Source organism: Candidatus Diapherotrites archaeon (assembly GCA_040755695.1).
GTDB lineage: Archaea > Iainarchaeota > Iainarchaeia > Iainarchaeales > 1-14-0-10-31-34 > JBFMAK01.
This window is the reverse complement of sequence record JBFMAK010000002.1, coordinates 106395-164065: the sequence shown is the minus strand read 5'-3', so window position 1 is coordinate 164065 and position 57671 is coordinate 106395. Positions and strand designations below refer to the sequence as shown.

The following is a 57671-nucleotide window of genomic DNA, read 5'->3' as shown; positions in this document are numbered from 1 at the left end:
TTATTGTAAGGTTGTTTTATGCAGTTGATTAATCTTTCCCTGGCTTTTCTTGTAGAAGAATTAAGGCCTTTCCTAGAAGGCTCTTTCGTGAACAAAGTGCAGGAACTGGATAAAGACAAGTTCAAGTTCAAGCTGCATTCAAGGCAGGGAGCAAAAAACTTGATTGTGACGCCAGAAATCTTCTTTCTTTCTGAATTTAAGTTAGATGCAAAAAAGCTTACTTCAGGCTTTGGCGCTTTCTTGAGGAAAAGGCTTGAGGGAAAAAAGATTATTTCAGTTAAGCAGAAAGAGTTTGACAGGGTGGCGGAATTAGAGTTTGATTCCTTTTATCTTGTAATTGAATTGTTTGCTAAAGGGAACATTATTCTTACAGACAAGAATTATTTGATTGACGGCGCACTAAAAAAAGAGGAGTGGAAGGACAGGAAAATAGAGAAGGGCCTTCAGTACAAATTCCCCCAGAGCTCCAAATTGAATCCCCAAAGTGTTTCCTTCAAGGAATTCATGGGTGAAGCAGCAAAATACGAGAAAACCTTAGTGTATTTCCTGATGGAGAGATTCAAGATTGCCCCAATTGTTGCAGAGGAGATAATATTTCAGTGCTCTCAGGACAAAAAAATGGCGCCTTCAAAGCTCTCAGAAAAAGAATCAAAGAAGGTTTTTGAGGCAATGCATTCAATCCATTCAATTGAATTAAAGAAATTAAAGCCTGTCAAGGCAGTGAAAGAGAAAGAGGAATTTCTTCTTCCCTTCCCTTTCAGGAGCATTGCAGGCCAGATTGAATTAAGCCAGGGCCTGAACGGGTTTTTGGACGAATATTTTGCCCCCAAAATCTTGGGGACAGAAGAAAAAAATGAATTAAAGGAAAGCGCTGAAGAAAGCCATAAAATCAAGGCATTAGAGTATTCCTTAAACAATCAATTGAGCGCATTAAAAGGCCTTGAAAGTGAAGCAGAGCAGAATAAACTGAAGGCAGAACTCATTTATTTGAATGAAAGCATCTTGAAGAATCTTCTTTCAATAATTGCTGCTGCTACTACTACTTCTCCTATTGCTCTAGCTGATTCCGAAAACCAAAAGCAACTTATGTATAAGCTTAATCTTTTCCTTCAGTCTAATGCGCCTGAATTGAAAGTCGTAGAATTAACCAAAAACAAGCTGGTGTTAGAGAAAAAAGATTAAAGAATTACAAAAAGAAAATTATCGATATTTAGATGTTAATTCTTTTCAGCTGGATTTTGCTTTATTCCCCTGACATTCCTGCTAGTTCTCTTTCGTCTACAATGAATACATCGCTTACTGCTGTTACTGCCGTGTAAGGAATATTTAGAATTCTTTCTTTTGCCCCAATTCTTCTCACTGCCTTGCTGTCTCTGTCAACTTCAACCAGAAGATGTTCAATTTCTCCTGTTACCTCGTTCACTAGAAGGTCTGTGAGCTTTCCTACTTCGTCGCCTCTATTGGTAATAACCCTTTTTGTAGCCAATTGCCTTGCAACAGTGTATTTGTACATTTTTATTTCACCTTTAAAATTTTTTATTTTTCCACAAATGCTAAATTATTATATTTATAAAAGTCGTTTTCCTTTATAAATGTTACTATTTTTAGGGCTTATACATTACGCTTTCCTGCTTATAGTGCCATTCCAAAGAATTTTCATTTTGCCTGAAAGCCATTTCACTCCATCTACATAAGTCTCTTAAGAATAAAAACCCTTCTAAAAGCGCAGGGCACGGAATACAAAAAATTGGTTATGTATATTGCTTTTTTTTCTTTATTTTTTCTTTTTAATTCTCTCATAATGCAAAATTGTTCGCTTTTCAACGAATTTTTTTTGAGGCATATCTTTTTTAATCTCTAATGCCCTTATTTTTTCATGGTGTTTAAATGGCAAAAAAAGATGAAGGCTTAGGCCGTTCAAAGGGCAGGGGCTTCTGGTCTGTGCAGAAGATCTTCATGTTATTCCTTTTAATTTTTGGCTTTATTGTAGGGGTTTATGTTGCCCACCAGTTCATTGAGCCTTCTTTTAACAAGCAGGTGACTTCAGGCCTTGCTGTCTGCGAGGCCAAAAAGGCAGTGCAGGACAATGAAATAAATTCTCTTTTCTCCTGCCTTGAATCCAATAACATTGACCCACAAAAGTGTGAGTGAATGGAACAAAAAATATCTTTGGAGCAGGCCGCAAAGCTTGTAATTGAGTACGAGAAAGGCTGGCAGATTCCTAAAGAAAGACTGGATGAAGCCGAAAGAATGCTTTTGCATTATCACACTAAAGCACGAAAAGAATTCAATTTTTCACAAGAGAAAATGGAGAAGGCAATTCCTTTCGGGGTTACCGTAAATTTTTTTGGGGTTATAGAAAATTTATTTGGTGCAGGATATCTAAAGCCTAAAACCTTTGATATGAGAGAAATAAAGGAAATGGAGAGAATTAGAAACAAATTCGCTGAGTTTGCCAAAACCTCTCATCAGACAACAGACCGCAAATTCAAGGATTTCTGCAATGGATTAATTGAAAAGCCCTTGTTTGAGGCAATGGCTTCAACGCAAAAGTTTAAGTCAGATTTAATGAATGTGCCCAGGATTAGAAATCAGTTCTTGAGGTTAGAGAAAGAATTGGGCCCTGCAAGCAGGCTTCCAGGCAGACAAAAAGCAACAATTGAAAAATACTTGAAGCATTCCATAAGAAATTAAACCAAAAACCTAAAAGAAGAATTTGATTTATTTTTCTTCATTTACTTTTCCTTCGGGTTTTTTTTCTTTGAAGATTTGGCACTGGAATTTTAGGACCTTACAGTCTTTGTCTTTCCATGAGTTTTCTGGAAGCCAAGCCTTCATGCAGGTGTGGGCCAAAAATTCTTCTGCCCTGCAGTCCAGTTCAGGCCACACTTGGGGCAAAAGAAGGCCTGAATTATTTCCTTTTCTTACTATTAGGCCGTCAGTCCCTTTCCTTAAACTTCCTGCAATTTTCCCTTTCTCTTCTTTTATTTCTTCCGGCTGAGTCAGAATTGATAGTTCGACAATAATTGAGTTTAATTCTTTTGCTTCTAATGGATGAAACCTGGGGTCGGAAAAGGCAGCACTTACAGCGCTTTCAATTACTGCATTCCATAAAGGCATTACAGGGAAAGGGAATCCAATGCAGCCCCTCAGCTCCATTGAAGGAAAAGAGTGAATTGTGGTGAAAAGGCCTCTTTTTTCCCTGAATTCTTCTGGCGCCTGGTCTTTCAGCGCGCTTCCTGTATGCAAATAGTACGCAATGGACTTTCTGGCTAACTTCACCAATTGTTCCCCTTGCTTCAAAGAGTATTTCTGCGGCATTATAATTTCTCCATTGGGCAAGGGGAGAGAGTTGGATTTTTTATCCGCGCCCTTGCCCATAAATTAATGCCCTAAAAAGAAATTAAATTGTTTGCATTTCAGGGTTTGATTTAACAAAAAGAATAAATAGAAATGGGCGTTAAGTACATAGGAAGGTGATTTTTGATGGTTGAACTTATTTTGATGACAACAATGTTGCCGCAGGAATACAAAATTGTTAAAAATTTTGGTATTGTTACTGGGGTTACCTGCAGGACAAGAGGCATGGGCGGAAAATTTATTGCTGGCTTTGAATCCATGATTGGAGGGGAGGTAACTGCTTTTACTTCTGAAATGGAGAAGGCAAGGTTTCAGGCAATTGACAGGATGAAGGAAAAGGCTTTGGCTCTCGGGGCAAATGCTGTTGTAGGCGTTGACGTTGAAACAAGCGAGGTCTACCAGGGGATAGTCCTTATCTCTGCGACAGGGACAGCACTGCAAATAGCAGAGAGAACCAAATAATTCAGGTGAATTTTGTGATTTTTCTTTCGTTTCTTCCTGGTTTCTTTTTTTTGTTGCTTGTTATTATTGTAGTGATAATTGCCGTAATTTTATATTTGATTTATCTGTACCTTAAAAGCCAGAAAGGCGAGCAAAAATTAGAAATAAAAATGAAGGAAAAAGGAACCAAAAATTATTAAGATAATTAAATTGTTTATGTTTTTTTTTAAGATAATTGAATGTTTAACGACTTGTATAGCGCTTTAATGTAAACCATTTGTTTTTCCTTGATTTTTTTTATTAAGTTGTGTTTTACTAGAATGTTTGAGTCTCGGCTTATTGCTTCCTGTTTTCTTTTAAGTTCTTTTGCAAGCTTGCTTACAGTATTTTTTTCTTCTTGGTTTTTAATTAAGTGTATTAAAAGCTCTAATCTTTTCGGGGAAAGAATTCCTTGCAATTCACCCAAATTTTTTAAGTAAAGGGTGTGGGTGCCAGGCACTGCTTTTTTTGGTTCAAGGAATACTTCTCTTAAGTCTTTGTCCATGTGTTCTCCTACTTTAATGATTAATTGCTCCATTTTTGGGCCACCTTAATACATTATAACTCATAAAGTTATATAACATTTTCGGTTATCTTTCCAAAAATTTCTGCCTGTAATGAATCCAGTTTCTTCTGATGTCTTCAATGAATTCTTGGAGTGTTTCAAAGCATTTTTCTTTGTTTAAATATCTTTTTTCAGGTTTTCTGTAAAAGAATTGATGCACATTCACTGCTTCTTTGCTGCTGCAATCATAACGCATTGTCTCAAAGCTTTTCTCCCTGATAATTGCTATATAAACTACTGCAAATTCTTCCACTTCTTTAAAATCAGGCGTGAAAACAAACCTTACAAACAATTTGTTTTCTTTTGCCTTGTCAAGATATTCGCTGAAGCTTTGCTGCCGGTCCTTTTCATTCATTCTCTTAACCAACTCTCTAGTACCATTTCATTATGAAAATAAAATAAAAAGCTTTCTTTTCGTCAATTCACGTTGGAAAATTTATTTAAATTTTTCTGTTTTGTTTTCTTTTCATGAGGGTTGGTTTATTCCTGTTTACTGCATTGTTTTTGTTCCTGCTTCTCTTGAGCGGCTGCTTTGAGGAGAAGAAGCTCTTTGAGGCAAGGAATGACTGCATTGTGTTGTCTCAGAATTCTGCTTCTTCTATTCCTGATTGCAGTTCGCAGGAGGAATGCTTTAATTCTGTAGAGAAAAACTTTTTTTCTTTTGACCAAAGTATTTTTTCATTTAATTCTAATAGGCGATTGCATGAATTCAAGAACCATTTGGCTGCCTCCTGGCTTTATTTCAACAAGGCTTTGAAGGAGATTAAGACCATTAATTCCTTGTGCTCTTCTGGTTCGACTGAAATCCTGCCTTCCCATGTGAACGAATTGAATTTTTTTCTCTCCAATTCCCTGCAGGAATATGATTCTTCCATGAAGGATTCAATTGCCTTCGTTGAACTGGAATCAGATTCATTGGATGGAGAGAAGATTTCTCTGGTGAAAGAGGAAGCCCTCTTTGATGACTTCATTCTCTTCAATAATGAATTGAATGAATTAGGCCAGAAATCAATTAGTTTTGATGCTAATTCTTTTGCCTCCCAGTACAAGTTGAAGGCATCAGAGTTGAGCGCTTTTTTTTCTGAGAATGGCTTTAAGAGCGATTACCTGCAGGAATTCAATTCTTATGATTTGCTTGATTTCATGGAGAAGCGCACTGTGGAGAATATTCAGTCAAAAAATATTTTTGTTCCTGTAATGAAGCTGGCTTTTTCGGGAATAATTTCTTTCCTTGAGAGACAGGATGAGTTTGCAAGAACAATCAAGATTTTGCGTTCAATGCCTGCTTTTTCTTTAATGGAATTCTATGATTCTGTTGCAGGAAGCAGGAATTCTGTTGCAGCCTCTTTTGCTTTACTTGTTCAGAATGATGCACTGCACCGCTCTCAATTACAGCAAAAGTCTTCTGCCCTTGAATCGGAATTGAATAAAAAATTTACTGAAATTGATGATAAATTGAATTCTCAGGACCTTTCTTTTTTTGAGGGCTTGAATCAAAATTTTTTGTCTTCCTTGAATGATTCTTTTGTTTCGTCTTTTATTTCTTCTTCTGAAGAAGCTTCTTTCTCTGATTTAGGGTCCTTTAAGTCTGATTCTTCTGCAAAACTCAGTGAATTGAAGCAAGACTTCTTTTCTCTTCAGCAGGGCTTCTTTTTAGGCAGGATTTCATTGCCTGAAAAGCTTAGCAAACTGAAGGCCCTTTCTTTGTCCGTAAATCAGTTTAATTCCAAAATTGATTTCTTCAGCTCTGATGCAGTCAACGGTCTTATTGCTTTGTGTGATGCAAGAATTAATTCAATTGCTGGAACAAAAGTTCCTGAAGGCCAAAAGGATTCCATTGAGCTTTTAGACCTAAAGGCAAGGCTTGATTTCAGGGTTTTGGAGTACAGGAATTCCTCTGAACCAAAAGATAAGATTTTTTTCTGCTTTCAGGTTCTGGCTTCATTCACAAGGTTTGATTCTGCTTCAAAAGATTTTTCTTCTTTTCAGGCAGCGAACTCAATGAAGTCCAAGGACTGCTTTGATTTTCTTGATAGGGCTTTCTCTTCTGGCTTGGATTTAAGCAATTTTTTGGAGGGCTTCAATCAATTAAAGGAATTAAAGGCTGATACTTCAATCGATCCTTCAGTTTTAGCGGGTCAGTGCTCTGGCCTCGAGTCTTCAGTTGAGTCTTTTCTTTTCTCTGAAAACGAGGCGATTGCAAGGATTAACTCCAATTATTCTGAGGCCTCAAAACTGATGTCTTTGACTGAATCTAATTCTTTCCCCCAAAAAGAGAACTTCGCCAATGTTTTCTCTTCTTTGAGCAAGTACTTTTCTGAAGGAAAATTAAATTTAAATAATTCAATTGGTTCCCTGGATGAAGTTGATTCCTTGCTTTCGAGCTTTGCCTCAAACCTTGAAGGTTTTGTTTCAGAGCAAATTCAAAAAAAGGTTTCAGAGAAAGCAGAATTCTTTTTTTCTGGCGTGCCTGAGATTGAACTAAACAAGCCTTTTTCTGCGCGAGCAAGGCTCTCCCTAAACAACAATTTCAGTTTCTCTATAAGCAAACCTTTAACTTTAGGAATTCCTTTTGATTATCCTGACTCCCAAATTATTCTAGTTTCCTTTTCTTTTAATGTTATTGCAGCGAGAGTAAAGGATAATGCGATTTTGATTGACTTGAATTCTCTTCCCGAAGGCCTTACTTTAATGGAGTTTGATTTGAATAAAATGGTTTTAAGCTCTGAAGAAAAAGAGGAACTTCTTTTTTCAGACCAGTTCAAGGCTGTTGTTGAAAAGAAGGTTTCCTTTAATTCAAAGCCTTTGGCTTCAAGGGTGAGGCTTTCAGTTGAATTAGGCGAAAAAGCTTTTGACTTGTTTGCTTTCTTTAACGGCAAAAGCATTCCCTTTTCTTTTTATTCAGGCAAGGCATTTTTTTTGCTTGAAGGGCTCAAGGGAAATGATTCGATGCTTTTGTATTATTCTCTTCCTGAACCAATCTCACTGCAGTTGTCTCTTTCTTCCCAGCAGAAGACTGACTCAAACAGCCAGTCAATTTTATATGATTTGATTGTGGGAAACAATTCTTCTTTTTCCTTTGATTCAGTGAACTTGGTTCTTCCCCTGGATTTTGATTCAAAGAACATTAAGCAGGCGAGCCTTTATTCCTCTGACGGAATCGAAATTAAAACTAAAGTTCTCTCCAATAACAGCCTTTCTTTTTCTTCCGGTAAAATTCTGCCTGGCCAGGCAAGGAATTATTCCCTGAAAATTTTGATTGAAAACCAGAAGGATTACTGGCTTTCCTTCAGGCAAAAGCTTGAGGGCGATTTGGGTGAACTTCTCCTTTCTTCTAATAATAAAATCTCCCTGAAAGCAAAAGAATTGGAGGGTGAGTTTAACTCAATTTCTTTTTCTGGTTATTCCTCTGATTCAGAAATAAAAAGTTTAACTGAATTAAGAGAAAAAACCAATGATCTTCTTTCATTGAATAATTCTTCCGTTAATTCAAGGCTCTCTTTCGATGAATTGAAGAATTCAATCAAAAGCAAATTGGATGAAGCAGGGCAGAACATTCAATTCCTTAAGGACTCAAATTTTTTTTCTCAGGCTTCTTCCTTAAAGGAAAAATCCGTGAAAGCAATGCAATTGCTTGGGGAAGCAGAATCCATTTTTGCAAGCTCAGAAAAAGAATCATTCAACTTGTTGTTTGAGGCTAAAAGCCTTCTTGAGGGCTCTGAAATACAACCTCTTGCAAAGCTCATTGGCTCAAAGCAGAAGGAATTAAAGGACTCCTTGCGTAAAATTCTTTCCTCTGATTTTTTCCAACAAGAGCTTTCTCCCTTAAAGAATGAATTCCTTTTTTTGGACGAAGGGCTTTCCTTTGCTCTGGCTGAAAATGACCTGAATAAAGCTCAAAAATCTTTGCTTGAATTGGGCTCCAGGGCCTCAGACTTAAATTCTTCTTTCATGGAACTTGCTTCAAAAAAGCTTTCAGGATTGAAAGAAAAAATCAAGGGCCTAACAGAAAATTCTAAAACAAAAAAGTTATTGGAGTCATTCAATAAATTGTTTTCTGGGGGTATACCAAAAAATTATGTTCTGCCCCTTACAAAGAGCAGGCTGGAGAAAATCAAGCTGAAATTGGATTCGCTGCAACAGGACCTTTCTTTTGACTCAAAGTTCCAAGAATTCTTGGAGGCAGTTGACTCAAATGATTTTGAGAAGGCCTTGAGCAAGGCTTCTTCTGTTGAATCAAAATTGAATAAAGAGAACAGCAAATTTTCTGTTTTAGAACAAGAGCTTGACAGCGCTTTCAATAAGATAAGGGAAGACAGTTTCGCTGAACTCGAGACTGCAGCAAAACTTCAGGAAAACTACGGCTCAAAGGAATCTGAGGTCCTCCTCTCAAAAGCCCGTAAGACCTTTAATTCAAACAATTTTTTTGACTCAATCAATTTCTCCAGGCAGGCGAGGAATGCAATGGGAAAGCCCCAAAGCTTTCTTCCAATTGTTGCCCTGGTTCCTTTGGCTGCCATTGCATTGATTTTCTGCTTCATGAAATTCAGGCGCCCAAACAACAGAACAAAAGAAGAAGAAAAAGTCAAGCTGAGAAGGCTGCCAAAGAAGGATTAATAGGAAATTAATTCACCTAAAATAGATGTATGCATAGAAGAATATTCCGATTATGAGCATTATTATTCCGACCGAAAGGCCCAGATTGGATTCAGGACTCCTGTACTCTATGATTGTTTCGTCGCAGTTGAATGTGTAAGCATTTACATCAGTGAAGCTTGCAATGCAGTTTAAGGGGAACTTCCCTTGAGTGTTTGCTGTTGCATTGAATTTGAAGTATAATGTCTGGTTTGACTGTATTACGTCAATCTTTCTCTCCAGGGCCCCTTGAAAGAATAATTCTTGGGGTACAATCAATTTAGCGCTGGCATTGTATAATGGGTTGGAGCCGTTGTTTTTGACTGCAAGGATTACCTCGGAGTTTTCCCCTAAAAGATTTATTGGGTTTGAAAGAAGGATTACTGGCTCTAAGGTATTGGGCTCTATTGGAACTACCTCAGGGTAATTGGAGTAAATTGTTTCCTGCTCCCCAAACACGTTGGTGAAGGTTGCCTGTGCTGCAGGCAGAACCCTTGTATTGGGGTTTGTTATCCTTACTGTGAACTCTAGTTTTGCTTCTTGCCCTGGTCCTAGTTCTCCATTCCATTCTGTTGCACCAGAAATTGCTTTTACATCTTCTCTGTCTATTTCGGGCTTCTTCTGTTTTATTTCTGCATAGGTTTTCTCGCTGCCGTAATTCTTTAATTTGACTGTGACCTTAATTTCTTCCCTGAGCTTCGGGTGTTTTACGCTTACTTCTTTTGTGAATGAGCCTTCAGGGAAATAAGGCATCAAGTATGTCCCAATCATTGAGTTAGGCAGTATATCTGTTTCGATTGTTGCATTAGATGTCCCGGCGCAAATCCTCAGAGTGTTGTTTTCCTTTACTTTTTCTGCTGGAAGAACAATCCTGCTCCACCCATTCAAGAATTCCGGTGCTTTCACTTCCTTGAGCGCTGTATTCTCGTCGTTCAGGTAAACCGCAATTCCAGCAGGCTGCTGGGGCAGAGGCTTGAATTCTGCATGCACTGAAAGAACAACAAATTGGCCTTCGCTTGGAAGGCTTGTTTGGTAGAATATTATTTGCTCGCAGTCTTCCTGCTGGACCCCGCTTACGATGAATGTGTCTTTGTAGCCCATTTTCTCAAAGCTTTGCTCTGAGATAACTGCAGCGCTTGCTGATGCAAGGACAAAAGCAAAAAAAAGCGGTATTAGAATGAATTTTGTTTTCATTTTGTTTTCCTTTTGATTTCTTTAATAATATATTTTAGGCTTCTCTTTAAATTTTTCTCGTTTTTTGCTTGTATTATTTTGCTTTTAGGGTAATTTTTTAGGGCTTTTTTGAGGCAGTAGCCTGTTTCCTCGCAGAATAAGTTCTCCTGAACCTTCAATTCACTGTAGCCTTTTCTCTTAAGTCTTTTCTTCAATTCCTTTGGGTTGGTTTTCAGCACCATAATGCAATCTATGTTCTTTAATCTTGTTTCGCAGAGCAGGTGACCTTCCACTACAATGTTTTTTTCTCTTGCGAGCAGCTTGTTCAATTCTTTCCCTAATTTTTTTATTTCAATTACTTTTTCTTTTTTTTCCTTTTTCACAAGGTCTTTTTTCTGTGCGAATTGCAGTTCATTTAATAACTTGCATTTGAATTCTTTTGCAATTTTCCTTGCTATAGTGCTCTTGCCTGTTCCAGGGGTTCCCGTAACTATAATTCTCATAGATTATTTTTTTGCAGGCAAAGAAAGAAAAGAGAATCAGTGTTTGTATTATTCAGAGAATTGTATTGAGTGTTTTCAGGCCTTTTTTGTTGATAAAAAATTTTTTGTTTAATGCAAGTTCTTCATTTTCCATTTTTATTCCGCATTCAAGGGCCTTGCATAATTTTTCTGCTTTTGCTTTGTCCATTTTCTTTCACTCATTTTTTTTATAGAATTAAATAATATGATGCTTCCATTTAAATTTTTTTCGGTTGAAAAAAAATCCAAAAAAATTTTTATGTAAAAGTAAGGAAAGCAAAGCGCTTTCTTAATGTAGACACTCAAAAACAAAAATAGAAAATTTATGTAGTACAAAAGCAGTTTGGCAAAAGAAAAAATGGTTATGTATAAATAATATTTTTGGCTTTCTTTCACTTCAATCTTACACTATCTAAGTCTCTTATTGCTGTGCTGTTTATCTGGAATTTATTTGAAATATATTTTGCGAACTCTACTGCTTTATCTTTTTCTCCGTGGTCTACAAGAATTCTTTTAGGCTTTGGGTTTAATGTTCTTATGTAGTTCACCAACTGGTTTCTGTCACTATGACCTGAGAATCCTTCTACTGTTTCCACTCTCATGTTGATATTTAATGCTTTTGTTTTTCCGTTCCCTGCATTTACTGCAAGGGTCTTCGTTCCACCCTGAATCCTTCTCCCCAATGAACCTTCACCTTGATATCCAACAAAGATTAATGTATTTCTAGGGTCTTCTGCCGTCTTGTGCAGGTATTCCACTGAAGGCCCTCCTGTGAGCATTCCTGATGAAGCCAAGAATATTGAACCTGACTCTGATATTATTTGGTCTCTGTTCTTGTTGTCCACTACTTGGAATAATTCTGAGGTGAAAGGAGAATCATTTTGGAGAACTCTCCTCTGAACTGCTTTCCTTAAGTATTCAGGGTATGCTGTGTGAATTGCTGAAGCTTCTTTTGTCATTCCGTCAATGTATACCTTTCCTTCGAGCATTCCTCTCCTGTAGTATTCTTCTATTACCAGCATTATTTCTTGTGCTCTTCCAACAGAGAAAACAGGGATTAATACATTTCCTTTGCTGTGAATTGTTTCTTTTATTATTTGAATAAGTCTTTCCTCTGACTGCTGCCTTTCAGGCTGGATGTCTTCTCTGCCCCCGTAAGTGCTTTCAATTATGAGTGTTTCGAGTCTTGGGTATTTCAAGTTAATATTATTGAATAATCTTGTGAATCCGTACTTTAAGTCTGAGCTGTAAATTAAATTATGTGCGCCTTCCCCTATGTGCAAATGTACTGAAGCACTGCCTAGAATGTGTGCTGCATTGTGGAAGGTCAGCCTCATGTCCGGCGCAATGTCTGTTACCTCTCTGTATTCTCTTGGAATGCAGTATTTTATCATTTCCTTTACATCCCTTTCATTGTATGGAGGCTCTTTTCCTTCTTTCACTGCAACATCAATGAAATCGAATTGTAGTAATGCCATTAAGTCTCTCGTTGGGCGGGTACAATAGATTGGTCCGCGATATCCTAATTTGAATAAGTATGGCACAAAGCCTGAGTGGTCTACATGGGCGTGGCTTATTGCTATTGCATCCAATTGGTCTATTGGGAATCTTATTGCGTCAAAGTATGGGTAGGGTTGTTCGGAGTTTGCCACATCTATCCCGCAGTCTAAGAGGACTTTTGTTTCTGGTGTTTCAATCAGTATTGCGCTTTTTCCTACCTCTCTGAATCCTCCTAATGCTGTCATTCTTATCCAGCCGTTGTTTTTTGGAAGTTCCCTGTAAATCTTTTTTGCTGTTTCTTGGAGTATCTTTTTTCTTTCAGCGCTGTACTTGTGCAGGTGATGCCTTATTCCTTTCAGTATATCTGATTCTGATGTTGGGCTCCTTAATATATTTGGAGTCCATCCTGTTTTGAGTATTATTTCCTTTGATGTCTGCCCTTCTTTTCCTATGACCAAACCAGGCTTTACTGCTTCTATTACTACCTCGCTGAACGCTGGGTTGAAGTATATTTCTTTTATTCCTGCTCCTTGTGGTACTATTTCCTGTATTGTTTTTTTGGCTTGCTCTTCTTCTATCAGCAGGCTTTTGTCTGTTCTGATGTTTACCCTTTTCTTCAGGTCAAAGGCTATTTTTGCAACGTAGTTTTCGTTCTCAAAAAAAGCTTTCGGGTTTCTGGTGTATATTGCTACTTCTGGGCCTTCCATTTCAATGCTTGTTATCTGTGTTTCTTCTGGAAGGCTTGAAGTAACTATTTCCTTGATTTCCTTTAGTATTTCCATTTTTTCACTTTAGTGACTGCAAAATAAAATTTAATAATAAGTAATTGCCTTGCCTTGATATGATTCTGCAATAATTTTTAATTAATTAAAATAATCAATTTTTTTTCTCTCTTAGTTGCTTTCAATGTATGATTGCACTTCTTCGTCCTTGAGCTCTCTCACGCCTTTCTTGCTTACCACTGTTACATTAATTGACCTTCCGCCTGAAAATATGTCCCTCTTTTTTGCTGACTTCACTGCATTCACTGCTAATTTTATTCCTTCTTCTTCGCTCAATTCTTTCCTGTAGTTTGAGTCCAAGTGCGACAATGCAAGTTCTGTTCCTGAACCGCTTACAGCATATTTGTCTCTCGGGAGAACGCCCCCACTAGGGTCTACATCGTAGATTTCTGGTTTTGTGTTTATTCCTCCAATAATGAACTGCACTAAAAACGGGTAAAAGCGGTTTGCATTGAGTATGTTTGAAATGTAATTGGCTAATGCTTTCGGGTTCATCTTTTTTTCTCTTTCTATTTCGTACCATTTGGAGTGGCTTTTAAGGAACCTGATTAAGGTAGCGCAGTCTCCTACTGAGCCTGCTATTGTTATTGCAATATTTTCAGTAATCTTATAGATCTTTTTTGTCTCTTCATCGTATGCAAGGTTTCCCATTGATGCTCGCATGTCTGAAGCTAATACTACGGCTTCTTTTGTAATTAAACCCACTGTAGTAGTTCCAGTCTTTATCTCTTTGCTTGAAGTCATTTAAGTTCCCTTAAAAAAATCAGTTTTTTAATGCCTATCAATCATATTTCCTTTCCTAAAAGTTTAAAAAGGTTTTGAATTCAGGCCTTTTTTTCTTCCTTTTATCTTTGCACTGGCACTATGATGTTTGCTATGTTCACAAAGTATTTTAGGGCGTAGACTTCAAGGAAGGCTGCGATGACCACAATCAGGATTGAAATTATGAGTATTATGAGGGCCTGGTTTATTAGGTGGAAGAACCTGTCATCAAATATTTTTTCTTTGGTTAGGCTTTGGGATGCTATTGCCCCTGAAATTGCTGCAGTTAAATAGGCCATTGCTTCTGCTATTGTGTGCGGGAGAACTGCAAGCATTATGAAAATAAAGTATCTCAGAGGGTTTGCTTCTGCTATTGGCATGAAGCTTAAAGCCCTTTGTGCGAATGCTATGCCCCATACTGATGCATTCCAGCCTATAATGAATATGGCCCCAAAGCCGAAAATTATTGAGACAATAAGGGTTATTATTAGAACGCCTAAATTGTTTTGGATTATTTTAATGAATTGCGTTTTGTTTTGTTCTGATTCGTCTGTTGTTTCTTCTGCTGCAAAGCCTGTAGCGCTCTGTCCTGTAATCATTTTTATTACTTGCACTTGTTCTGCAAACATCTTGTCTGAGGTTAAAAGCACTTTCTCTCCTTTTTCGTTGAAGTACTGCAATTGGATTATGCCGCCGTATTTCTCTGTTGAGTAAACTGGCTGTGATTCTGATGGCAGCATTAAGGTAAATGCAGAGAAAACAAAGAATATCCCAAAGAAAGAGAACAGGTAGGCAAGGATTAAGTGCTTGTGGTCGTCCCATAATCCCCTCAATGAAAACTTTATACCTTTCACTTTGAATTCTGTAAGTTTGATGTTTCCTTCAATTATTTCTTTTTCTCTTCCCTCCATTAAAACTAATTGTTCTATTAGCTTGTTGATTGGAGGCATCATTGCCATTGAAGTAAAGAAAACAGAAACAAGACCTGTGTGCTGCGGGAAGAAAAGGAAGGCAACCGCTATTCCAATTATTGCGTAGAATGCCCCCATTACGAAGGCATTCCTTGCCTTGGACTGCACGCCCAAAGAATCAAACACCCTGCTTAGAACCATTTCGATAAATAGTATGCATTATCCTTTAATAATTTTATTGCGTGTTCTCTTTTTCTTCTTCTTTTTTTTCGAATTCGTCTACAAATTTCACTTTTTCTATTCCTTGCACGTGCTCTAGTACTATTGAAGAGAATATTGGCCTTAGCTGGAATGATTCCAAGGCTTCTTTTCCTTTGAGTTTTATTTCTACTTCTTTTTCCTTGAATTCGATTTCTGGCTCCTTTGCTTTAGGGAAGTATTTTCCTAGGAGTGCCTGAACTTGCTCTTTTTTTTCTTTGAGCACTTTCTCTATTTTTATCTTGTACTCCAGGCTTTTGCCGGCAAGCTCGTGGTTGAAGTCCACTCTAACCCTGCCCCCTGAAATGCTCTGCACTTTCCCTATTAATTCATTCAATTCTACTATCATTCCAGGGTAAGGAGAGAGATTTCTTGCCCTGAATTCCTGTAATGGAATTACCCTCACCAATTCTGCTTTTCTTTCCCCGAAGGCCTGCTCTGGTTTTAAGATAATAATTCTTTCTTCTCCTTCTTTCATTGGAAGGATTTGTTCTTCTAATGCTGGAAGAAGCTCTTTATGGCCTAAAATTATTGTTACTGGCTTTTCTTTTGTTTCATCGAATATTTTTTCATTGCTTAAGTCTTTTCCTTGAAAGCTTAAAAGCACTATGTCTCCGTTGTTCATTTTGTTTTTCACCTTTCATTTACTGTTTTATTTATTAATTTTTTCAGCAAAACAATTATTAATCTGCATTTTAATGGCTTTTTTTATGAAGATAAAGACTTTCGGAAGCTGGTTTGTGATTATTGTGATGGTTGCTTCGACCATTGGCTTTGCTATTTATTTCACTGAAAGGGGCGATGAGGGAAGTTCTTCATCCCCTAATAACAATGAGCCTTCCCAGCCTAACCTTGTTTCTGTGAGCGCCCAGGATATTGACGCAAGGGTTGTTGAAGTCCTTTCAAGGATTGTTCTTTCTGCTGGAACAGATGAGGCAGAGAAGGAGGTAATTGACGCCCTGCTCTTTAAGGCAAACGGCATTGAAGAGGTTAACTCTCGTTATTCCCAGAACAGCCAGAATTACGGCATTAGGGGTTCCCTGCTTTATATTGCCGAGATTTCATTCAATAATTCTTCTACAAATGCTGAAAAGATCTTCAATGAAATAAATGATAACACTAAAGGAGTGCTTTTGGATGCAAGCGCTTACGAGATGGCTTTAATCAGCGTGCCAGAGAAGATTGAATTTGTTAATTCTGACATGAATTTGGCTCAAAATTATTCTTTTAATGACTTGGTTCTTTCCTATGTAGGTCTTGATGCCCTGAAGGAGGACCAATTAAAGGTTTCCATTGAAGCGGACTTTGACGGAAAAAGTATACTGAATCCCGTGTCTTTTATGACCTCAAATATTACTGGCGCAACAAAAAGCCTTTCAGGGCAATTAGAGCTTCCCGTAAAAAGTTTGTTTGACAATGTTTCCTTTTATGCTGACTTGAATTATTCTTTTTACGAAAAATATTCTGATGCTAATGCCTTGAAGCAGGAGCTCTCCTCTTTTTCAGGCATTTTAGGCTCAAATATTGAAGTGTTGCCTGCGGAGAGGGCATTCTCTCTTTCAATTGACGACAATTCCTTTTTCCTTAAATCACAGGACTTCAATTCAATGCTTTCAGCTGACACAGGAATAAAAGGCTTCAGTTTTTATAGCGGAGAAAAATTTGCTGTTCAAATCAATTTTGTTGAAGGAGCAAAAATTGATGAAGTAAAAGACAGCATTTCCTTGATGCTTGCAGACCTGAATGTTGTTAAATCAAAGTATTCTTTCATTGAATCAAGGGCTGCAGTGAGCGGCGACTTGAATATTTCAGTTGACGCAAGCCAATTCAAGAATTCTTTCTCTGAATTCCTGTTCTCCAATTACTTTAATCCCGATTCATTTAACTTAAAGCAGAAGGCCTCTTTTGAGGCAGCCTCTTTTTATGACGCGGACTCCAATTCTTCCTTTGTCTATGACCAGAACTCTTTTTTTGGCTTGATTGACGCGGGCAGAAAGCAAGGCGATTTAGTGAAATTGCTTGTCTATTATGAGGGCTACAGGGGCAAAGCACTAAATGTGAGAGCAATTGAGGCGCCGAAAGAAGAAGTTTTAACAGTGCCCTGATTCAGCAAAGCTTTTTAATTTCTTTTTCTTTATTTCTTGCGGTGACTTAAAAATGACTTTTGAGATTGAATTGTTCTGGGTTTTCATTGCGCAGGTGATTAACATAATCCTTGCAATTGTAATCCTGTTCAGGCTGACCAGAATACACAACTATAAGGCGTACAAGTAAAAGCAATTATTTTTTCTTTAAGAGAAAGATTGCCCCTGCTAAGTCTCCCTCTGATTTCTTTAATGCGCCCACTGCCCTCTCCCTTGAACTGCCTGTCTGCTGCATGACCATTTCAATGTCTTCTTCTGGAACCTCTTCTTTCTTCTCTTTCTCTGTTCCGCCCATTACAGTGTAAATCTTCTGTCCTTGCGCAAGCATTACTGTGACGTTTGGTTCCTCTATTTCAATGTCTTTTCCGTTCTTTAATTCTACTATTACCTTTTTTGCCTCTATTTCTTCGGATTTAATTCCGAACTGTTTCAGCATGCCCTGCATTTGTTTTGGATTCATTTTTCCTAGCCCTGGAAACATGTTTTTTTTGCCTCCTTTAATGCAATATTAATTGTTTCTGGCATTAAATTTATTAATTGCTTTAGCTTATTTTTCTTTTATGCCGGTGCATAAAGGGATTATTTCTTCTTTCAACCAGTTTAGGACAGCAGCAGGAAAAATTGATTTAAGCTCTAACAATGAAAGGGTTGAAGCCTTAAATAGATACTTCGAGCAAGGGGGCTTTGTTTCAATTCTCCCGAATTCTTCCGGCTGGCCCAAGCTTACTTATCCTTCAAAGCATAGAATAAAGGAAATGCTGCAGCAATTGAATGAGAAAAAGGATTTGTTTTCAAGGAAGCATGGCGACTGGCAGCAGAAGCACTTCCAAGCCAAAACCTACAAGATGTTCACTAAGCTAAAGAAGTTTGCTGACAGGACTTACTGGGATCATACAATCAAGTCCATAAAAGACAAAAGCTACAGGAACGAAGCCCAGAAAGTCAAGCTGCCCACTCACTTGGTTGCAGACCCCAAATTCAAGCCGATGATCAAAATGTTTGTGAATGACCCTGAGTACAGGAGGCAGTTGATTGAGACTATAGAGCATTCCATTGTCTACAGGGACAGGAAGGAGTTAGGAAGATACGCCAACTTCCTGCAGGAATTCAGGAAAAACATCTCCGAAGACAAGATGAAGGAAATCAAAGAGAAGCTCAAAGAAATAGACTCAGACATCAAAATGTACAATGCCCTGCAGAAATGGAGCGAGGAATAATTTTTTGCGCCACTGCTTTTTTTAAAAGCGGTGTTTCACCGGCATCTTACTTCCGAAAGCATTGAAGAATTCTTTCCTGCACTAATTTTTCAGGTTTAGGTTCTCAAAAAACCGGCTCATAAAACTTGAGCGGGGTGATATGAATGAGTGCTCCAATAAAGAAGTTTTCTGCAGGAGGCATTGTTGTTTCCGTGTGGGAGAATTCAAGCGAAAAGAACGGAATAGAGAAGAGCTTTAACACTGTAACAATTGACAGAAGGTATAAGAATTCTGAAGAGGAATGGAAGTCAAGCAGTTCTCTCAGGGTAAACGATATTCCGAAAGCTATTCTTGTATTGCAGGAAGCCTTCAGGTTCATTTCACTGAAAGAGTGAATTAAAAGCATATTCAATAAAAGAATACAATTAAAATTTATTTTATATAAGTTAGTTATGTGTAGGTGGCTGAATGGTTAAAGGGGAGAAAAACACAATAAAACACATTGATTACGCATTAGTTCCTAAAACACACCCTCCAATGTATTCAATGCACAAGTATTGGGCAAGAAAACCCCATAATGTGGTAGCAGAATATATTAAACATTATTCCAATGAAGGAGAAATTGTTTTAGACCCTTTTTGCGGTTCTGGCGTAACAGCAATTGAAGCCATAAAGCTAGGAAGAAAAGCAATTGCTATTGATTTAAACCCAGTTTCTGTTTTTATTACAAAATGCACCACAATGCCTGTTGACCTAAAAAAATTTGAAGTTTCTTTCAGAAAAATTGAAGAAGAAATAAATCCTCTTGCAGAAGAACTATATGAAACTAGCTGCCCTAAATGTAATTCTAAAGCAGTAATTATTGGAATGGCATACGATAACGGTAACCCTTTTGAAATGGTTTACGAATGCCCTAAATGTGGAAAAAAAAGAGGAAAAATTACAGATTTTGATATTAAAAAAATGAAAAAAATAGAAGAAATTAAGATTAAAGAATGGTATCCAACAACAAAAATGTATTACAACGGAAATTCGTTCTTAAAAAAAGAAAAAAAAGACTCTGTTGACCAACTATTTTCAAAAAGGAACTTGATAATTCTATCAAAAATTTTATCATTAATAGAAAAGACAGATGATAATAAAATTAGGGATATGTTAAAATTTGTTTTTTCTTCTACTTTGCCGCAAGCAAGTAAAATGATGCCTTATATCAAAGAAAGCGTTGGAAAAATATGTAAGGGCTGGACAGTTCACAGTTATTGGGTGCCCACACAGCACTGGGAACTTAATGTCCTAATTTATTTTAGGTTAAGATTTAATGAAATTTTAAGAGGAAAAAAAGAGTCTAATCAATTAATTAAAAATTATAAAGAAGCAAAAAAATTTTCTGACTTTAACGATGGAGCAAATATTATTATCAAAACACATAATGCTTTAGAGCTTACTGAAGTGGTAACACCTAATTCCATTGATTATGTTTTTACTGACCCCCCATATGGCGGTTCAATTCAATATTTTGAGTTAAGCACTTTGTGGGCTTCTTGGCTAAAAATGGATTTAGATTACAATGATGAGATTACTGTAAACCTGCATCAAAAGAAAGACTTTGGATATTACCACAAAATGCTGAGGGCTTCATTCAAGGAGATTTACCAGGTATTAAAACCAGGAAAATATATGACTGTTACATTTCACAGCACCGACATAAAGGTATGGAATTCTATTATTAAGGCTGTTGTGATGGTTGGTTTTAAGTTAGAAAAGATAATTTATCAGCCGCCCCCAATGCCTTCAGCTAAAGGACAGTTACAACCTTACGGTTCTGCTGTTGGGGATTATTATATTAGGTTCATGAAGCCCGAAAAGGAAGCTTTGGAGACAGAAAAAGAGATAGACCTTAAAACCTACGAGTTGGAGGTTGTGGATGCAGCGCAGAGAATAATCGGGGAAAGAGGAGAACCTACAATATACCAACACATCTTAAATGGTATTATGGCAGAACTTCAGGGGGGAAGAAGGGTTCCTGTTGGTGCAAAAAACATTGAAGAAGTTTTAGAAGAACACATAGAAAAAGAATTTGAGGTAATAAATATTAAAGATGATAAAGGAAAAACCATCGGCAAAAAATGGTGGCTGAAAGGTGCCGACATTTCTCATTTCAGTCAACCCACTTTAAGCGATAGGGTTGAAAGAAAAATAGTTGAAGTCTTGGAGCATAACATAAAAGTTTCTTTTGATGAAATATTGCAAGCTATTTTTATTGAGTTCCCTAATGCTTTAACACCGGAAACAGAAAAAATAAAAGATGTTCTCAAAGAATATGCTGTAACTTCTGATGGCAAATGGAAATTAAGACCAGAAATAAGGTTGAATTTAACCGAATCAGCGCATAGCAAAATGATTTACATGCTTGCACTGTTAGGCGAAAAAGCAGGCTTTGATGTATGGGTTGGGCAAAAAGAACAATCACAAGAATATAACAAAACTAAACTGAATTCTTTGGTTACTATAAAAAAGCCTGTGTGGAGATTTGTTAATACCTTTAATTGGGATAGAGTCAACCAAATAGATGTAGTCTGGCATGATAGGGGGAGAATTGCTTTTGAATTTGAGGTTGAAAACACTACAGCAATAACAGAAGCTATTTCAAGGGGCTCAAATATTCCTCCAAATAATTTAAGAAGAGTTATAGTTATCCCTAAAGAAAGAGAAAATTTATTGTACAGAAAAATGAAAGACCCAATGATAAATGAAAACATAGTAAAACAAGATTGGAGGTTTATCTTTTACCAAGACTTAGAAAACTTTTTTAATAAAAAACATAAAAAATTCTCTTTGAGTGATTTTGAAAAATTGTTTAAACTGCCAAAAGAAACAAAAGAGGTTCAGAAGTCATTAAAGCTTTATTTGTAAGAGAAACTTAAATTACAATTCAAGTTTATTTTTTTATGGGCCCAAAAATGCACGAAAAAGAATTGATTGAAAGGATTAAGGCAATAAATAATATCTCTTTTAATCCGTTGCAGAAGAAGGCTTTAAGCAAAAAATTGTTTGAAAAGAATTTTGTGGTTTCTGCCCCAACTGCTTCAGGGAAGACTTTGATTGCAGAAATAGTTTCCCTAAATTCTGTTCTTAATAAGAAGAAAAAGGTTTTGTATACCTGCCCTTTGAGGGCTCTAGCTTCAGAGCATTTCCGCGAGTTCAAGAGAAAATACGAGAAGGAATTTGGTGTCAGGATTACTATTTCTACAGGCGACTTTGATTCCAGTTCAAGGTATCTGCAGAATTATGATATAATTTTCACTACTTATGAGAAGGCCGAAAGCCTTTTGAGGCACAGGGCTGAATGGCTTGGCGAGATAGGGCTTCTTGTAATAGATGAAGTGCATGAAATTGATTCTGAGAGAGGCCCTACAATAGAGATGGTTGCAACTAAACTCCTTCTCTTGAATCCTTCTATTAGAATTCTTGCCTTGAGCGCTACAGTCCCTAACGCAAAGGAGCTCTCCCAGTGGCTTAAGGGTGAACTAATTGAGTCTTCTTTCAGGCCTGTCAAATTGAAGGAGGGAATCTTCTTTAATTCTGAAATCCATTTTGAGAAAGAAAAGGAATTCATTGAGGAGAAAGGCAGTGAGCTTGAATCAATTGTTTCTGATACCTTGGACAAAAAAAAGCAGGCTCTGGTTTTCTGCAATACAAGGCAGAAGAGCATTGGCTTTGCAAAAAAGCTTTCTTCTCTGACAGAAAAATTCCTTTCAGGGAAAGAAAAAATTTTATTGCAGAAAAAATCTGAGGAGACCCTTAATGTCTTGGAGAGCCCTACAGAGCAGTGCAGGATTCTTTCCTCCCTGATAAAAAAAGGGATTGCGTTCCATAATGCTGCCTTGATGTCAAAGCAGAGGCATTTGATTGAGGAATTATTCAAGAGCAATCACTTGAAGATTTTGTGTTCGACCCCAACGATGGCAGCCGGAGTCAACACTCCTGCTTTTCGTGTTATCATTCCTTCAGTTTACAGGTTCACTGCTTTCGGGAACCAGAAGATTCTTGTGCGAGATTACCGCCAGATGGCGGGTCGCGCAGGAAGACCGCAATATGATTCTTCTGGCGAGAGCATTCTTATTGCCCGGAGTGAATTTGAGTTGGATGAATTGAGGGAACACTTTGTTTTGGGTGAAGTCGAGGATTCTTCTTCCAAGCTCGGCTTGGAGCCTGTGCTGAGAACCCATGTTCTTGCTTCTATTGCTTCAGGTTTTGTTTTTGACCTTCAGTCTTTGGAGCAGTTTTTCGGAAAAACTTTTTATGCTTTCCAGTTCAAGGAATTAAATGAATTGTTCTTGAAGATTAATGAAATCCTCAAGGAATTAAAGGAGATGAATTTCATTGAGTGCACTGACAAATTCTTTAAGGCAACCCCTTTGGGCGTAAGGGTAAGCGAATTGTACTTGGATCCGCTCACAGCTTTTTCTTTTATTAATTATTTGAACAAGAATTCCTTGAATGATTTTGGCGCGCTCTTTCTTTTCTGTTCTTCTTATGAATTCTTCCCCCTTATTTCCCTTCCGCGCTCTAAGGAGCAGGACTTATGGCTTCAATTGAATTCTTCTTCCTCTCTGCTTCCAATTGATTTGGGGAGGGAAATGTTTTCTGACCCTTCATTGCTCAGGAAATTCAATTCTGCTTTAATGTTGAAGGACTGGCTGAACGAAGCAAGCGAGGAACACCTTAGAAAGAATTTTAATATCCAGCCAGGCATTCTTTACTCAAAGCTTTTGGTTCTGGACTGGCTTTCCTACTGCCTTTCTGAATTGTCCTTAATATTGAACAAGAGGCAGCATCTTCCTTTGGTGTACAAGCTCAGGAAGAGGCTCAAGTATGGCGTGAGGGAAGAGCTCCTTCCGTTAATTGAGTTGCGCGGAATTGGAAGGGTTAGAGCAAGAAGGCTCTTTAATTCAAATGTGCGTTCTGTTTCTGACTTGAAGAGGATTGATGTAAAAGACCTTGCTGGAATTTTAGGTTCCACTGTTGCCTTGAGCGTGAAAGGCCAGTTAGGCCAGGCAAAAAAATTCTCTAAAACCAAATTAAGTGAAGTAAAGGCAGTTGAAAGGTCAGGGCAGACTGATTTGGCTGACTACTGAAATTAATTGAAATTCGGCATAAATATTTAAATTCGTGAATTTATTCTATTTATTGTAATTTAATTGAATTGAATTGTGGGGATATCTTTTGGCTTTGAAGGATTTAATGGGAAAATTCAGGGAATTGAGCTCTGGCTCTGCAGAAAAAAAGCTTGAAGTGGTTACAGCGCCTAAATGGCTTGAGAAGAAAAGGCAGGAAAAGCAGGCTGAATCAAAGCCTCAAGAAATTAAGGTTCCTGGCAAACCCAAAGAAAAAAAAGCAGAAAAAAAGCCCGAGAAACAGGCAGTGCCTTCTGCTCCGCTTGCCTTAGAAGAGCCTGAAGAGCCTTCAGTCAATCCATTGCTTAAAGCCTATTATTTCCTGGAGGACGGCTATTATTCAATCCTCGACAAGATTGATTCTGTTGTTCCAGTCTATAAAATAATTGACCCTGTTGACAGAATTTTTCCTTCTTTTATTTTATTCATTGCATTTATTGTAATTCTAATACTAATTGCTTTCAGTTGGAGTTCAATCTTTCCTTCTGCGACCTTTACTGTAACGCTTTCAGTGCTTAGGGCTGACACTAATGCAGTTCTTCCAAACCAGGAAATTCTTGTGGGATTGAACTACATTGAAAATGGAGCCCTGCAATTAAAGCAGGCTGACGCAGAAGGAAAATTAATTCTTCCTGAAGTAAAAAAGGATGCCTTGCTGCGCTTGGATATTAATGCCCATGGCTTCGGGCCTTTCTCTGATTCCTGGACTATTGATTCAGATAAATTCCTTGAGGCAAGGCTTGAGCCTTTAGGGCCATCTACAAGCCGGCTGCAGAAGACAATAAAATTCACTAAATCAACAGGCGAACTGATACTGGATGACACCCTTCAAGTAACTTTTTCCTGCAAGGACGATGTAGGCCAAGTAAAAATTTTAGGAAAAAATTATTCTTCTGATTACCTCAGCAACGGCTCTGTTACAGTTTCTTACACTGAAGACTGTGAGCTTTACGTTTCTGTTACCTCTCTTAAATACTCTGACTTTTACGGCGCAGCAGGAACTACAATTACACTGCAGGAGAAAAATTCTCAGGAAGTTAATGGAAGTGCTGTAGTTACTGTAAAGGATTCTGCTGATTCAAGCCCTCTCGAGGGAATGAAGGTCTTATTGTTTCCTGAAAATGATGATTCTTCTTCTTATACTGATAGTACAACCAATTCTTCAGGGAAAGCCTCTTTTTCTGACCTGGCCCCGGACAGCTATTATGCCAGGGCCCAGGACCCTGATGCAGTAAACCCTAAGTATTCCTGCACTAAGAGCACAGCAAAGAATGTTGTTGCGGGCAGTACAACAGAATTCAGTATTTCCTGCACTAAAATTTCAGGCCCAATAAACAAGAATTCTGTTAGGGTAACTGTTGCAGACAAGCAGAAGAATTCTTTGAAGGCAAAAATTTCCTTGTATGATAGTGTTGACAAATCATTGTTTTCTTCGCAGGAGGATGTTGACACTGCAGTCTTTCTTTTAGAGAAGGATACTCCGTACATTCTGGTTGTGTCAAAAGAAGGCTTTTTCCCTTACGAGAACGCAAACGTGAAGAAAGGCGATTCAATTAATGTAACCTTAAAGGCTGCAAGCGACTTGAATGCTGGCACAGCAAAGATTTTCGTTGACAGGTTTCGCAATAGTATCCCTGAAAGGGCTTATGATGCCTGGGCTGAATTGTATTATGCTGAAGGTGATTTAGCGGACATTCCTGCGCCTTACAATAAAGCAAATGTAGGCACTTTAGGCTATGCAATAATAAAGCAGGTGAAGCTCGGCAATTATTATGCTAAGGCTTTCACTAGAACAGAGGAAGGCTATTCCGATGTCCAGCCAATTGATGCAAATTTGATTACAGAATTTTATGTTCCCATCTACCCTAAGAGAGGCCTTGTGAAATTCACTGTTGTTGATTTAATTTCAAAGAAAAAAATAACTGACTTCAAGATTAATTTCTTCAAGGACATTGAAGGGAAAGAAAAATTGCCTGAAAACGATTATTTTATGGTTCCAGGCCCGGACGGAAATTCCACTTATTCTTTTCCCTTGGGCGAAAGCTTTTATGCTGTTATTTCAAAGGAAGGCTATAACACAACTTTGACTCCGTTAATTATTGTTTACAGTTCAATGCAGGTTGTAGATGTGCCTTTAACTAAAAGCATTAGTGCTGGAGGGCCCCCAAAAATTGAGTTCATTAAAATTTTTGACCCTTCAGACCCACTGCAGCAGCAAATCGAAAAACTGGAATTAGGAAAGGTGTACAGTGCGCAATTTGTTCTCTCTGCGGACAAGGAAAGCTTTTATGCCCAAGTTCACTTAAGGGCAGGGTCAAGTCCTTCATTATTAGAAAAAGACCCTTTAAGCATTCTGCCCAATATTGAGCCGTCTTTTCTCGCAGAAGAGCGCAGGGGAAAAAGCTTTGGCTTTAACGACGACCTTGCTTCAAAAAATTTGCTTTCGCCTGAACAGAAAGCAAAATGGGTTGAGTTAGGCTATGAGCCTTCAAATTATTCTCTTGCCTCAAGCCTTATCATGAATGCCTTGGTGAAGGTTTCGGATTCAGTTGCCGGCATTGACGGCTTCAAATTGAGTTTCAGGGCTTTGAGTTATAAGGGCGACAAGGACAACCCTGAAATAATGAGGGATCCTGCAGACACAAGGCTTTTCTCTTCAGCCCTTGATTTCTTCAAGGCAAAAACAAAAGATGTAAGTTTAGATTCCTATTTCTGTAATGCTTCTTCTCCTTACTGCTTTTCAGATTCAGTCAAATCTTCTTCTTTGGGCCCGAATTGCGCTGTAAGGTTCTTTGGTTCAAGCCAAAAAGAGGGAATTGACGCTGATGTAAGCTCTTACGGAATAATGCTTTCCTCTAACTCTAAGTGCGAGTACAATTATTCTTTTGCTTTGATTAATAATTCGGACAAAATTGATTCCTCTTCCTTGGAGGTAAAGAATTCAACAATTGAATTCAATCAAAAGAACTTCCTTTCTTTCAAGAATTATTCTTTTACCTCAAAGACCCAGGCAATGAATGGAGTGCCTCCTTCTAATTCCCCTTATGCTCTGCCCTCTTACGAGAAATCCTTCTCTGCAGGAGAAGCAATCAATCTTTCCTCTGTTTTTTATCCAACTGCCTTTTCTGATTCCTCCAATTCAGGGATTGGAGTCCTGCTTTACGATTCAAGCGATAGATCAGAGCCTTTATTCAAAGGTTTCACAGAATTGGTTGTATTGAGCGACGGCGACATGATTATTTCTCTTTCCCCCGAGCCATTGCTTCCGTTCATTGACTCCCAGGAAGTAACAATTACTGTAACTGACTCTTCAACCAATCAGCCCTTGCAGAATGTTTCAGTTGATGTCTTCAGGAATGAAGAAAATTCAGGCAGCCAGATAAACGGCAGCCCTCTTTCAACTGACTCTGAAGGCAAGACTTCTATTATTCTGCCTGCGCTTGCAATAAGGGACAAGATAATAATTAATGCCTCTTTTTCTGACAGCCAGAGGTCTTACACCCAAAAGAGAACAATTGAAGTGCAAAGCATAGGCCTTTACAGCATTACTGACGAAAGCGGTGCTTCCATAAATTCCTCTAATCCCTTGAATTTTGATGTCCTGGCTTTTGATTCAGGGCCCTACACCAAAAAATTGAATTTGTCTAACTTGGCAGTGAATTCTGATGGTTTGCCCTTAATTGAGGAAAGCCTTCTTGACTCAAACTTTAATTTGGCTGACTCCTCAAATTACTTGAACAAGAAAAGAATGGATGACGCTCTTTACTCTTACTATAATAAAACAATAAAGACAGAAAAGGACGGTGGAACAGTAATTGACGTGAATGTTTTTGTTGATACAAGCAATACACAAAATCTTTTAAGCGATTATTTTATTGACGCAAACATTTTAATGAACATAAAAGTTGGTTCCCAAGTTTTTCCTGGTGCAGTTCCAATGAGGGTTCATATTTATTTGAATAAGCCGAGCTGTGTTCAGGCAAAAACTTCTGGCGGACAGGAAATCAACAGGCTTGACCCCTTGAGTGTTTCTGTTTACAGCATTGAGGGCTCAAAAGGCAGGAGCTTCATACTTTACAATGTTTCTGGTTCGCAGATTTCCGTTAATTCAGTGAACCTTAATCTTTCTTCCAAGTACATTGATTTTGCTTCAACTGAAAGCCAATTGAAGGAAAGAATTGAAGGAACAGCAATTACAGCCCAGGGCATTGCCTCGGACTTTAATGTTGTCCTCTCAGATGAAGTTTCTAATTTGCTGAATCCTGTTGTTGTTACTGGCTCAATTGATTTAAGCTTGGAGAGCAGTGTCTGTTCTTCTTATTCTGTCCCTTTCAGGGTCATGATTATTCCATCACTATTTGCTTCTGATTCCTGTCCTACAGGAGCAAAGGCTGCACCCAAAATTTTATTGAACTGGAGCTGGGATAAATTCAATTTGGATAATTCAAATTACAGTGGAAAAAGCCTGTGCGATAAAGGAAATAAAGTGAGTTCTGACACTAATTACATTTACTGCGATGCAGCCCAGTTCTCCATGGCTTTGGCTGAAAAGATCGCTAAATTCAATAAAACAGGCAGTTTTTCCTTCCAGTCTTATTTGATGGCTGACGCTTTCACTGATGATTTCATTGACGACTTCAAGTATGAGACTTCCAACATCAATTTTCTCCCTCCAAGTGAAGTAATGTCAAATTCCCTGAAATATTTCTCTTCTACAAGGATGAATTTTAATCCCCGCACAATATTGAAGCCAGGGCTTTACGATGTGAGAGTTTCTGTTGATGCGTCAATTGTGAACATTGAATTGGATTTGAATAAGAGTGCTGAAGAAATTGAGGGGGACAGTAATTTGAGTGTCTTTTATTTCATTCCCTTTGACGGGGAAATCGGGCTGAAGGACGGCGAACTGCACAGGGACGGCTATGGGGCAGGCTTTTCAGGAGACTCAGCTGAAAAAATTCCTGTTGCTTCCTATAATGACACTTCAATTAATTCTTATGCCTTTGATTCAAGCGTTAATCCTTTAAGGAATCTGAATTCAACGCTCAATTCTTCAGCTGATAAATTGAATGATTCCGAGAGCAGGGGAATATTACTTGACTTGAAGAAGATTTCAGATTACTTCATTGACTTGGATTTCCTGCCCTCCTATGCGACCCCTCTGCTGCTTGAAACAAAACTGAATTCACTTCCCTCTGATGCAAGCATTTATTATTCTCTAATTAATCCTACAACTTCTTCAAAGATTGATGTAAGCTTAGAGCCTTTCCTTGAATGGATGCCTGCAGACAGAAAGCATTGCGTTGACTTCAGGGATGAAAGGCCTTATTCTTACCTTGACTCTAAGGCGAATTCTTCTGATTCAAGCAATATTTTAGGAGGAATTAATAATGTTTTCAGGCTTTCCTGGCAGAACCCCATAAAGAAAGGAATTCTCTCAATATATTCAGCAGTTTTTACTCCAACGCAGAGCACCAATAATTTCTCTCTTAAAACCCAGAACAAGAGTTTAGGTTCATTTGAATACATTAAGCTTTCAAGTGCAGACAATGACTCTTTGTACAATAATGTAAATTATAATCAGATTCCATTGAATGGAATAAAAGGAAGCCAGTTCAATGATTCTCTCAAGCAAAACAATTACATTAAGTCTATTTCCAATGCACTTGAAATGCTCAAATCAGGCGACGCCTGCATTGAAAATTATTCAAACCACACAGTGCTTAAGTGGAATTCAAACAAGCTTTACAGGGCAATAGAAAAGAAATTGGTTGAATCCATAAGCGAGTGCATTGCTTTCACTGACACTGAAAGCCCTACTTTATCTCTCACTTCCCAAAGCGGAACAATTTCAAGCAATCCCTTCACCATAAAAGGGACTGCAACAGACAATGACCTAATTGAATTGCTTTCTTTGGAATGGATTAAGCCAGATGGAAGCACTGTGTTACTGGATATTACTTCAACGCTTGATTCTGCAGGAAATTTCTCTAAAGATATTAACCTGCTTTCAGGAATTAATTCTCTGCTTGTCTGCGCCGAAGACCCAAGCAATAACAAGGAATGCGCTGACGCAATAGAAGTAACTTATGCGCCCCCTGCAGTGTGCGGAAATGGAACAATTGAAGGAACAGAGCAATGCGACGGCATTAATTTGAACGACCAGAGCTGCCAGTCTTTAGGCTTTGATTCAGGAACTCTTTACTGCAGTTCTGACTGCACTTTTGATACAAGCAATTGCTTGAGTGCAGCATGTGATAATGCTTGTGGGTCAGGAATTCAAGCTTTAGGCTGTTATACTTCAGGAATCTGTGAAGGCAAACCAGGCGCTTACACTTCAAGCACTGTTTGCAATACTGTTGGAAACACCAATTATTACTGCTGTTGCCCTTTGACTTCATGCGATCACGATGGAGTAAAAGATGCAGGTGAACAGTGCGATGTCAAAGACAACATTAAAGACTTTGGAGGCAAAACCTGCAGCAGCTTTGGCTTTAATTCAGGCCGTTTAATGTGCGTTAACTGCACAATAGACACAGAACTTTGCACTTACTCTAATTGTAACGGCGAATGCGAGTTCTTTTCAGACGTGGAAGAAGGATTATGCCCTTCAGACTGTCCTGGCGCGTACTGCGGCAACACAAAATGCGAGAAAAGTTATGGTGAAAATAATACTAATTGCCCAGAAGACTGTAAACCATCTCCTTGCGATGGAATATGTTATTATGATAAAGATTTCCTGCAAGGCAATTGTCGTGCAGACTGCCCCAGCTGTGATGGGGTATGTCAGCCGTATGACACATATAAGGGGAACTGCAACTTCGACTGCCCGAAAGAAAACCCATAACTTATTTCTCTAATTCTTTTTCTATTGCTTCATTTATTTTTTTTGCGTCAAAGCCTAATTTGATTAACTTAGTCTGGCCTTTAATGCCCGGACCAGAAGCAGATGTCAATATCAGCCCGTACATCTCTAATTCATTAATGTATTCTCTGTACCATCTTGAACTTACTGTGCTTTCATTCAGTTTCTTTGACAATTCCTTGTAATAATCATATATTTCCCCTGAATAAAGCACTCCCTCCTCCTCTTTTCCTGTAATCCTTCTGACTCCTTTTTTTTGAAGGGAGAGTTCTGCAATTGACTTTAATACTAACTGCTGTTGTTCTGGGAGTGTTGAAATCATTGAAATTATAATTTCTTCTTCCACTTTGTTTTTTGCTTTCTTTACTTCTTCGTCGCTCACTGAACTCAAATTTTTTTGGTCTGCAATCTCTCCTGCCCTCAGCAATAGCATTACTGCAGTCCTTGCGTCTCCTGACTCCTGGGCTGCAATTGCTGCTGCCAGGTTTATTGCTGAGTCTTGCACTATGGCAGGCTTGAATGCCAGTTCTGCCCTCTGCCTCAGTATTGCCCTTAATTCTTCTGCGTTGTAGGGAGGGAAAACCATTTCCTGCTGGCACAGAGAGCTTTTGGTTCTAGGGTCAAGCCTGTCCTTGAATATCAGGTTGTTTGATATGCCTGTAATTGAAATTGAACAGCCGTTGCCTTTCATTTCGTCATTGCTTCTGCTTAAACTGTACACAAGTTCATCCAAGTCTTTGACCTTGTCAATTTCGTCCAGTACAATTATGACCCTGAATGAATTGGAATTGCAGTATTCCAGCAATTTATCGTAAACAAAGCCTGCGCTGAATCCAATGAAGTTCTCTTGAGGGAACAATTCTTTTACTGCCTTTATCATCACCTTGTACTTTGAGTTATGGTTCCTGCAGTTAATGTAAATGCATTTCACTTTGGCATTCCTTTTTTCTGTTACTTCCTCCAGTTTCTCCATGACGTGCTTTGTGACTGTAGTTTTTCCTGTCCCAGTCTTTCCATAAATAAACAAATTGTCCGGCTTGCTGTTTTTGAGTGCTGAAGCAAGAATTTTAGTCATTTCCTCTATTTGCTTCTCCCTGAACGGCAGTTCTTTTGGGGCATAATGCTGGCTTATGGCATTCCTGTCCTTAAAAATAGTGCTCCTAGCTAGCTCTGCCTCAAACAAGTTCTCCCCCATAACACAATCCTTTTGTCAGGAAATGATTTAATATTTTTTCAGTAAGTTTTTCAAACCAAAAATTTTGCTTTTTTATGGCGAAGTTAAAATCTTATTAATTGTTTATAATTATTTATAGCTTTTTTTTCTCCTGCAAAATTTTTTCCGTAATAATGTTTTAAATAATGTTTTCCCCAGATTCTTTCTATAAATTACTTTTTTTGGAGGGGTGATAGCATTATGGCTTTCATGGATAAACTTTTCAGGAAGACTGATGATGTGGACATAGAGGATTTCTTGAATAATTTGGATGTAGAAGAAGAGTCTGTTGTAGAGAATGCTGATGCTTACGTCAAGCCTTATTCTCTGCTAAGAGACAATGACCCTGAAATTGTCATAGATGAATTGAAGAAGGGAAACATAATTTTGCTGAATGTGGGTGACCTTACAAAAAGGAATGCAATAAAGCTTAGGGACATGGTAGGGCAGATAAAAAACGCAGCACAGGAAATTGACGGCGACATTGCAAGGATTTCTTCTGACAGAGTTTTGGTTACGCCTGCAAGAGTAAAGATTATTAAGAGAAAGGAATAATTCATTCTATTATATGAAATTGAAGGATTACTCCTTTCCTGTTTCTTTTTCTTTAGAGGAAGCCCTAAATTTAATCAAGGAATTCGCTGAGCCTAAGGGCTGGAAGAATATTGAATTGGCTGAAGCCTTCATGTCTTTTACCCCTTACTTTATTTTTTCTTATGATGCATTCATTGAATCAAGGCCCGAGCCCGAGGGCGAAGGAGAAGATGAAGGTTTGGGTTCTATTTCAGCAGAAAAAATTGTCTCTGAGACAATGAACGGAAAGGATGCATTGAATGCCCTTACATCTGAATTGGAGGAAGGTATTGCTGCTTCAATTGATGAAGGCATTGAGCTCACAAAAGAGGTTGAGGTGCCTAAGGGAATTGAGGTAGAAGAAAAGAGCACGTTGATGACTGAGGACGAGGCAAGAAAGATTGCCCAAATAAAGGTTGCCCAAAAATTAGGTGTTGGAAAGGACAATGTCATAATTCATCAATTGCGCAAGGTTTTGTTTCCAATAGTTTTTGTTTCTGTCAGCATTGAAGGTGAAGAACAGCAAGAATTCCTTTTCTCTGGCGTTGACGGCAGCATGCTCTCGGAAGTTGAATTACCTGAAAGAGGCCAGACTGCCTCAGAAATTTTTAAGGACACCCTTTCAGATTTGAAGAGGCCCTCCAGTTGGCTGAAGTACAGCGCTGGAATCGTTTCTGGTCTTGCAGGAGGCCTAAAAAAAGGTTTGGGCGCAACAACTGCCCCTCACAGGAGATGGTTTGTCTGGGCTCTCCTCATAATTATTTTGATTCTTGCCTTTTTTTGGGCTTACGGCTGGGTTATGCACTGGCCTTGAAATTGTTTCAAATCTGCTGACTTCAATTAGTGGACTGAAATTAGCTTTTTAGAATTTTGGCTAATTCTCTTGGCAATTCCCTTAATTCTTTTGACATTTCTCTCAGGGTTTGCGAAATATCCAATTGTACACTTATGCCTTTTTGCAATTGTCCAACCATAAGCGCTTGGCTTGAACGCATTAAATCAGGGATTTCCAAGGCAGGGTTTTCTTGGAATAATGTGAAAGAGATTGAAGGATTCCCGAATTGGGCAACGAGATCTTTTTCCAGTTTTTGCATAAACAATTTAATTTGTTTTTCGTCGCCGTCTAATTGAACTTGGACTGTTTTTTCGTCTACATTAATTACGCTGCCTTTGTTGAATGGCGAATTCAAGAGGCGTTCCATAATAAAAGCCCTTACCCCCTTCTCTGTAATAACCTTCGGTTCTTTTGCCTTTATCAAAAAACTTCCTTTCATTATACACCACTAACCAGATATAAGAACTCACTTGTAATATAAAAACATTTCTAGTAATGGCTTTAAAACCCTTTTTGTGCCTTTTTTGGGTTTTTATGCACTGGCCTTGAATTAGTTTTTTTTTGCGCGAATCTTGTAATTTTATAATAATCTTATAAATTGTTTATAGCCTAATTTTTTTGGTCTTTTGAATGCCTGTTGATGCTTTCTCTCTGCCTAAGGTAATGAAAGAGGAAATTTTTGCCTTGGTTTCTTCTGGCCATTATTCCTCCAAGTCCGAGGTAATAAAGGATGCTTTCAGGAATCTCTTGAGGATGCATCCTGAATTGAGGACTGTTATTGCTGTTGAATTATTCAAGAACAAGAAGATTTCTATTGGCAGGGCTTCAGAGATTGCCGGCCTTAATATTGCAGAATTCAAGCAGAAATTGAAGGACCGAGGAATAAAGCGCTTGACCAAAGGAAAAAAGGCAAGAGAGATTGACGAAAAATTAAAGGAAGTATTTACTTGAAGGCATTGCTTGAACTGGACTGCGCGAGCATTTTCTTGAAGCAGAACAGGATTCTTCTTTTAAAAAAGCTTTTCGGCGAAAAAGAGATTTTTGTTTCAAACTTTGTTGCCTCGGAGCTCAAGAATTCTTTTGGCAGGAATTCAGCAAAAATCCTTTCTTCAGTCAATTCAGTGGAATTGAATTCAGCTGAATTAAAGGAATTAAAGGAATTAAGAAAAAAGCATGAGGAAATCCTTGAGGCTGAATTGTCCTGTTTTATTGCCTGCAGGAAAAGGCATTTCCTTTTGATTTCAAACGATCACCTTCTAAATGAATTGTGCGAGAGGGAGAAAGCCAGGTTTATTGATTTGGAGGAACTGCTTAGGGCCTTTCTCATAAAAAAGATTCTGAATCAGAGTCAATTATATTCCCTCATAAAAGAATTAGAACACAGCGAAGGCCTAATAATCCACAGCAAGCAGGAACTCTTAAACTGAATTTTTATTTCAATTAAAAATTTCAATTAAATGTACTCGTATAATGACTTCTGTTCTGCTTTCTCGTTTGTGAATACCGAACTTATCTCTCTTTCTGCTAATTCAATCCTCTGCCTCAAATAATCACTGAGGCCGTATTCTCTTATGGTGTCTTTTGCTATCTTCAAGTACTTCCTCACCGAACCTTCAGCTATTGTTAGCACCAAATTGCCTCCATCGCATTTAGTGCATTTGCCGCTTAATGGAACCCTTCTATATTTTGTGTTGCAGTTGGTGCACCTGAAATTCTGCTTGCTGAATGCCCTAGTGTTTCCAATGATGTCCGGAAGCAGATGGCTTACTATCACCCTTTCCAGTGCGTCCTTTTCTTCTACTGCCATTATTTTTGATTGCAGTTGCGCCTGCCTCCTGATTTTTTCTTCCATTGTCTTCAATTGGACGTACTGGCTCATTTTGGGGCCTAAATCGAATTCCTGTGTTTCATGAGTGAAATTTATTTCAGTGTACTGTTCTCCTGTGCCCAGCTTCTTTTTCACAATGGCAATTGACTCAATTGGCCTGTCATTGAACTCCAAGGTTTTCTCGTAGAACTCCAAAGGGTATTCTGTTACTGTCTCCATTTCGTAAACCTCATTGTCTATTTCCGTTGGATTCAAGTTAACAGTGAAAACCAATGGCGCATCCATTCTTCCCCCCCTGGAGCCTGAAAGATAATGCTCTGAAAAATTGAGCAATGCATCCATCAAAAGCAACACCGAGTCTTGGTCGCCGTCGCATCTAGGCTGAAGCAGTTTATTCCCCCACAAAATAATTTTTGATTTTGTTTCATTTTTTTCTTCTATTTCTAAGCAATAGCTTGGCGTGTTTTCAATAATTTTTTTTACAGAAATGATTTCTTCTTTTACAATTTTTGCTTTTTCTAAACTGCCTTTTAAAACAGGAATTAAGTTGCCTTTTTGTGCGTTTTTAGCATCTTTTATTTTCAGTTCTCTTCCTTTAAAATAACAAAACTTGTGGTCTGGCGTCATAACAAAATTTCTTTTGCTTTTTGTGATTATTTTAATCCAATGCTTTGGCGGTTTGCCTTTAAAGAAGTAAATTATTTTCTTTTTTTCTATTTTTTTTGTCTTAGGATTCAAGTTAAATGCGTAAAGATTTCTTGTATTTTCAATTATTTTCATTCCATAACTATCTGCTTTTATTAATTTTTTCGCATTCTTTTTTATTTCTTCTTCAACCAATTCTTTTATTGCTTTTTTTTCTATTTTTTTTGTATCCTCATTCCACACTGTTACTTTTGTTTTTGGGTGAACACAATTCCTTCTTTTGCACATTATGAAGTAAGGGTGGCCCCAGCCTACTCTTGCCTTGCTGTATCCTATTATTCTCCCGACAATTCCTGCCGAAGTGTGGGGGGCAAGGCCTATGACAAGTTCCCCTATTAATTCTTCTTTTGTTTTTGCATTATAGAATGCCTTAAGGCCATAAAATTTTTCCAGTTCTTCGTCTATGAATTGGCTCACCCTTACAAGCCAGTCGCCTGCCTTCTCGTTCACCACAATGTCCTGAGGGAACAATTCTATTGTCTGCCCTTCATCTTCAATTTCTTTTCCGTGAATGTCTTGCTTGTATCCTAGCTCCCTTGCTTTCTGCGCGCTCAATCCAATCTCTTTTGGCTTGAAGTGTGTTAGAGGCGCATTCAATAATTCAAACCTTGAAGTGCCGTCCCTGAAAATGTGGATGTCATGCTTTGCTCGCAGAATGCCTTTTTCTATTGGCTCTGGCTCTTTTGCTTCATTGAACAGTCCTTTCACCCCTTTCACTGTTTCAGGCATTTTTATTTTGAGTTTTTCTAATGCCTTTCCGACAATTTCCTGCAGGTCAATTTGCTGCTCCTCCGATTGAACCAAGCGCGAATTGCATTTTGGGCACCTTTCTTTTTCTTTGCTTGTTGTGCCGCATCTTTCGCATGAGCCTATTTTTTCTGTTCTTGCACTGCATTCAATGCATTTCTGCCCAAAATTTATTGCATGGCATTTAGGGCACTCGTGCAATCCTATTTCCACTTTTATGAGCCCCTGCTTTGAGTTCCTGTCAGGAAAGGATTCCATTGCCTTGTTAATGCTTCTTGTATTGCCTCCTGCAAGGCCTATTGGGAATAGCACGTGAGGGTTTCCCTTCATTTCCCTTGGCTTTGCCTGCTCTGGCCTTCCCATTCTTGCTCCTATAAAGAATCCTATCTTGTCCCTGATTTTTATTCCGGAGTAATTTGAAAGGCTTTCAAGGATGTTTTCAATTTTTTTAGGAAGTTCTTGAGTGCTTAATGCGCCCAATGTTTTGAGGAAGCTGTAGGCATATTTCTCTTTGATTGCAATTTTTCCTTCTTTTATTTTATGTGGGATTCCAATTTTTTCCAGCATTCCTTTTGTTTCTTTCTTTAATTCAAATCTTGCTTCAATGATCCTGCCTTCATCGAATATTTTTTCTGCTTTCCTTGCCTCTTTCATTAATTCAAGCATTTCCTCGTTTGAAAGCATGTTGTAGTAATGCAGGAATTTTGGGTGTAATGGAATTCCTAATTGAAGGCTCAATTCTATTGCAGTGAATTGGTCTATTGCATAAATATCTTCAAGCAACTTCTTTCCGTCAAAACCAGAAATCTTTCTGCTTTCGCTTAATGCTTTCTCTAATTCTAGTTTCCACCACTCTTCAACGTAAGGCGATGGAAGCAAAGGATGAGCAGTCTTCCTGAAGTCTCCATAGGTTACAAGCAGGTCTCCCAGGAAAAGAATTTTTTTTATTTGATTCTTCAGTTCTGTTGCGTCTTCTATTGAATTAAGCCTTCTTACTTCTCCGTCCTTGAGCAGTACTATTGGCCCGTTGATTTCAGTGCAGGGAAACAATTGCGCTGCCTTTCCAGGCCTTTCAATCCTTATGTGTGTTCCCACTGCAATGAATTCATCCAGTGCAATCATTGTTGCTGGATTGATGCCTTTTCCCATTATTCCTGTGTTCCTTGCCCTGCCGTATCTTATCCTGAAGCCTCCCTGCTTCATTGGGTATGCAAGCAAGGGCCTTCCTGCTGCAATCCTGTCTAAGTACTTGAAGTTTGGCTTTATCTCAGTTTTCGTGTCAGAGGCTTTTTTTACTTTAACTATTTGTTCCAAATAACTCCAGTCCAAGCCTAATTGTTTTGCCCAGTCCATTACCTTTAATGCTTTCAATGCAAGGCCTTCTGTTACTACAAGGCCTACCCCTCCCCTTATCCTGTTTGTGGGAATTCTTTCCAAGTCCCTGTGCACTGAAACCTCCCTTAATTCTGTGGGCACTCCATTAATGCATACAGGGCAGTTCCTTACAATTGCCCTTATTTCTTCTTCTGTCATTGTGTATTGTCTTGAAACAATCTCGTTCTCGTAAATTATTATTTCCTCTACGTATCTTTCTATTTCTTCTTCTGTGGGCTTGTATCTGTCCAGATTCATGAGCTTTCTTGCGTAGTCTCCTAAAATTAATGGGAGAACTGTTGAACTGCCCCCTGCTGCCCTTATTGGGCCTGCATAATATACGTCAACATACCTGCTTCCGTCAAAGTTTTTGCTTATGCAGATTTTTGGCACACCGTCAATTGGTGCTACTACCACCCCTTCTGTTTCTATTACCAAACAGGTTTTTATTGCTTGTTCAACTCTTTTTCCTTCATCTTCTATTTTGCACCATTCTCCTTCTATTATCTCCTTGAATAATTTGAATATCACCTTCATTCTGTCTCCTTTGAGTTCCTTGAACAATTGCCTGTATCTTTGCGCTAAGCCTTTGGGCCCTATAATGCTTTCTGCTCTCTCTGCAAGGTCTGTCACAGGAATGCATTCCACTTTTTCTTCTGTATCCAATCCTTTTTCCCTTGCTTCTTCGGCTATCTCAAACCTTTCTTTTACTTTCTCTTTTAATTCCTTGAAGTATTCTTTTAAGTCCTCCCTTGCAAGCAATTCTGTTTCTTTAATTTTTGCTTTCATTCTTTTTCCTCTTCGCTTTCTATTTCTTCTTCTCCTAATTCTATTTCTTCTGCTATTGTGCCTTCGCCTGCTGCCTCAGAGTAAAAGCTTTTTTCAATTATTTTTCCAGTATTCAGTTCAAGCATTACTGCAATTCCAGGGGTTGGAACATGTCCTTGCTTTACTTGGAATTCTGTTCTCTTCTGCCAGGTGCCACAGCTAACAACAATTGTGCCCCTGTATTCACCGTAAGAATTGTGGTGCAGGTCTCCTTCAAAAAATAAATCAGGCAATTCTTTTATTGCCATGTAATCTTTTTTTTCTGGAACATAAGGCCTTTTCATGCCGTAGCAGGGCATTAGATCTCTTTTCTTAAGCAATTCAATCATTGCCTCGTGAGGCCTGCTGTAGCTCAGAAAGCTCACGCTTGAGTAAAGGTCGTGCAGCGAAGGACCGTGATATAACAAGCATTTCAGTCCTTCTATTTCAGCCCACCCAGGGCTGCTCAGGAAATGAAAATTCTTTTTTTCATATAATTCAGGCAAAAATTCTTCTGGGATTGCAGGCTGGGGGTCAGCGAACCTTACTGCATCGTGTTGCCCCGGAATCATTATTACTTCAATGTGTTCAGGCACTTCCATCATTAATTGCTCGAACCTCTTGTATTGGTCATAAATATTCCTTATGTTTAATTCGTTTATTTGTTCTGGGTACACCCCAATTCCGTCCGAAATATCGCCGAGTATAAGCAAGTACTTTATTTTTTTTACTGCTTCAATCTCTTTTTCCGGAATGTTCTGGCAGTTCAGCCATTCAAGGAATTTATAGAAAGAGTGCTCTAGGAAAAGCTTGCTTCCCACGTGCAGGTCAGAGATTGCAATTAAATTCACTTCCCTTTCGGCTTTCTTGAATGTCCTTAAGGGCAGTTCAGGCTGGAATAGTTCTTTTACTATTATCATTCCCTCTGATGCCTTTATTGCCTTGATTCCAATAACATTGTCGCACAATATTGTTTCTGCAACCTTGTTCAATTGAAGGTTGTCTTTTGATATTACTGCAACGCACTCTGCTTCCAAGTCTTCAATCCTGAATGCAATGTTTCCTGCTTTAGTCTTCCATTTCTCTCTCACCATTGCAATTAATTCTATTTCATTGTTCCTTGTTGTAGTCCTAAGCCTTTTGATAGGCCTTGGATTAAAATTAGGCCTTTTTGAGAGCATTTCAGAGAGGCTCAAGAATTTGTCCTGAAAGTATGCAATAAAGTCTTTCACTTTCCCCTCAGAAACAGAATTGCTTGTTACATTCAATTCTTCAATAAGCCTTATGTCAGGCTGAAGCTCTCTTGCATTGCACGAAGTTTTTTTTTTCTTTTCCTCTAAGCCGAATCTTTCCTTGATTTTTTCTTCCAGCATGCCCTTTGAGATAATGAAGGCGTTCCCTTCTGCCAGTTCCTTCAGCAGGCCCTTGTATTCGATCGGCCTTCCGGCTAATAATTCCATGGCCTTTGAGTCCAAAACCAGATTGTTCTCTTCAGCAAAACCTAATATCTCTTTTTTTCTTTCTTCTAATTCCATTTGTTTACCTCACTTTGCTTTCTCCTTTAATGCTTCCAACTGGCTTATTATGGTCCAGATGTCTGTCCTCGTATGCGAAGGCATGTTGATGTCATTGCTTATGTCGTCCAAAACGTAAATTGCCGAGCTGATGTTCACGCTTGATTCTTCCTTGCCTTCCTTCACTTTTTCTCTTGCTTCTTCCACTGCCCTCCTGATGTTTCTTGGAACGCTTGTATCGTTTATTACTATTTCCATTAATTCGACTACATTGCTTACATCAATTTTTTTGTCTTTGCTTTTCTTGCCTTTCATTTTTTCCGCCCCCTTTTCCTGGTGCCTTAAAGAAAAGAAAAAGTCCCTATTAAAATTAGTGCAAAGAAAATGCTTAAAAAAGCATTTCAATTTTCCCCCAGCCCAAAAAAACATCAAAAAAGGCATTATGTTTTAAAGCTTGCGAATTCCTCCATTTTTTAAATGGTGGTTTGTGGTGGCCTAATCTTTTTTTTCTTTTTTGTGGTGTTATTCCTCTTGTCGGCGCACGTGTTTTTTCGCGCGCCGGCAGGAGGCAGATTACATGTTTAACGATTTACCTACTTATAGTTCCAGCATAGGTAAGTTAAAGGTTCATGTTGGAATCAAGGCGAAATACTGCCAGGAAATCTTTTCTGATGAGAAAGTCAGAAAACGTTGTCAGCAAGTCTTTCAACAAGTTTTTGAAGAAAAAGACATTTCTGTTGATTCTTTGGGTTTTGATGATAATCACTGTCATATGGTTTTTGATTTGAGTCCAAGATATGCTTTATGGCAGGTAATGAAAGCATTGAAAGGAAGGAGTAGTAGAATATTAATGCAGGAGTTCCCCTACTTGAGAGAAAAATATTTCTGGAAAGGTCGCTTGTGGAATCCAAGCTATTACTTTCATGGAGTCGGAAAAGATGAGAATAAAATGAATGATTATGTTAACAAGCGGTGTTTTTCTTTTTGTTTTATTTTAGTATTTTTTTTAGGTCTTTTATGGTGTAGAGTTTCCAGTTTTTTTTGTGTTTTGTGTAATCGAGTGCTTTTTGTTCAAAGCCTTTCTTTGAAAAAAAAGCGAATCCTTCAACCCTGTTTTTTTTGTTCCATTCAACAAACCTGCTTTTTTCTTCTAGTTCCATTAATTCTTTTAATTTGATTTTGCTGTTCTGCCATTTGCATTCAATAAAATTTATTTTCTTTGAACTGGCATTTAATGCAATGATGTCTATTTCTTTGTCTTTGTGCCACCACCTGCCCATTTTGTCAAATGAAAAGAATTTGTCTTTTTTTGATAGTTCTATTACTGCCTGCTTGCAAACTTCTTCGAAAGCTATTCCTACAAAGGCATTGAATTCTTTTTTGAGGTTTTCTTTTATTGGGGCATAATTTCCTATTTCGTATTTGTTCCTGTTTCTGTAAATGAACTTGAACCAGAACCTGAAAAAATTGTCTTTAAGAAAATACCTTGCTTTCTTGCTTTTTTTGAATTCTGGTTCAACTGCAGGCACCTCTTTTTTTACTGCTTCCAGTAATTCAGTTAAATCATAAAAATAAGGGGTTAAAGAGGTTTCCTTTATTTGAATGAAGTCTGCAATTTCATTTGCCTTTGTTTTGCCTAGAGCGATCGCAGTTAATATCCCGTAATAAGATATTACTTCTTTCCCAAATTCTTCTGTTATAATGCTTTGAACTTCTTTGCGCAAGGGCGCATTATCAGAGAAAACCAATTCTTCTAATGCCTGATCAATATTTTTAATTCTCCTATCGCCAATTAAGACATAGAATTTTGGCATTCCCCCAAAAAAAGCAAAAAATTCAATCTGCTTTTCAATATTTGAAATCCCATAATCTTTAAGAATTTTAAGTACGGTTTTGATTGAAAACGGCTTCAAATACAATATATTGTGAGTTCTCCCAAACAATGGCGCTTTCTGCTCAAAAAACATTTTTTTCAGCAAGCCAATGCTAGAGCCTGAAACAATCAAGAAAAGCCTTGATTTGTTCTGATTTAAATCAAAATATTTTTGCATTTGCTGCACAAAACCCGGAAAAATGTCTGAGAAGCGCTGGAATTCGTCAAAAGCCACAACAGCTTTTTTGTCTTTGGCTGACTCAAAAAGAATTCTTAAAAAGTCTTCCCAGGAAGCAGGCTTGATTGATTTCTCGAGATTGAAGGAAGAAATAAGCGTGCCGGAAAAATCTTGCAGCAATTGCCGGGAATTTTTTGTGGAGTCAGCATAAAAATAAACTCCTTTGTTGTTTGCAAAAAATTTCTTTATCAGCTCAGTTTTGCCCACTCTTCTAACGCCAGTAATGACACACAATACACTCTTATTATCTGCAATGTTGTTCATTTTATGCAGTTCCTTCAATTCCGGTTCTCTGTTATAAAAAAGCATTTAACCACTCAATAATTATTAAATAAATAATTATTATAAAAATAATAATGTTTAAAAAACTTTCTCCATAAACTGTTTTTTCTATCCCTAAACTGTATAATCGTAATTATACTAATATTGGCTAATTGAATTTCACTTTATAAGTTTTTCTTCCCTTAATTTTGCAACAATGAATTCCCTTAATTCTTTTTCTCTTCCTTCACCGCAGACAGCAAATTCCTCTTTTAATTCTCTTATTTTTTCTTCTGCCCCGCCTATTTCTTCTCTTCCTGCAATGTCGCTCTTGTTTATCAGTACAACAACCCTTTTTTTGTGGGCCTTGATTTCCCTAATTAAATTCAATTGGGCTTTGATGCCTTCTTCTTTCTGTTGCACTGGGTCGAACACAAAAGCAATTATTCCCTGCAAATTCTTTAGGGCGTCAACGGCTTTTCTTTCTATTGGGTTTCTCTTGCTTTCCTCTCTGTCAAGCAGGCCCGGGGTGTCAATTACTTGGATTCTATAGTATCTTTCCGTAAAGTAGCCTAACTGGATTTTTTGGGTAGTGAAAGGCCAGGAGGCAATCCTTGCTTTTGCTCCTGTAAGCCTTTTCAGGACTGTTGTCTTCCCTGCATTAGGGATTCCTGCAAGGATTATTGTTGGGGCATCAAATTCAATTGAAGGGAACTCCTTTAATTCAAATGCAATCCTGTTCATTTTTGCTGTTTCTTTCTCCAAGTCTTTCTTGAGTGAATTAATTCTCCCAAAAAATCCCCTTGAAATAGCAATTATTTCCTCCTCTTTTCCGCTGTGATGCATTTCCTTGACTGTTTTTGTCCTTATGTTCCTTATGATTTTGTTGAGCTTGCTTAAATGCCCTAAGCTTTTCTTGTATTCGTCCCTGCTTTCGATCAATTCAATTAATTCCTGGTAGAATGGATGCACTTCTTCAAAGCGAGGGAAAGAATTAATGTAAGAGGAAAGCCTTTCGCTCAGGCAATTAGCAAAAGCCTTTACTTTCTCTGTCTCTCTTTTTAGCACAAACCTTTTTTTCTTTCTGATTCTTCCAACGCTTACCTTGTGCATCCTCCTGAAGCATGATTCAAATAATTCGCTTGAATTAAGCTGGCTTATCTGGTTTATTTTTTCCATAATAAAAAATTAAAGAGAAAAGATTATTTTATTGTGCTGTTTTTTTTAAGTTGGCAGGCATACTGATGATGACTGGCAGGCCCCATCACAACAATAAGGGTTTGGCTCAACGCAGTCAGCACCGCGGACCATGCATGTTTCACTCGGTTCACAAATGCCATTACCGCATAATCTTTCAACCCAAATATTTTGGCTTGCTGTGCCTTGCTCTCCTTTGTCGTTTGTTACGCTTAAAGTTGCATTGTAAGAGGTGTAGCCTGCATATACATGAGCCGGGGTTTGTTCATATGATAGAGGGCTGCCGTCCCCGAAATTTCATTCCCTTACAAGAATTGTTGTTCCAGGGGGCACTGCTGTTGTGTCAGTGAAAGTAACTGTCTTTACTCCGGATAATTGCTGTGCAGTGAAATCTGCTGCGATTGTAGAATAAGTGACTTTAATCAATTTTCCTTTAGTGCTTGTCTTGCCTTTGCTGTCTATTACTGTAAGCCTTACAGTGTAATCATCCCCTTTCGTGTATTGGTGTGAGGGGTTTTGTTCACTGCTTCCTGCCCCATCCCCAAAACTCCAGTTCCATGAAGTTATGCTGCTTCCTGAAGGCGCTGTAGAAAGGTCTGTGAAATTAAAAGTGTCATTTATTGTGCCTTCTGTTTTGTCTGAGTTAAAGTCTGCTTGAGGGCCAAGGAGTTCTTCTGTTCCAGTGGAGAAAGCAGTGTTTCCTGTGTTCACTGCATTTTTTCCTGTTTCACCTTGTGCTGTGAGCAGTACTATTGCTATGGCTGCAATTACTATTGCCCCGACCACTATTAGGAGGTATTCAAATGTGCCTTGGCCTTTCAGGCTTTTTTTGTTCATTATGTTCTCCAGTATTTTAATTGAAAGTATCTTGTTTTTATTCTTTTCTTTGGGTTAAATTTTTATTGGATTTTTTTTGCTTTTGAGTGAGCTTTAATGCGTTTGTTTGACAGGAACTACAAGTATTACATGATAGTGCCCGCTATACTATTAATTCTGTTCATTTACCTGGTTTTTTTCAGTCCTAAAATTGCCCAGGGAATTGACTTGAAGGGCGGAACCCTGATTGTGTTCAAGGCTGACAAGCCTGTTGATGCAAAAAAGCTTGAGGGAATACTCTCAGAACAGTTCAATTTCTCCGAATTAAAGGTTTCCTCTGTTTCAGGGCCAGGAGGCTATGGAGTGAACATTGAGTTCGCTGAAAACAAGGACTTGAGCAATGCTGCAAAGGAATTGAATTTGGCTAAAGGCTTCCTTGAATCAAATGATGCTGCTAACGCTGAACTGCATGCGCGAAACAGCATTACTTCTTCCCTAATTTTCCTTAAGGATGAATCAATGCCTTCGCTTAAAGGAAAGGATTTAGTGGATAAGGCTGACGAGCTTTACTCCAAGGCAAGAAATTCTTTCACTGAGGAAATAAGGCAGGTCATAAGGCAGAATTTCGGCTTAAGCTCTGAAAGCTTCTTTCAGGTGAGGAGCATTGAGCCTACCTTAGGGAAGGCTTTCAGGGATAATGCGGTTTTTGTTGCAATTGTTGCCTTTATTTCAATTATCATTGTAGTTTTTGTTGCTTTCAGGGAATTCATTCCTTCTCTTGCAATAATTTTTGCAGGAATGTTTGATGTGCTCTCCGCAATGAGTGGAATGGTGTTTTTTGGGATTCCACTCTCCTTAAACTCAATTCCTGCTCTCTTGATGCTTTTCGGTTACAGTGTTGACACAGACATTCTTCTCACCACAAGGCTCCTGAAGAGAAGAGAGAGGACCCCAAGAGAAAGAACAATTGATGCAATGTGGACTGGAATTACAATGACTTTGACTGCGCTTGTAGCTGTAATTGTAATGCTTGTATTCAGTTACTTGTACCAGATAATTGTAATCTTTGAGATTGCTGCAGTCTTACTGTTTGGCTTGATTGGGGACATGATTGCGACATGGATGTTTAATGCTCCTGTCCTTTTATGGTATTTTGAATCAATAAAATCAAGGGTGCGAAAATGAGAGAGCTTCTAAAGAACTGGAAGTTATTGTTTTTAATAGCTGTAATGCTTTTTGCAGTACTCATAATTTTTGTTAATGGATTGAAGTTCGGCTTGGATTTCAGTGGAGGCACTCAATTCCTTATTCATCTCTCAAAGCCTGTTAATCCAGATGAATTGGCTTTGATTACTTCTGTTGTCTCAAAGCGCTTGGACTGGACTGGATTGAAGGACACAAAGGTTTCAACCTTTGGCTCAGACTTTATTTTGGTTCAGGTAGCTGAATCTGACCCTGCAAATGTTGGGAGGATTGAACTCCTGCTTAAAAAGCAGGGGAAATTTGAGGCGACATTGGATGGGGATATTCTTTTCACTGGAGCAGACTTAAAGCAGATTTTTAAGGACCCCCAGAAAGGCTATGGCTTCATGCCTGAAGGTGACGCCTACAAGTGGACTCTGCCTTTCCTTTTGAGTGATGCTGGAGCAAAGAGTTTTACTGAGCAAACCTTCCATAAATGCACTATAGGCTTTGACCCCCAGACAAACCAGAAGACCTATGACTGTGAAAGAACTTATTTCTTTATTGACAGGCCCTTGGATTCAGTTCTGGTTTTCTCGCAGGACCAATTCAATTACGACAAGGAATTGTACTTGAAGGGAAACAGGCTTGCAAGCATTCCAGCCAGCACGAAAATTGATGAATTGCAGAAAAATGCTTCAGTTCCATTCATTGTATTTGACCAGAATCTTTCAGCAGAACAGAAAGAAGAACTTCTTTCCTCACTTGAATTGCATCCAAACGCTTTGGTTCCTTCTAATATTGACCTTAAAATCATCGAAGACTTGAATTCTTTAGGCTTTAATGTAAAGAAGATTGAACCAGAAACTGATGTCCCTTGGACTTGGACTGCAACAGGAGCAAAAGAGGTTATCTCCTTAAGCGAGGACGTAACAAACCTTAACCCTTACAAGGAAGACATAGATGACGCTACAGTTTACTCTGAGTTAATAATAAGGGGTTACGGGGAAAGCCAGCAGGATGCAATGCAGAAGCTTTCAGACCTGACAGTAATTCTTGAATCCGGTTCGCTTCCAATTTCAGTTGAAAGCATTTCAAAGGAGACTGTTTCCGCCACCCTTGGAAGAGAGTTCTTGAATACCGCGCTTATAATGGGATTGATTGCTTTGGTGATTGTTGCATTGGTGTTGTACTTGCGCTACAGGCAGTTGAGTTTAACTCTCCCAATGATGATGACTGCAGTATGCGAGGTTGTCCTAACCTTAGGTTTTGCTTCCCTTATTAAATGGAATTTGGATCTTGCCTCAATTGCTGGAATCCTTACTGTTGTCGGAACAGGCGTTAATGACCAAATTGTCATTACAGATGAATTGCTGAAGAGGGAAACTGAAACTGAGACATCTTTTGTGAACAGGATTAAGAGAGCCTTTTTCATTATATTCACTGCTGCTGCAACGGTCATTGCAACAATGCTTCCATTAATCATTTTCAGTTCAGGAATGGGAAAGCTCGTAGGATTTGCAATAACCACAATTGTAGGCCTTCTGGCAGGAGTCATTATCACAAGGCCTGCCTACAGCGAAATAGCAAAATACCTGCTCTCGCACAAGAAATAAAATTAATTTAATTTTTTTTTCTTGCCTTTTTTTTTGTTTTCTTTTCAGTTTAAGCCATGAGATATAAGCCACAATTCTTTTCTGGTTTCCTCTTGTAGGAGGAACCCCCAGTAAATTGCATAGTTCCTCATTGCTTTTTGTCCTAAAATTTCCTCTGATCAATTTCACTTTTTTTGTTCCAGAAACTGCCCTTCAGAAATCGCCTTTCTTTTTGCTCTGCTTCTGCTTCTCCGCGAGTGCTTGTTAGATTGAAATGTTTCATGAATCCCTCAAATGGGTGCACTGGAATTCCCATTTCTCCAGCAACTTTTTTTGCTGGCATCGAAGCCAATTTACTTTCTATTTCAGGAACATTTCCTTTGAATTTCAAAAAGTAATTGCTTAGGGTTCCAATTTTTTTTGATCCGGGTTTTAATAGCATTTTATTTCCTCAGAGTAGCTCGTGGAATTCCTTTGATTTCGTGATGCGCAAAGTGAAGTAATACCATAAAATTACAATGAATGCTGCTGTGCTCAGCCAGGTCAGCTGATGAGCGAATTCTGCTGTTTGGGCTCCATAACTTATTCCAATTAAGAGCACAAAGTACACTCGCGCAATATTCAAAAGGAATAAAATTATTGTCCCACCCAAGAAAATCAAAATCTTCTTTTTTATTTCAGGCTTCCTCAATGAAAAGATTACTGCTGCCAGAATGCTTGCGCTTATGAGGCCTGTGCAGGAAGGATTGATTTCAATTTTTTCTTCTTTCAGGAAAATGATGTTTCCCTTGCTTTGGAGGCCTGTGAAGCCTGCTTCTGTTCCTGCAAGCCAGTCCTCCAAGAACTTCAGGTCCACAGTCCATACGAGCAGGTGCAGGGCAGAGAATATTACTGCAAATTTTATTAGGAAGAATAAAATTTTTTCTGTTTCGTTTTCTTTTTTTATCTTTACTCACCTTTCACCAGGGAACTTTCTTTAATTTGAACTTGAATGCAATCATGTTTGAGAGCTTGTGCGCTATGAGTGTTATTGCTGCGAGCGCAATGAATTCTTCTATTGAGGGCAGGGCATAGAATGCGCCGAAGAGTATTCCCACAAAAAGGAAATCAAATTGGTCCAGGATTATTACTGGGGCTCCTCTCTTTAATCCCATTCTTCTCTTAAGGAAGCTTCCTGTTAGGTCCCCGAAAATTGCTCCAACTGAAACTAGTATTCCATAAAAAACATAGTGTTTTGTGAGTAATAGGGTTTCATTGAAGAAAAAGTTTGCTATTATCAGCGTTACAATTATTCCTGTTATTATTCCGAAAAAGGTTCCCCTGAAGGTTTTTCCTTTCCCGAAGACTTCTCTTCCGTCAACAAATTTGCTGTTTAAGTCCAAGGGCGTTCTCCCTGAAAAGATTACCGCGCTTCCATTGGCTGCATAAAGCGGGGCAGCAATCAATGCCATCCTTACAATTGAAGTAATTAAATCCATTTTATTCTCCTAATTTAAGATTTTGGTTACATTTAAATTATTAATTGTATTCTTTTCTTTATGTGGTTTAATGGATAAAAAATTGCTTGCGCTAATAATAATTGTTTTTGCTATAATTGTTTTAGTGGGCTTTGCATGGCTTGCAAGCATTTTCTTTGGAGGTGAAAGTTTTAGTTCTTCAGGAGGCTTCTTGTCTTTTGGCCCCTCAATTGCAATAATTCCAATTAAAGGAGAGATTGTTTCAGGGGCCCCTTATCTTAGTTCATCGCTGAGCTCACAGGAAATAATTGATTCAATTGATGAAGCTGAAAATGACCCTTCAGTTTCAGCAATTCTTCTGGACATAGACAGCCCTGGAGGGGCAATTGTTCCAACAAAACAGATTGTGGCAAAATTGAAGGAAACAAAAAAGCCCAAGGTTTCATGGATTGCGGACATTTGCACTTCCGGGGCATACTATATTGCTTCTGCTTCAGACTTCATTATGGCTGACGAGGATTCAATTACTGGTAGCATTGGAGTAATTTCCATTGCCCCTGACATTAACGGTTTGATGGAGAAGTTGGGGGTGAAAGTGAAAATTATAAAGGAAGGGAAATACAAGGCTTTAGGCAATCCTTTCGAGGAACTTTCAGCAGAAGAAGAGCAATTGATTCAGGAAATTTTAAGCGATGCTTTCTCTCACTTCAAGCGCGATGTACTGAAATTCAGGGCAGGAAAAATTTCACAAGAGAAATTTGGGGAGGTTGCAGATGGAAGAATTCTTTCAGGCGCCCAGGCAAAAAAAGCAGGATTGATTGACGCTTTGGGCACAAGGGATAAAGCAATACTGAAGGCAGGAGAACTCGCAGGCATTAAAGGAGAGCCTTCCCTTAAAGTTTACGGCAAAAAGCAGCTGTCTTTCTCTGACCTTTTTTCTCAAGCAGGTTTTTCATTTGGCTCAGGCTTTATTACAGCAGTACGTCCAGCAAACCTTCAGCCCTCAATCCAGGCAAAATAGTTTTTTTTTTACCTGTAATGCTTAGGCTGGGGTTTACGCCTGAATTTCCCTTTTTTCTCTTCTTTTTTTTGGGTTTGCATTTTTTGCCGCGGTTTATTTCTTTTTCTCATTGTTTCTCTTATTTTTTCCTTTATGGCTTCTTTGCTTTTTATTTCTCGGATTAATTCCAATTTTTCTTCCTTCATTTTCCTGATTTTGTTTTTAAAATTTTGTTCAGGATCTCTTCTGTATTCTAAAATTTCATATTTGTTTTTTTCGTCTTTTAATATTTCAAGTTCTTTCCCTTTATAATAGTCAGAGCCTTTCATTTCCTCATGCATTTTTCCCGCAGTCTCAAATGGCACTTGAAATTTTTTCATTATCCTGAAAGTATTCCATAAGTCAAATCTATTAAGGTCTTTTACTTCAATCTGTTCTCCCTTATAAAACAGCTTGTAAGACATTTCTGGCCCAATTATATTACTGCTTTCGCTAATATAAATGCTGCTGCTGCGCCCATGGCTGTGGCAAAGAAGTTGACTGAATTATTGTCCAATAATTTCTTTCTCTGCAGTGTTGCCCCAAGAAAGCTGTCTGCTATTGAACCCAAAAATCCTGCAATCAGAATTATAATGAAAGAATTAATGTTCCTGAATAAGCCGTAATGGATTAATGCTATTAATCCTGCTCCAATTATTGAGGCAATTAATCCAAGAGCTGTTATTGCCCCGTCTGTGCCTCTCTCAACCTTCCTGAAATCTGTGATAAGGACAGGCTTTTTTTTGCTGAGCATGCCTATTTCTGCTGCAAGGGTGTCTGCAAGGGCGCTTGCAATTCCAGAAAAAAAAGCAATTGAACTGAATGGCAGAAAGAAAAATGAAGGCAGGCTGTTTCCAAGCACGTTTCCAGTGCTTCTCTTTTCGTGCTTGTCTTTTCTTTTATTCCTTCCATATCGTGTTCCAATTTCTCCTATCACAAAAAAGTATGCTATGACCATGAATGCTGTCAGGCCGCCCAATAAATAGGATGCAATTCCAATTATGTTTCCTGTCAGGATTCCCTCAATATCATAATTTTTTTTCTTTAATGTAATTAAAGAGAATAAAGCCAGAAAAACAAGGAGGATGATTATTTCAGTTAATTGGCTCATATGAGTTCATTTGCTTTCAATAAAAGCAGTCTTTATTATTTCAATCCTTTTCAGCAGCCCAATCTTTTTTGCTTCAGAGTTTATTTTGCTTAGCACGCTCCCGAAAAGCAGTTCGTGCAGGAATTCCTCAAATTCTTTTTTCTTTGCCGCAGAAGCAATTTTGTCTGCCATTATCTTTCTTATTTTTGTCTCCTGCCTTCCAAAAAGCTTTCTTGCGGTCACCGTAAGTGCTTTGACTTTTGCTTTGCCGTCCTTTAATTCTACAACTTGATTTGATTCAATCTTGCTTGTACGCCTTCTCACAAGCCTTCTTATAAAATTAGGGTTTACTTCATGGCCTACAAGCCTGGTGTAAGCCTTCAGTCCTTGAACTTTATCTACCTTAAATTTGAGCATTAAGTGCTGTTTTTTTGGCACATTCACCAGTTCTTGTGCGCTAACTAAAATTGTCCTGCCTTCAACCAATTCAGGCTTTTCTGCCGGCGTTTCCCCTATCTCTCTCTGGTTGAATGATTTTGATGCATGTAATACAAACCATTTCTTTTTCTTCCATTTGTCTATTGTCCTGCGCGAGGTCTTTCCAACAGCTTTTTTTGCTGTCTCTTTTTCTTTTGCTGTTTCCTCTATTGCAGGCATTTTTTGTTTCACCAAAAAATTAATTCAGTTCCTTTAAAGATTCATTTAATTCAATTAATAGTTCACTTAATTCTTTTTCTCCTTTTCTTCTTATTTCCTTTTTCTTCTCCTTCGCTTTCAATTCAAATTCGTATTTTGTTTTCATTTTTATTTCACTTCACAAGCAATGACGCTTTTTCTGGGGTGTATCTCCAATCGCTTGGAATTTTTCCTTCCATGATATAATATTTAGTAAGCCTTCTGATTTTTGATACTGTGAGCTGGTAGCCTCTTTTTGCCTTGAAGTCCTTCTTGTTTTCCTCTAAGTGCCTGTATTCTGCAACAGACTTCCTTATCAAATTCATGAGGTCTTCGGGCATCTTCAATTCAAGCTTGTGGTCTTTCAGGATTTTTGCAAGCCTTTTCTTTGCCAGAAGTTTTGCTTTAGGTACTCCATACTGGTCGCGCAGAATTACTCCAATCTTTGAAGGGCTGTTTCCTTGATTGAATAAGCTTACAATCAATTCCTCTAATTCTTTTTCCTTTATTTCGACCCACACAGGCTTTTTTTCCCTTGCTTGTTCATGTTCTTTAACCATTTTTTTTCACTTCAAAAAAAGACAAACCAAGTTATGTATAAATTAGCTTTTTTTTAATTCTGTTTTTTTATTTTAAATATTCATTCCAAGGGAAGGTTTTTATAGGTTTTTACAAATATCTGCCTCTCTCTTCCACTTTTTTGATTTGCCTTATAACCCTTCCTGCTTCACTGTAATTTTTCCTGTAACCCTCTAAAATTAATTGCCATCCTTTATTGAGCTTGAAGTGCGTTGCCATGAATGTCTTCTTGAAAACCAGGAGGTCAACTGCCTTGTCTTCAATCTTGTTTGAGTGAAATCCCAAACCAAAATCAATGAAGATAAGCTCTTTTTTCCTGTTCAGAATAACATTTGATGTTGTTAAATCCCCGTGAATTATTCCTTCCCTGTGCATTAACGCAATTTCTTTTCCTACTTCTTTGCACAAGAAAACATTCCTTTCATTCAAGGCATCCTTCAGCCTTTTCCCTTCAATGAATTCCATTTCTATTGTGCATTCTTTTTCATTCACATCCAGTATTTGAGGTGTCTTCACCCCGATCCTTGCGCTCCTTGCAATAAGGTTTGATTCACTTCTCGTCCTATGCTTCCTAATCCTTTCATCCAATTCTTTTCTCCTGTATTCTTTCGGCGCCCTTTTCTTCAAAAGAATTTTTTCCTTCCTTGTCTCCTTGAGCCAGAGCTCTGCCTCTGCTCCCCTCCTTAAAAGCTTCATAGAAATCATTTATTTTTTTTCACGCGCAGTATGCTTTCAGTTTTGCGTTGAGTTCTCTTGCTGTGTCTGCTGTTGCAGTGGTTGTTATTTCAATATTTTCAGTGAAGTTTTCTATTTTTTTTGCGTAGCTTGTGTAGCCTTCTTTCAATTCTTTGTTTAATGAATAGGCCTTTTCTGCTGCGCTTATTGCTCCTTCGAATTCTTTTGTTATCTTGTTCACGTTTCCGTTTGCGCTGCAGTCAGGTATGCCTGCTTTTACTGTCTGCTCTTGCGCTTTAAGCAATGATCCCTGCATTTCGCTTAATGCAATCTTTATGTCTATTACTTTCACTAATGCTTTTGAGTCATTGCTTTGGTTTGGCTCAAAGTTTTTCCTTAAATTGCTTAATTCTGTTTTGTAGGATGAAAGGGCTTCTCCAGTGCTAGGCGCAAGAAATCCTTCGCCCACATTATATTTTGCGTCCAATTCATTCAGTTTCTTGATTCCTTCATCAAAGCTCATAGTAAAAGCAAGGACTTTGTCTTTGTTCAAATAAGCAAGAGCAATTACTATGATAAGTATTATTGCAATCAACCATTTTTTGGCCATTTTTTCCACGCGATTTTTTGTTTTCCATATACTCTTTAATTAAGGCAATTATTTAATATTACCTTTTTTTGCCTTTAATTCCTTGCCGTTCATTCTTGTTCCTGCCTGTTCTACTCGGGGTATTTATTCTGTTCACGCTGCATTTAATCAGGTAAAAGCCGTTTTAGGCTATGCAGGTTAAGGAGGAAGAGATAAAATGAAATCAAAATTTTTGGCTTTAACAATAATTTCAGTGTTGCTTTTTAGCGGCATTGTTTCGGCATACCCTTTCTGGGCTTCACATGAAAAAGAATTCAAAGGCAAATTCAATGAAAAAGAAGACGACGAAAACGATGACAATGAGGAATTATGGCAGGAATTGGATGAAAATTCCTTTCTTGACGTTAATTCTCTAGAGCACAGATTCATAATACAAGGCAAGTTCATTTCAGACATCCAACAAATAAAAAAGGCTTATTGGAAGGACCTTCACGAATACCTTAAAGACAATGACTACAAGATTCCTTTAAGCTATTTCATGATTCCGTTGAATGATAAGGCAAAAGACCTAAAGGATTTAGTAAGAGAAAAAATCCGCGACCAGAACTTTGACGGCAACTTCAGCCTCCAAATGATCAGAGAGCTTAGCGAGAGAGAATTCCTGCATGCAATAGAAGAAAAGCTCAAGGACTTGAATATCTCAGACCAAAATCTCCTTGATGCATTGGAGAACATTGATTACAATAAGTATTTCAAGGACAAAAAACAGTGGCTTTACAACGAATTCCGTTTTTTCGGGCCAAAATTCAAAAACAAGCTTTTCCTTATGTGGCTTTCAGGAAACCAGGCTGAAAGGGATGCCTTGGTGCAGCAGTTGAAGGACTACTTCCAGGCGCTGAACAATTTAAAGCAGGAGAGAAAAGAGCTTGTCAATCTGGTGAAAGATTTCAAGCAAAAAAACAAGGTTGAAAAGCTTAGGGGCATGGTTGAAGAAAGAAGGGAATTCAAGGAACTGCTTAACGAATTAAGAAAAGAGTAGAAGGGAGCTTTATCCCCCATTCCCTTGCTTCCTTCTGCTTTAAAATTTTTTTCTTTCACAATTAGTTAAGTGATATTGAATTGAAGAAGTTTTTTGCTTTATTTATTATTCTATCTATATTTCTAATTCTTTTGTCTGTTTCAGCTAAAGCAATCTCTTTAGGCTATCAGTCTATTGTTGCAGAAAACGGCAATGCCTTGGTTATAATTAGGCTTCAGGGTTCAGGCACAATTAATGTCCCCCTTCCAGAGGATGCCCCGCAAAACCTTGAAGTGGAAGACGCCTTGTATGTTAAGGCAAGCAATGGCATTGATGTCAGCATTGGTTCTGCAGTCAGCGCTTCAGTTTATTTCACTTCCTCTCTGCTCACAGAAAAGAATGAAGGCAACTGGCTCTTTACTCTTTCATTGCCTGAAGGCTTTGAGTCAATTTCAGTTTCAATCTCTCTGCCAAAAAATTCTGTTATAAATTCCACTTCCCCAAAGGCAGCTATATCAGAGTCAGACACTTCAAAAATAGTTGAATGGAATGCAATCCCCCCAGGCACAAAAACTGCCTCAATTGGTTATTCTTTCAAGGAAACCCCTCAAGAAGAGCAAGGCACTGATTTAATTCTTATTGTTTTGGTAATTCTTGCTGTAATAATAATCGCATTAATTATATTTTTTGTTTTTAGAAGCAAAAACAAAAAAATTGAATCCAAGGAAAGTAAGGGAGAATTGGTTGCAGTGAAAGAGGAACTCCCTGCAGTAAAAGAAAAGATAACTCAAGGGCAAAAGAATCTCTTGAAGGCTTTCACCGAAAACCAGCGCAAGGTAGTAGAGCTTTTATTGAATTATAATGGAGAAGTAAAGCGCAATCAATTGGAGAAGGAGTCCAGGATCTCAAAGTCTTCCCTTGCTGCCACCTTATACCAGTTAGAGCAGCGGAATGTTATCTCAATAGACAAAACCAATGTAGTTCATTTCATCAGGCTCACTGACTGGTTCAAGGGGCTTTAATTTTTATCCGCTTTTGCCCCAGAACTTTTTGAAAAAACCATTGTCTTTGTATTCTTCTTTTTCTTCTTTATGTAATTCTTCGAATAATTCTTTTTCTTTTTTGTTCAAGTGCTTTGGAGTCCTTATAATTACTTTGATGTACTCATCCCCATACCTGCCTTTGTTTATGTCTTTGATTCCTTTTCCTTTAAGCTTGAATATTGTTCCTGTCTGCGTTCCTGCAGGCACCTTTAATTTCACTTTTTCTTTCAGCGTTGGAACTGAAAGCTCTCCCCCAAGCGCGGCCATAGAGAAAGTTATGGGAATTTCAGCGTAAAGGTCTGCTTCGTCCCTTTTGAAGAATTCGTGGGGCTCAATGAATATTACAACATATAAGTCTCCGTTTCCGGCTTCCCTGTCCCCTGCGTTTCCTTCCCCCTGCATTCTGAGGAATGCACCGTTCTCTATTCCTTCAGGAATTCTTACAGTAATTTTTCTTTTCTTTTTTATTCTCCCCAAGCCTCTGCATTTCTGGCAGGGATTCCTATTTATTTTTCCTTCTCCTTTGCATTTCTGGCAGGTGGTTCTTGTAGAGAATATTCCAAATGGGGTTCTCTGTGTCCTTTCAATGAATCCTTTTCCTGTGCATTGAGGGCATTGAATCATTCCGTCTGAGCCAATGCTTCCTTTGCCTCTGCATTCCTCGCATTCCTCTATTCTTTCTACTTCAATTTCTTTTTTTGTGCCGAATGCCGCTTCCTCAAAGCTTATATTCAAATCATACCTTAAGTCAAGACCTCTCCTCGGCCTTCTCTTTTCTCTTGTCCTGAATTCTCTTCCAAAGATGTCTCCGAAACCAAAGCTTTTGAATAAGTCATCAAAGTCGAATTCAATGTTGCCGAAGTCCCCGAAATCAAATCCCCTGCTGAAATCTCCGTATCCCCTGAATCCTGTGAATCCTTCTGCTGCGTGGCCAAATTGGTCGTAATTAGCTTTTTTCTCTGGGTCTGAGAGGACTGAATATGCTTCTAATACTTCCTTGAATTTTTCTTCTGCGTTCGGTTCCTTGCTTACATCAGGATGATATTTCTTCGCCAGCTCTTTGTATGCTTCCTTTATCTCATCAGGTGTTGCACCTTTTTTGACTCCCAGAATGTCATAATAGTCTTTTTTTGCAGGCAATTAATTCACTTCAATCTTTTTATTTCTTTTTGTTGTCTTCGTCTTCCACTGTATAATCTGCATCTACAACATTGTCGTCTCCCGGGCCTTCTCTCGGTTCTTCTCCTGTTTGTTCGCCCTTTTCTTCTCCTTCGGGTCTCTTGCCTTTCTGGTATAATTCAATTGATGCCTCTTGCACTAATTGGTTCAGCTCATCCAGTTTTCTCCTTATCGCGGGAATATTTTTTTCTTCTGATTCCATTTCTTTCTTTAATTCCTCGTTTTTCTTCTTTATCTTCTCTAATTTGCTTTGAGAGACTTTTCCTTCCATGTCTTTAAGCAGTCTTTCAGTGCTGTAAACTATTGCGTCAGCTTCATTTAATGTTTCTGCTTCACCTTTCCTTTTCTTGTCTTCTTCTGCAAAGCTTTCCGCCTCTTTTCTCATTCTTTCTACTTCTTCTTCGTTCAATTTCTGTGATGCCACAATTGTTATTTTTTGGCTTTTGCCTGTGCCCAAGTCTTTTGCTGTCACGTGCACAATTCCATTGGCATCAATATCGAATGTTACTTCAATTTGTGGAATGCCTCTTGGAGCAGGAGGAATTCCAATTAACTGGAATCTCCCTAATGTCTTGTTTCCTGCTGCAATAGGCCTTTCACCTTGCAGGACATGAATGTCCACTGCAGTCTGGTTGTCTGCTGCTGTGCTGAACACCTGGCTTTTCCTTGTCGGTATTGTAGTATTCCTTTCAATCAGTTTTGTGAATACCCCTCCCAAGGTTTCAATTCCAAGGCTTAAAGGCGTTACATCCAATAGCAGTACATCCTTTATTTCTCCTGCAAGCACTCCTGCCTGGATCGCTGCACCCATTGCAACGCATTCCATGGGGTCAACACCTCTTTCCACTTTTTTTCCAATTATTTTTTCCACAAACTTTTGCACTACAGGCATTCTTGTAGGGCCTCCAACCAAAATGATTCTTCCGATTTCTGCCGGAGTCAGCTTGGCGTCAGCAAGCGCCTGGTTCACTGGGTGCTCGCATCTCTTTATTATCGGCGCAATTAATTCCTCTAATTTTGCCCTGTTCAATTTCATTACCAAGTGCTTTGGCCCTTCAGGTGTAGCAGTAATATAAGGCAGGTTTATTTCTGTTTCAAGCACATTGCTTAATTCAATTTTTGCTTTCTCTGCTGCCTCTTTCACCCTCTGCACTGCCATCTTGTCTTTCATTAAGTCTGCTCCCTCTATTTTCTTGAATTCCCTTACAATCCATTCCATTACAATATTATCCATGTCTGT

At 38.4% G+C, this 57671-nt stretch carries 51 protein-coding genes and 3 pseudogenes (1 of these 54 only partly in view); 21 read left to right on the top strand and 33 right to left on the bottom strand.

Features of this window, described 5'->3' with window-relative positions:
• Nucleotides 1-18: 18 nt before the first annotated feature.
• On the top strand, nt 19-1182 hold the full coding sequence (locus AB1467_04465) for an NFACT family protein (GenBank protein MEW6295518.1): 1164 nt from the start codon (nt 19-21) through the stop codon (nt 1180-1182).
• Nucleotides 1183-1243: 61 nt separating this feature from the next.
• On the opposite strand, the gene AB1467_04460 is transcribed toward AB1467_04465, so the two are convergent.
• Nucleotides 1244-1513, bottom strand: coding sequence for a PRC-barrel domain-containing protein (locus AB1467_04460; GenBank protein MEW6295517.1), 270 nt, complete (start codon nt 1511-1513; stop codon nt 1244-1246).
• Nucleotides 1514-1887: 374 nt separating this feature from the next.
• Between AB1467_04460 and AB1467_04455 the strand changes: the two genes are divergently transcribed.
• Together AB1467_04455 and AB1467_04450 are read left to right on the top strand one after the other, a co-directional pair.
• Nucleotides 1888-2151 carry a hypothetical protein gene (locus AB1467_04455; GenBank protein MEW6295516.1) on the top strand — a complete coding sequence of 88 codons (264 nt, stop codon included), beginning with the start codon at nt 1888-1890 and terminating at the stop codon, nt 2149-2151.
• Nucleotides 2152-2694, top strand: coding sequence for a hypothetical protein (locus AB1467_04450; protein ID MEW6295515.1), 543 nt, complete (start codon nt 2152-2154; stop codon nt 2692-2694).
• 27 nt (nt 2695-2721) lie between these two features.
• Here AB1467_04450 and AB1467_04445 read toward each other — a convergent pair whose 3' ends face one another.
• Complete coding sequence (locus AB1467_04445) at nt 2722-3321, bottom strand: TIGR00296 family protein (GenBank protein ID MEW6295514.1); 600 nt, start codon at nt 3319-3321, stop codon at nt 2722-2724.
• A 165-nt stretch (nt 3322-3486) separates the two neighbouring features.
• Between AB1467_04445 and AB1467_04440 the strand changes: the two genes are divergently transcribed.
• A complete protein-coding gene (locus AB1467_04440) occupies nt 3487-3822 on the top strand; it encodes a YbjQ family protein (GenBank protein MEW6295513.1) in 336 nt (111 codons plus the stop codon).
• A gap of 205 nt (nt 3823-4027) precedes the next feature.
• On the opposite strand, the gene AB1467_04435 is transcribed toward AB1467_04440, so the two are convergent.
• Complete coding sequence (locus tag AB1467_04435; protein ID MEW6295512.1) at nt 4028-4378, bottom strand: hypothetical protein; 351 nt, start codon at nt 4376-4378, stop codon at nt 4028-4030.
• A 52-nt stretch (nt 4379-4430) separates the two neighbouring features.
• Nucleotides 4431-4760: a hypothetical protein gene (locus tag AB1467_04430; GenBank protein ID MEW6295511.1), complete on the bottom strand. Its 330-nt coding sequence runs from the start codon at nt 4758-4760 to the stop codon at nt 4431-4433.
• Between the two features lie 113 nt (nt 4761-4873).
• Here AB1467_04430 and AB1467_04425 point away from each other — a divergent pair, with 113 nt between their 5' ends.
• Complete coding sequence (locus tag AB1467_04425; GenBank protein ID MEW6295510.1) at nt 4874-9022, top strand: hypothetical protein; 4149 nt, start codon at nt 4874-4876, stop codon at nt 9020-9022.
• Nucleotides 9023-9034: 12 nt separating this feature from the next.
• Here AB1467_04425 and AB1467_04420 read toward each other — a convergent pair whose 3' ends face one another.
• From AB1467_04420 to AB1467_04390, 7 genes are all read right to left on the bottom strand, one after another.
• Nucleotides 9035-10234 carry a hypothetical protein gene (locus tag AB1467_04420; GenBank protein ID MEW6295509.1) on the bottom strand — a complete coding sequence of 400 codons (1200 nt, stop codon included), beginning with the start codon at nt 10232-10234 and terminating at the stop codon, nt 9035-9037.
• On the bottom strand, nt 10231-10716 hold the full coding sequence (locus tag AB1467_04415; GenBank protein ID MEW6295508.1) for an AAA family ATPase: 486 nt from the start codon (nt 10714-10716) through the stop codon (nt 10231-10233). Before AB1467_04415 ends, AB1467_04420 begins: the two co-directional genes overlap by 4 nt.
• Before the next feature lie 52 nt (nt 10717-10768).
• Nucleotides 10769-10903 (bottom strand): hypothetical protein, encoded by a 135-nt coding sequence (locus tag AB1467_04410; GenBank protein MEW6295507.1) that lies wholly within the window; start codon nt 10901-10903, stop codon nt 10769-10771.
• A gap of 223 nt (nt 10904-11126) precedes the next feature.
• A complete protein-coding gene (locus tag AB1467_04405) occupies nt 11127-13016 on the bottom strand; it encodes a beta-CASP ribonuclease aCPSF1 (GenBank protein ID MEW6295506.1) in 1890 nt (629 codons plus the stop codon).
• 111 nt (nt 13017-13127) lie between these two features.
• On the bottom strand, nt 13128-13760 hold the full coding sequence (locus tag AB1467_04400) for a proteasome subunit beta (protein MEW6295505.1): 633 nt from the start codon (nt 13758-13760) through the stop codon (nt 13128-13130).
• Nucleotides 13761-13861: 101 nt separating this feature from the next.
• Nucleotides 13862-14890: a stage II sporulation protein M gene (locus tag AB1467_04395; protein MEW6295504.1), complete on the bottom strand. Its 1029-nt coding sequence runs from the start codon at nt 14888-14890 to the stop codon at nt 13862-13864.
• 34 nt (nt 14891-14924) lie between these two features.
• Nucleotides 14925-15572, bottom strand: a complete 648-nt coding sequence (locus AB1467_04390; protein MEW6295503.1) for a peptidylprolyl isomerase — start codon at nt 15570-15572, stop codon at nt 14925-14927.
• Between the two features lie 85 nt (nt 15573-15657).
• Between AB1467_04390 and AB1467_04385 the strand changes: the two genes are divergently transcribed.
• The gene (locus tag AB1467_04385; protein ID MEW6295502.1) at nt 15658-17052 is read left to right on the top strand and encodes a hypothetical protein; all 1395 of its coding nucleotides are present in this window, start codon (nt 15658-15660) and stop codon (nt 17050-17052) included.
• A 175-nt stretch (nt 17053-17227) separates the two neighbouring features.
• On the opposite strand, the gene AB1467_04380 is transcribed toward AB1467_04385, so the two are convergent.
• Nucleotides 17228-17572 (bottom strand): nascent polypeptide-associated complex protein, encoded by a 345-nt coding sequence (locus AB1467_04380; GenBank protein ID MEW6295501.1) that lies wholly within the window; start codon nt 17570-17572, stop codon nt 17228-17230.
• Nucleotides 17573-17651: 79 nt separating this feature from the next.
• Between AB1467_04380 and AB1467_04375 the strand changes: the two genes are divergently transcribed.
• The 5 genes from AB1467_04375 (at nt 17652) to AB1467_04355 (ending at nt 30311) form a co-directional block, all read left to right on the top strand.
• The gene (locus AB1467_04375) at nt 17652-18308 is read left to right on the top strand and encodes a hypothetical protein (protein ID MEW6295500.1); all 657 of its coding nucleotides are present in this window, start codon (nt 17652-17654) and stop codon (nt 18306-18308) included.
• Between the two features lie 143 nt (nt 18309-18451).
• Nucleotides 18452-18682 carry a hypothetical protein gene (locus tag AB1467_04370; GenBank protein MEW6295499.1) on the top strand — a complete coding sequence of 77 codons (231 nt, stop codon included), beginning with the start codon at nt 18452-18454 and terminating at the stop codon, nt 18680-18682.
• Between the two features lie 73 nt (nt 18683-18755).
• Complete coding sequence (locus tag AB1467_04365; protein ID MEW6295498.1) at nt 18756-21200, top strand: DNA methyltransferase; 2445 nt, start codon at nt 18756-18758, stop codon at nt 21198-21200.
• Nucleotides 21201-21235: 35 nt separating this feature from the next.
• Nucleotides 21236-23425, top strand: coding sequence for a DEAD/DEAH box helicase (locus AB1467_04360; GenBank protein MEW6295497.1), 2190 nt, complete (start codon nt 21236-21238; stop codon nt 23423-23425).
• An 88-nt stretch (nt 23426-23513) separates the two neighbouring features.
• Complete coding sequence (locus AB1467_04355) at nt 23514-30311, top strand: hypothetical protein (GenBank protein MEW6295496.1); 6798 nt, start codon at nt 23514-23516, stop codon at nt 30309-30311.
• Between the two features lies 1 nt (nt 30312).
• Here the strand turns inward: AB1467_04355 and AB1467_04350 are convergent, their stop codons facing one another.
• Nucleotides 30313-31524, bottom strand: coding sequence for an AAA family ATPase (locus tag AB1467_04350; GenBank protein ID MEW6295495.1), 1212 nt, complete (start codon nt 31522-31524; stop codon nt 30313-30315).
• A 219-nt stretch (nt 31525-31743) separates the two neighbouring features.
• Here AB1467_04350 and sepF point away from each other — a divergent pair, with 219 nt between their 5' ends.
• Nucleotides 31744-32097: a cell division protein SepF gene (sepF, locus tag AB1467_04345; GenBank protein MEW6295494.1), complete on the top strand. Its 354-nt coding sequence runs from the start codon at nt 31744-31746 to the stop codon at nt 32095-32097.
• 13 nt (nt 32098-32110) lie between these two features.
• Nucleotides 32111-32929, top strand: a complete 819-nt coding sequence (locus AB1467_04340; protein ID MEW6295493.1) for a hypothetical protein — start codon at nt 32111-32113, stop codon at nt 32927-32929.
• A gap of 40 nt (nt 32930-32969) precedes the next feature.
• Here AB1467_04340 and AB1467_04335 read toward each other — a convergent pair whose 3' ends face one another.
• Nucleotides 32970-33389: a hypothetical protein gene (locus AB1467_04335; GenBank protein MEW6295492.1), complete on the bottom strand. Its 420-nt coding sequence runs from the start codon at nt 33387-33389 to the stop codon at nt 32970-32972.
• Between the two features lie 191 nt (nt 33390-33580).
• On the opposite strand from AB1467_04335, the gene AB1467_04330 reads away from it, so the two are divergent.
• Nucleotides 33581-33901: a UPF0175 family protein gene (locus AB1467_04330; GenBank protein MEW6295491.1), complete on the top strand. Its 321-nt coding sequence runs from the start codon at nt 33581-33583 to the stop codon at nt 33899-33901.
• Entirely contained in the window at nt 33898-34377 is a 480-nt protein-coding gene (locus AB1467_04325; protein MEW6295490.1) for a hypothetical protein, read from the top strand. Before AB1467_04330 ends, AB1467_04325 begins: the two co-directional genes overlap by 4 nt.
• 26 nt (nt 34378-34403) lie before the next feature.
• Here AB1467_04325 and polC read toward each other — a convergent pair whose 3' ends face one another.
• Genes polC through AB1467_04310 form a run of 3 tightly spaced genes read right to left on the bottom strand, consistent with a single transcriptional unit; the run spans nt 34404 to nt 40240 of the window.
• Entirely contained in the window at nt 34404-38393 is a 3990-nt protein-coding gene (gene polC / locus AB1467_04320) for a DNA polymerase II large subunit (protein MEW6295489.1), read from the bottom strand.
• Entirely contained in the window at nt 38390-39946 is a 1557-nt protein-coding gene (locus AB1467_04315) for a metallophosphoesterase (protein MEW6295488.1), read from the bottom strand. Before AB1467_04315 ends, polC begins: the two co-directional genes overlap by 4 nt.
• Nucleotides 39947-39955: 9 nt before the next feature.
• Nucleotides 39956-40240 (bottom strand): UPF0147 family protein, encoded by a 285-nt coding sequence (locus AB1467_04310; protein ID MEW6295487.1) that lies wholly within the window; start codon nt 40238-40240, stop codon nt 39956-39958.
• A gap of 262 nt (nt 40241-40502) precedes the next feature.
• Here AB1467_04310 and tnpA point away from each other — a divergent pair.
• A pseudogene (tnpA, locus tag AB1467_04305) lies at nt 40503-40883 on the top strand (IS200/IS605 family transposase).
• Between the two features lie 31 nt (nt 40884-40914).
• On the opposite strand, the gene AB1467_04300 reads toward tnpA, so the two are convergent.
• The 4 genes and pseudogenes from AB1467_04300 to AB1467_04285 all read right to left on the bottom strand — a co-directional run bounded on the left by AB1467_04300 (nt 40915) and on the right by AB1467_04285 (nt 44331).
• A complete protein-coding gene (locus AB1467_04300) occupies nt 40915-42345 on the bottom strand; it encodes an ATP-binding protein (GenBank protein ID MEW6295486.1) in 1431 nt (476 codons plus the stop codon).
• A 132-nt stretch (nt 42346-42477) separates the two neighbouring features.
• Complete coding sequence (locus tag AB1467_04295; protein MEW6295485.1) at nt 42478-43476, bottom strand: GTPase; 999 nt, start codon at nt 43474-43476, stop codon at nt 42478-42480.
• A 45-nt stretch (nt 43477-43521) separates the two neighbouring features.
• A pseudogene (locus tag AB1467_04290) lies at nt 43522-43779 on the bottom strand (hypothetical protein).
• A gap of 150 nt (nt 43780-43929) precedes the next feature.
• Nucleotides 43930-44331: pseudogene (locus tag AB1467_04285) on the bottom strand (PKD domain-containing protein).
• Between the two features lie 96 nt (nt 44332-44427).
• On the opposite strand from AB1467_04285, the gene AB1467_04280 reads away from it, so the two are divergent.
• Together AB1467_04280 and AB1467_04275 are read left to right on the top strand one after the other, a co-directional pair.
• A complete protein-coding gene (locus AB1467_04280; GenBank protein MEW6295484.1) occupies nt 44428-45495 on the top strand; it encodes a hypothetical protein in 1068 nt (355 codons plus the stop codon).
• Nucleotides 45492-47108 carry a hypothetical protein gene (locus AB1467_04275; protein MEW6295483.1) on the top strand — a complete coding sequence of 539 codons (1617 nt, stop codon included), beginning with the start codon at nt 45492-45494 and terminating at the stop codon, nt 47106-47108. The genes AB1467_04280 and AB1467_04275 overlap by 4 nt, the downstream gene beginning before the upstream one ends.
• 142 nt (nt 47109-47250) lie before the next feature.
• On the opposite strand, the gene AB1467_04270 is transcribed toward AB1467_04275, so the two are convergent.
• The 3 genes from AB1467_04270 to AB1467_04260 form a co-directional block, all read right to left on the bottom strand.
• Nucleotides 47251-47529 carry a hypothetical protein gene (locus AB1467_04270; GenBank protein MEW6295482.1) on the bottom strand — a complete coding sequence of 93 codons (279 nt, stop codon included), beginning with the start codon at nt 47527-47529 and terminating at the stop codon, nt 47251-47253.
• Nucleotides 47530-47538: 9 nt separating this feature from the next.
• Nucleotides 47539-47958 (bottom strand): exosortase/archaeosortase family protein, encoded by a 420-nt coding sequence (locus AB1467_04265; protein MEW6295481.1) that lies wholly within the window; start codon nt 47956-47958, stop codon nt 47539-47541.
• A gap of 88 nt (nt 47959-48046) precedes the next feature.
• Nucleotides 48047-48565, bottom strand: a complete 519-nt coding sequence (locus AB1467_04260) for a CDP-2,3-bis-(O-geranylgeranyl)-sn-glycerol synthase (protein ID MEW6295480.1) — start codon at nt 48563-48565, stop codon at nt 48047-48049.
• 70 nt (nt 48566-48635) lie between these two features.
• Here AB1467_04260 and sppA point away from each other — a divergent pair, with 70 nt between their 5' ends.
• On the top strand, nt 48636-49565 hold the full coding sequence (sppA, locus tag AB1467_04255; protein ID MEW6295479.1) for a signal peptide peptidase SppA: 930 nt from the start codon (nt 48636-48638) through the stop codon (nt 49563-49565).
• Nucleotides 49566-49573: 8 nt separating this feature from the next.
• Here the strand turns inward: sppA and AB1467_04250 are convergent, their stop codons facing one another.
• The 7 genes from AB1467_04250 to AB1467_04220 form a co-directional block, all read right to left on the bottom strand.
• Nucleotides 49574-50008, bottom strand: coding sequence for a hypothetical protein (locus tag AB1467_04250; GenBank protein ID MEW6295478.1), 435 nt, complete (start codon nt 50006-50008; stop codon nt 49574-49576).
• A gap of 11 nt (nt 50009-50019) precedes the next feature.
• Complete coding sequence (locus AB1467_04245; protein MEW6295477.1) at nt 50020-50694, bottom strand: DUF92 domain-containing protein; 675 nt, start codon at nt 50692-50694, stop codon at nt 50020-50022.
• 6 nt (nt 50695-50700) lie between these two features.
• Nucleotides 50701-51330, bottom strand: a complete 630-nt coding sequence (locus AB1467_04240; protein ID MEW6295476.1) for a hypothetical protein — start codon at nt 51328-51330, stop codon at nt 50701-50703.
• 19 nt (nt 51331-51349) lie between these two features.
• The gene (locus AB1467_04235; GenBank protein MEW6295475.1) at nt 51350-51475 is read right to left on the bottom strand and encodes a hypothetical protein; all 126 of its coding nucleotides are present in this window, start codon (nt 51473-51475) and stop codon (nt 51350-51352) included.
• Between the two features lie 7 nt (nt 51476-51482).
• The gene (locus AB1467_04230) at nt 51483-51908 is read right to left on the bottom strand and encodes a 30S ribosomal protein S15 (GenBank protein MEW6295474.1); all 426 of its coding nucleotides are present in this window, start codon (nt 51906-51908) and stop codon (nt 51483-51485) included.
• A gap of 109 nt (nt 51909-52017) precedes the next feature.
• Nucleotides 52018-52632 (bottom strand): KEOPS complex kinase/ATPase Bud32, encoded by a 615-nt coding sequence (locus AB1467_04225; GenBank protein ID MEW6295473.1) that lies wholly within the window; start codon nt 52630-52632, stop codon nt 52018-52020.
• Nucleotides 52633-52642: 10 nt separating this feature from the next.
• The gene (locus AB1467_04220; GenBank protein ID MEW6295472.1) at nt 52643-53212 is read right to left on the bottom strand and encodes a hypothetical protein; all 570 of its coding nucleotides are present in this window, start codon (nt 53210-53212) and stop codon (nt 52643-52645) included.
• A 196-nt stretch (nt 53213-53408) separates the two neighbouring features.
• Between AB1467_04220 and AB1467_04215 the strand changes: the two genes are divergently transcribed.
• Both AB1467_04215 and AB1467_04210 read left to right on the top strand, forming a co-directional pair.
• Nucleotides 53409-54230 carry a hypothetical protein gene (locus AB1467_04215; GenBank protein ID MEW6295471.1) on the top strand — a complete coding sequence of 274 codons (822 nt, stop codon included), beginning with the start codon at nt 53409-53411 and terminating at the stop codon, nt 54228-54230.
• A gap of 80 nt (nt 54231-54310) precedes the next feature.
• Nucleotides 54311-55231: a hypothetical protein gene (locus AB1467_04210; protein ID MEW6295470.1), complete on the top strand. Its 921-nt coding sequence runs from the start codon at nt 54311-54313 to the stop codon at nt 55229-55231.
• Nucleotides 55232-55234: 3 nt separating this feature from the next.
• On the opposite strand, the gene dnaJ is transcribed toward AB1467_04210, so the two are convergent.
• Together dnaJ and dnaK are read right to left on the bottom strand one after the other, a co-directional pair.
• On the bottom strand, nt 55235-56392 hold the full coding sequence (gene dnaJ / locus AB1467_04205; GenBank protein MEW6295469.1) for a molecular chaperone DnaJ: 1158 nt from the start codon (nt 56390-56392) through the stop codon (nt 55235-55237).
• Between the two features lie 19 nt (nt 56393-56411).
• Nucleotides 56412-57671: the 3' portion of a molecular chaperone DnaK gene (gene dnaK / locus AB1467_04200; GenBank protein ID MEW6295468.1), read on the bottom strand. The gene runs 621 nt beyond the window's last position; 1260 of the gene's 1881 nt are visible here — the last part of the coding sequence; its start codon lies beyond the right edge, outside the window; its stop codon occupies nt 56412-56414.

What these genes read in the sequence shown, in the direction of transcription:
- sppA (MEW6295479.1), top strand. Translation starts at nt 48,636, where the DNA reads ATGGATAAAAAATTGCTTGCGCTAATAATAATTGTTTTTGCTATAATT.
- AB1467_04420 (MEW6295509.1), bottom strand. Translation starts at nt 10,234, where the DNA reads ATGAAAACAAAATTCATTCTAATACCGCTTTTTTTTGCTTTTGTCCTT.
- AB1467_04450 (MEW6295515.1), top strand. Translation starts at nt 2,152, where the DNA reads ATGGAACAAAAAATATCTTTGGAGCAGGCCGCAAAGCTTGTAATTGAG.
- AB1467_04215 (MEW6295471.1), top strand. Translation starts at nt 53,409, where the DNA reads ATGAAATCAAAATTTTTGGCTTTAACAATAATTTCAGTGTTGCTTTTT.
- AB1467_04250 (MEW6295478.1), bottom strand. Translation starts at nt 50,008, where the DNA reads ATGTCTTACAAGCTGTTTTATAAGGGAGAACAGATTGAAGTAAAAGAC.
- AB1467_04245 (MEW6295477.1), bottom strand. Translation starts at nt 50,694, where the DNA reads ATGAGCCAATTAACTGAAATAATCATCCTCCTTGTTTTTCTGGCTTTA.
- AB1467_04360 (MEW6295497.1), top strand. Translation starts at nt 21,236, where the DNA reads ATGGGCCCAAAAATGCACGAAAAAGAATTGATTGAAAGGATTAAGGCA.
- AB1467_04275 (MEW6295483.1), top strand. Translation starts at nt 45,492, where the DNA reads ATGAGAGAGCTTCTAAAGAACTGGAAGTTATTGTTTTTAATAGCTGTA.
- AB1467_04455 (MEW6295516.1), top strand. Translation starts at nt 1,888, where the DNA reads ATGGCAAAAAAAGATGAAGGCTTAGGCCGTTCAAAGGGCAGGGGCTTC.
- AB1467_04295 (MEW6295485.1), bottom strand. Translation starts at nt 43,476, where the DNA reads ATGGAAAAAATAAACCAGATAAGCCAGCTTAATTCAAGCGAATTATTT.
- AB1467_04315 (MEW6295488.1), bottom strand. Translation starts at nt 39,946, where the DNA reads ATGGAATTAGAAGAAAGAAAAAAAGAGATATTAGGTTTTGCTGAAGAG.
- AB1467_04380 (MEW6295501.1), bottom strand. Translation starts at nt 17,572, where the DNA reads ATGTTTCCAGGGCTAGGAAAAATGAATCCAAAACAAATGCAGGGCATG.
- AB1467_04235 (MEW6295475.1), bottom strand. Translation starts at nt 51,475, where the DNA reads ATGAAAACAAAATACGAATTTGAATTGAAAGCGAAGGAGAAGAAAAAG.
- AB1467_04350 (MEW6295495.1), bottom strand. Translation starts at nt 31,524, where the DNA reads ATGGGGGAGAACTTGTTTGAGGCAGAGCTAGCTAGGAGCACTATTTTT.
- sepF (MEW6295494.1), top strand. Translation starts at nt 31,744, where the DNA reads ATGGCTTTCATGGATAAACTTTTCAGGAAGACTGATGATGTGGACATA.
- AB1467_04260 (MEW6295480.1), bottom strand. Translation starts at nt 48,565, where the DNA reads ATGGATTTAATTACTTCAATTGTAAGGATGGCATTGATTGCTGCCCCG.
- AB1467_04440 (MEW6295513.1), top strand. Translation starts at nt 3,487, where the DNA reads ATGGTTGAACTTATTTTGATGACAACAATGTTGCCGCAGGAATACAAA.
- AB1467_04445 (MEW6295514.1), bottom strand. Translation starts at nt 3,321, where the DNA reads ATGCCGCAGAAATACTCTTTGAAGCAAGGGGAACAATTGGTGAAGTTA.
- AB1467_04425 (MEW6295510.1), top strand. Translation starts at nt 4,874, where the DNA reads ATGAGGGTTGGTTTATTCCTGTTTACTGCATTGTTTTTGTTCCTGCTT.
- AB1467_04405 (MEW6295506.1), bottom strand. Translation starts at nt 13,016, where the DNA reads ATGGAAATACTAAAGGAAATCAAGGAAATAGTTACTTCAAGCCTTCCA.
- polC (MEW6295489.1), bottom strand. Translation starts at nt 38,393, where the DNA reads ATGAAAGCAAAAATTAAAGAAACAGAATTGCTTGCAAGGGAGGACTTA.
- AB1467_04280 (MEW6295484.1), top strand. Translation starts at nt 44,428, where the DNA reads ATGCGTTTGTTTGACAGGAACTACAAGTATTACATGATAGTGCCCGCT.
- AB1467_04340 (MEW6295493.1), top strand. Translation starts at nt 32,111, where the DNA reads ATGAAATTGAAGGATTACTCCTTTCCTGTTTCTTTTTCTTTAGAGGAA.
- AB1467_04415 (MEW6295508.1), bottom strand. Translation starts at nt 10,716, where the DNA reads ATGAGAATTATAGTTACGGGAACCCCTGGAACAGGCAAGAGCACTATA.
- AB1467_04365 (MEW6295498.1), top strand. Translation starts at nt 18,756, where the DNA reads ATGGTTAAAGGGGAGAAAAACACAATAAAACACATTGATTACGCATTA.
- AB1467_04400 (MEW6295505.1), bottom strand. Translation starts at nt 13,760, where the DNA reads ATGACTTCAAGCAAAGAGATAAAGACTGGAACTACTACAGTGGGTTTA.
- AB1467_04410 (MEW6295507.1), bottom strand. Translation starts at nt 10,903, where the DNA reads ATGGACAAAGCAAAAGCAGAAAAATTATGCAAGGCCCTTGAATGCGGA.
- AB1467_04330 (MEW6295491.1), top strand. Translation starts at nt 33,581, where the DNA reads ATGCCTGTTGATGCTTTCTCTCTGCCTAAGGTAATGAAAGAGGAAATT.
- AB1467_04335 (MEW6295492.1), bottom strand. Translation starts at nt 33,389, where the DNA reads ATGAAAGGAAGTTTTTTGATAAAGGCAAAAGAACCGAAGGTTATTACA.
- AB1467_04220 (MEW6295472.1), bottom strand. Translation starts at nt 53,212, where the DNA reads ATGGCCAAAAAATGGTTGATTGCAATAATACTTATCATAGTAATTGCT.
- AB1467_04270 (MEW6295482.1), bottom strand. Translation starts at nt 47,529, where the DNA reads ATGCTATTAAAACCCGGATCAAAAAAAATTGGAACCCTAAGCAATTAC.
- AB1467_04370 (MEW6295499.1), top strand. Translation starts at nt 18,452, where the DNA reads ATGAGTGCTCCAATAAAGAAGTTTTCTGCAGGAGGCATTGTTGTTTCC.
- AB1467_04435 (MEW6295512.1), bottom strand. Translation starts at nt 4,378, where the DNA reads ATGGAGCAATTAATCATTAAAGTAGGAGAACACATGGACAAAGACTTA.
- AB1467_04240 (MEW6295476.1), bottom strand. Translation starts at nt 51,330, where the DNA reads ATGCCTGCAATAGAGGAAACAGCAAAAGAAAAAGAGACAGCAAAAAAA.
- AB1467_04230 (MEW6295474.1), bottom strand. Translation starts at nt 51,908, where the DNA reads ATGGTTAAAGAACATGAACAAGCAAGGGAAAAAAAGCCTGTGTGGGTC.
- AB1467_04310 (MEW6295487.1), bottom strand. Translation starts at nt 40,240, where the DNA reads ATGAAAGGCAAGAAAAGCAAAGACAAAAAAATTGATGTAAGCAATGTA.
- AB1467_04385 (MEW6295502.1), top strand. Translation starts at nt 15,658, where the DNA reads ATGAAGATAAAGACTTTCGGAAGCTGGTTTGTGATTATTGTGATGGTT.
- AB1467_04375 (MEW6295500.1), top strand. Translation starts at nt 17,652, where the DNA reads ATGCCGGTGCATAAAGGGATTATTTCTTCTTTCAACCAGTTTAGGACA.
- AB1467_04465 (MEW6295518.1), top strand. Translation starts at nt 19, where the DNA reads ATGCAGTTGATTAATCTTTCCCTGGCTTTTCTTGTAGAAGAATTAAGG.
- AB1467_04395 (MEW6295504.1), bottom strand. Translation starts at nt 14,890, where the DNA reads ATGGTTCTAAGCAGGGTGTTTGATTCTTTGGGCGTGCAGTCCAAGGCA.
- AB1467_04460 (MEW6295517.1), bottom strand. Translation starts at nt 1,513, where the DNA reads ATGTACAAATACACTGTTGCAAGGCAATTGGCTACAAAAAGGGTTATT.
- AB1467_04225 (MEW6295473.1), bottom strand. Translation starts at nt 52,632, where the DNA reads ATGATTTCTATGAAGCTTTTAAGGAGGGGAGCAGAGGCAGAGCTCTGG.
- AB1467_04390 (MEW6295503.1), bottom strand. Translation starts at nt 15,572, where the DNA reads ATGAACAACGGAGACATAGTGCTTTTAAGCTTTCAAGGAAAAGACTTA.
- AB1467_04300 (MEW6295486.1), bottom strand. Translation starts at nt 42,345, where the DNA reads ATGCTTTTTTATAACAGAGAACCGGAATTGAAGGAACTGCATAAAATG.
- AB1467_04430 (MEW6295511.1), bottom strand. Translation starts at nt 4,760, where the DNA reads ATGAATGAAAAGGACCGGCAGCAAAGCTTCAGCGAATATCTTGACAAG.